Annotated in this window: 47 protein-coding genes and 4 tRNA genes (2 of these 51 only partly in view); 24 read left to right on the forward strand and 27 right to left on the reverse strand. The window is 61.9% G+C overall.

What is annotated here, in order from left to right; translation table 11 throughout:
• Positions 1-710, forward strand: the final stretch of a protein-coding gene (locus tag PVZ77_RS11380) for a peptide chain release factor 3 (RefSeq protein WP_133861275.1). Its footprint begins 874 nt before the window's first position; 710 of the gene's 1,584 nt are visible here — the last part of the coding sequence; its start codon lies beyond the left edge, outside the window; its stop codon occupies positions 708-710.
• A gap of 59 nt (positions 711-769) precedes the next feature.
• Here PVZ77_RS11380 and rmuC read toward each other — a convergent pair whose 3' ends face one another.
• The 4 genes from rmuC to recC form a co-directional block, all read right to left on the reverse strand.
• The gene (rmuC, locus tag PVZ77_RS11385; RefSeq protein ID WP_273806520.1) at positions 770-2,353 is read right to left on the reverse strand and encodes a DNA recombination protein RmuC; all 1,584 of its coding nucleotides are present in this window, start codon (positions 2,351-2,353) and stop codon (positions 770-772) included.
• A gap of 73 nt (positions 2,354-2,426) precedes the next feature.
• On the reverse strand, positions 2,427-4,508 hold the full coding sequence (gene recD / locus PVZ77_RS11390) for an exodeoxyribonuclease V subunit alpha (RefSeq protein WP_273806521.1): 2,082 nt from the start codon (positions 4,506-4,508) through the stop codon (positions 2,427-2,429).
• A complete protein-coding gene (gene recB, locus PVZ77_RS11395) occupies positions 4,501-8,163 on the reverse strand; it encodes an exodeoxyribonuclease V subunit beta (protein ID WP_273806522.1) in 3,663 nt (1,220 codons plus the stop codon). The genes recD and recB overlap by 8 nt, the downstream gene beginning before the upstream one ends.
• A complete protein-coding gene (gene recC, locus PVZ77_RS11400) occupies positions 8,160-11,591 on the reverse strand; it encodes an exodeoxyribonuclease V subunit gamma (RefSeq protein ID WP_273806523.1) in 3,432 nt (1,143 codons plus the stop codon). Before recC ends, recB begins: the two co-directional genes overlap by 4 nt.
• Positions 11,592-11,773: 182 nt before the next feature.
• Here recC and PVZ77_RS11405 point away from each other — a divergent pair, with 182 nt between their 5' ends.
• Positions 11,774-12,271, forward strand: coding sequence for a hypothetical protein (locus tag PVZ77_RS11405; RefSeq protein ID WP_273806524.1), 498 nt, complete (start codon positions 11,774-11,776; stop codon positions 12,269-12,271).
• A gap of 13 nt (positions 12,272-12,284) precedes the next feature.
• Here PVZ77_RS11405 and yacG read toward each other — a convergent pair whose 3' ends face one another.
• The 5 genes from yacG to pilB all read right to left on the reverse strand — a co-directional run bounded on the left by yacG (position 12,285) and on the right by pilB (position 17,080).
• The gene (gene yacG, locus PVZ77_RS11410; RefSeq protein ID WP_273806525.1) at positions 12,285-12,482 is read right to left on the reverse strand and encodes a DNA gyrase inhibitor YacG; all 198 of its coding nucleotides are present in this window, start codon (positions 12,480-12,482) and stop codon (positions 12,285-12,287) included.
• Entirely contained in the window at positions 12,479-13,090 is a 612-nt protein-coding gene (coaE, locus tag PVZ77_RS11415; protein ID WP_273806526.1) for a dephospho-CoA kinase, read from the reverse strand. The genes yacG and coaE overlap by 4 nt, the downstream gene beginning before the upstream one ends.
• The gene (locus tag PVZ77_RS11420; RefSeq protein ID WP_273806527.1) at positions 13,087-13,959 is read right to left on the reverse strand and encodes a prepilin peptidase; all 873 of its coding nucleotides are present in this window, start codon (positions 13,957-13,959) and stop codon (positions 13,087-13,089) included. Before PVZ77_RS11420 ends, coaE begins: the two co-directional genes overlap by 4 nt.
• A complete protein-coding gene (locus PVZ77_RS11425) occupies positions 13,959-15,176 on the reverse strand; it encodes a type II secretion system F family protein (RefSeq protein ID WP_263258818.1) in 1,218 nt (405 codons plus the stop codon). The genes PVZ77_RS11420 and PVZ77_RS11425 overlap by 1 nt, the downstream gene beginning before the upstream one ends.
• A gap of 209 nt (positions 15,177-15,385) precedes the next feature.
• Positions 15,386-17,080, reverse strand: coding sequence for a type IV-A pilus assembly ATPase PilB (gene pilB / locus PVZ77_RS11430; protein WP_273806528.1), 1,695 nt, complete (start codon positions 17,078-17,080; stop codon positions 15,386-15,388).
• 213 nt (positions 17,081-17,293) lie between these two features.
• Here pilB and PVZ77_RS11435 point away from each other — a divergent pair, with 213 nt between their 5' ends.
• From PVZ77_RS11435 to PVZ77_RS11450, 4 genes are all read left to right on the forward strand, one after another.
• Positions 17,294-17,728, forward strand: a complete 435-nt coding sequence (locus PVZ77_RS11435) for a pilin (protein WP_145006994.1) — start codon at positions 17,294-17,296, stop codon at positions 17,726-17,728.
• Between the two features lie 435 nt (positions 17,729-18,163).
• Positions 18,164-19,489, forward strand: coding sequence for a PglL family O-oligosaccharyltransferase (locus PVZ77_RS11440; protein ID WP_273806661.1), 1,326 nt, complete (start codon positions 18,164-18,166; stop codon positions 19,487-19,489).
• The gene (locus tag PVZ77_RS11445) at positions 19,477-20,388 is read left to right on the forward strand and encodes a glycosyltransferase family 2 protein (protein WP_273806529.1); all 912 of its coding nucleotides are present in this window, start codon (positions 19,477-19,479) and stop codon (positions 20,386-20,388) included. Before PVZ77_RS11440 ends, PVZ77_RS11445 begins: the two co-directional genes overlap by 13 nt.
• Complete coding sequence (locus tag PVZ77_RS11450) at positions 20,385-21,281, forward strand: glycosyltransferase (protein ID WP_273806530.1); 897 nt, start codon at positions 20,385-20,387, stop codon at positions 21,279-21,281. The genes PVZ77_RS11445 and PVZ77_RS11450 overlap by 4 nt, the downstream gene beginning before the upstream one ends.
• 109 nt (positions 21,282-21,390) lie before the next feature.
• Here the strand turns inward: PVZ77_RS11450 and PVZ77_RS11455 are convergent, their stop codons facing one another.
• A complete protein-coding gene (locus PVZ77_RS11455) occupies positions 21,391-22,389 on the reverse strand; it encodes an SDR family oxidoreductase (RefSeq protein ID WP_273806531.1) in 999 nt (332 codons plus the stop codon).
• 290 nt (positions 22,390-22,679) lie between these two features.
• Between PVZ77_RS11455 and PVZ77_RS11460 the strand changes: the two genes are divergently transcribed.
• From PVZ77_RS11460 to cyoE, 6 genes are all read left to right on the forward strand, one after another.
• Positions 22,680-22,755, forward strand: a tRNA-Thr gene (locus tag PVZ77_RS11460).
• Positions 22,756-23,161: 406 nt separating this feature from the next.
• Positions 23,162-24,085, forward strand: coding sequence for a ubiquinol oxidase subunit II (gene cyoA / locus PVZ77_RS11465; RefSeq protein WP_273806532.1), 924 nt, complete (start codon positions 23,162-23,164; stop codon positions 24,083-24,085).
• Positions 24,086-24,088: 3 nt separating this feature from the next.
• The gene (gene cyoB / locus PVZ77_RS11470) at positions 24,089-26,077 is read left to right on the forward strand and encodes a cytochrome o ubiquinol oxidase subunit I (RefSeq protein ID WP_133861287.1); all 1,989 of its coding nucleotides are present in this window, start codon (positions 24,089-24,091) and stop codon (positions 26,075-26,077) included.
• A gap of 4 nt (positions 26,078-26,081) precedes the next feature.
• A complete protein-coding gene (locus tag PVZ77_RS11475) occupies positions 26,082-26,696 on the forward strand; it encodes a cytochrome o ubiquinol oxidase subunit III (RefSeq protein WP_133861288.1) in 615 nt (204 codons plus the stop codon).
• The gene (cyoD, locus tag PVZ77_RS11480) at positions 26,696-27,034 is read left to right on the forward strand and encodes a cytochrome o ubiquinol oxidase subunit IV (protein ID WP_133861289.1); all 339 of its coding nucleotides are present in this window, start codon (positions 26,696-26,698) and stop codon (positions 27,032-27,034) included. The genes PVZ77_RS11475 and cyoD overlap by 1 nt, the downstream gene beginning before the upstream one ends.
• Positions 27,035-27,045: 11 nt before the next feature.
• A complete protein-coding gene (gene cyoE, locus PVZ77_RS11485) occupies positions 27,046-27,933 on the forward strand; it encodes a heme o synthase (protein ID WP_273806533.1) in 888 nt (295 codons plus the stop codon).
• A 69-nt stretch (positions 27,934-28,002) separates the two neighbouring features.
• On the opposite strand, the gene PVZ77_RS11490 is transcribed toward cyoE, so the two are convergent.
• The 11 genes from PVZ77_RS11490 to rluD form a co-directional block, all read right to left on the reverse strand.
• Positions 28,003-31,890: a pilus assembly protein gene (locus tag PVZ77_RS11490; RefSeq protein WP_273806534.1), complete on the reverse strand. Its 3,888-nt coding sequence runs from the start codon at positions 31,888-31,890 to the stop codon at positions 28,003-28,005.
• On the reverse strand, positions 31,887-32,492 hold the full coding sequence (locus PVZ77_RS11495; protein WP_273806535.1) for a pilus assembly PilX family protein: 606 nt from the start codon (positions 32,490-32,492) through the stop codon (positions 31,887-31,889). Before PVZ77_RS11495 ends, PVZ77_RS11490 begins: the two co-directional genes overlap by 4 nt.
• Positions 32,489-33,274 carry a PilW family protein gene (locus PVZ77_RS11500; protein ID WP_273806536.1) on the reverse strand — a complete coding sequence of 262 codons (786 nt, stop codon included), beginning with the start codon at positions 33,272-33,274 and terminating at the stop codon, positions 32,489-32,491. Before PVZ77_RS11500 ends, PVZ77_RS11495 begins: the two co-directional genes overlap by 4 nt.
• A 3-nt stretch (positions 33,275-33,277) precedes the next feature.
• Positions 33,278-33,874, reverse strand: coding sequence for a type IV pilus modification protein PilV (gene pilV, locus PVZ77_RS11505; RefSeq protein WP_273806537.1), 597 nt, complete (start codon positions 33,872-33,874; stop codon positions 33,278-33,280).
• A complete protein-coding gene (locus PVZ77_RS11510) occupies positions 33,875-34,408 on the reverse strand; it encodes a GspH/FimT family pseudopilin (protein ID WP_273806538.1) in 534 nt (177 codons plus the stop codon).
• Between the two features lie 270 nt (positions 34,409-34,678).
• A tRNA-Lys gene (locus PVZ77_RS11515) sits at positions 34,679-34,754 on the reverse strand.
• Positions 34,755-34,759: 5 nt separating this feature from the next.
• Positions 34,760-34,836, reverse strand: a tRNA-Pro gene (locus PVZ77_RS11520).
• 10 nt (positions 34,837-34,846) lie between these two features.
• Positions 34,847-34,922: transfer RNA gene (locus tag PVZ77_RS11525), tRNA-Asn, on the reverse strand.
• A gap of 162 nt (positions 34,923-35,084) precedes the next feature.
• A complete protein-coding gene (clpB, locus tag PVZ77_RS11530) occupies positions 35,085-37,649 on the reverse strand; it encodes an ATP-dependent chaperone ClpB (protein WP_273806539.1) in 2,565 nt (854 codons plus the stop codon).
• Positions 37,650-37,779: 130 nt separating this feature from the next.
• Positions 37,780-38,511 (reverse strand): peptidoglycan editing factor PgeF, encoded by a 732-nt coding sequence (pgeF, locus tag PVZ77_RS11535; RefSeq protein ID WP_273806540.1) that lies wholly within the window; start codon positions 38,509-38,511, stop codon positions 37,780-37,782.
• Positions 38,508-39,467, reverse strand: a complete 960-nt coding sequence (rluD, locus tag PVZ77_RS11540; protein ID WP_273806541.1) for a 23S rRNA pseudouridine(1911/1915/1917) synthase RluD — start codon at positions 39,465-39,467, stop codon at positions 38,508-38,510. Before rluD ends, pgeF begins: the two co-directional genes overlap by 4 nt.
• A gap of 188 nt (positions 39,468-39,655) precedes the next feature.
• On the opposite strand from rluD, the gene PVZ77_RS11545 reads away from it, so the two are divergent.
• Positions 39,656-40,681 (forward strand): outer membrane protein assembly factor BamD, encoded by a 1,026-nt coding sequence (locus tag PVZ77_RS11545; protein WP_273806542.1) that lies wholly within the window; start codon positions 39,656-39,658, stop codon positions 40,679-40,681.
• A gap of 67 nt (positions 40,682-40,748) precedes the next feature.
• On the opposite strand, the gene PVZ77_RS11550 is transcribed toward PVZ77_RS11545, so the two are convergent.
• Entirely contained in the window at positions 40,749-42,371 is a 1,623-nt protein-coding gene (locus PVZ77_RS11550; RefSeq protein ID WP_273806543.1) for an NAD+ synthase, read from the reverse strand.
• Between the two features lie 131 nt (positions 42,372-42,502).
• On the opposite strand from PVZ77_RS11550, the gene PVZ77_RS11555 reads away from it, so the two are divergent.
• From PVZ77_RS11555 to PVZ77_RS11565, 3 genes are read left to right on the forward strand one after another with little or no spacing between them, the layout of a single operon-like run.
• A complete protein-coding gene (locus PVZ77_RS11555; RefSeq protein ID WP_273806544.1) occupies positions 42,503-42,751 on the forward strand; it encodes a PP0621 family protein in 249 nt (82 codons plus the stop codon).
• Entirely contained in the window at positions 42,735-44,309 is a 1,575-nt protein-coding gene (locus PVZ77_RS11560; protein WP_273806545.1) for a sensor histidine kinase, read from the forward strand. Before PVZ77_RS11555 ends, PVZ77_RS11560 begins: the two co-directional genes overlap by 17 nt.
• Before the next feature lie 2 nt (positions 44,310-44,311).
• Positions 44,312-45,652 carry a sigma-54-dependent transcriptional regulator gene (locus PVZ77_RS11565; protein ID WP_273806546.1) on the forward strand — a complete coding sequence of 447 codons (1,341 nt, stop codon included), beginning with the start codon at positions 44,312-44,314 and terminating at the stop codon, positions 45,650-45,652.
• On the opposite strand, the gene thiO is transcribed toward PVZ77_RS11565, so the two are convergent.
• The gene (thiO, locus tag PVZ77_RS11570) at positions 45,653-46,756 is read right to left on the reverse strand and encodes a glycine oxidase ThiO (protein WP_273806547.1); all 1,104 of its coding nucleotides are present in this window, start codon (positions 46,754-46,756) and stop codon (positions 45,653-45,655) included.
• A gap of 95 nt (positions 46,757-46,851) precedes the next feature.
• Here thiO and PVZ77_RS11575 point away from each other — a divergent pair, with 95 nt between their 5' ends.
• The 8 genes from PVZ77_RS11575 to PVZ77_RS11610 all read left to right on the forward strand — a co-directional run bounded on the left by PVZ77_RS11575 (position 46,852) and on the right by PVZ77_RS11610 (position 54,287).
• Positions 46,852-47,253, forward strand: coding sequence for a GspH/FimT family pseudopilin (locus PVZ77_RS11575; RefSeq protein ID WP_273806548.1), 402 nt, complete (start codon positions 46,852-46,854; stop codon positions 47,251-47,253).
• Entirely contained in the window at positions 47,250-47,375 is a 126-nt protein-coding gene (locus tag PVZ77_RS11580) for a hypothetical protein (protein WP_273806549.1), read from the forward strand. The genes PVZ77_RS11575 and PVZ77_RS11580 overlap by 4 nt, the downstream gene beginning before the upstream one ends.
• A gap of 105 nt (positions 47,376-47,480) precedes the next feature.
• Positions 47,481-47,957, forward strand: a complete 477-nt coding sequence (locus PVZ77_RS11585) for a GspH/FimT family pseudopilin (RefSeq protein WP_273806550.1) — start codon at positions 47,481-47,483, stop codon at positions 47,955-47,957.
• The gene (pilV, locus tag PVZ77_RS11590) at positions 47,954-48,445 is read left to right on the forward strand and encodes a type IV pilus modification protein PilV (RefSeq protein ID WP_273806551.1); all 492 of its coding nucleotides are present in this window, start codon (positions 47,954-47,956) and stop codon (positions 48,443-48,445) included. The genes PVZ77_RS11585 and pilV (PVZ77_RS11590) overlap by 4 nt, the downstream gene beginning before the upstream one ends.
• Entirely contained in the window at positions 48,442-49,449 is a 1,008-nt protein-coding gene (locus tag PVZ77_RS11595; protein WP_273806552.1) for a PilW family protein, read from the forward strand. Before pilV (PVZ77_RS11590) ends, PVZ77_RS11595 begins: the two co-directional genes overlap by 4 nt.
• Positions 49,446-49,916 carry a pilus assembly PilX family protein gene (locus PVZ77_RS11600; RefSeq protein WP_133861305.1) on the forward strand — a complete coding sequence of 157 codons (471 nt, stop codon included), beginning with the start codon at positions 49,446-49,448 and terminating at the stop codon, positions 49,914-49,916. The genes PVZ77_RS11595 and PVZ77_RS11600 overlap by 4 nt, the downstream gene beginning before the upstream one ends.
• Positions 49,917-49,932: 16 nt before the next feature.
• Positions 49,933-53,832 carry a pilus assembly protein gene (locus PVZ77_RS11605; RefSeq protein ID WP_273806553.1) on the forward strand — a complete coding sequence of 1,300 codons (3,900 nt, stop codon included), beginning with the start codon at positions 49,933-49,935 and terminating at the stop codon, positions 53,830-53,832.
• A complete protein-coding gene (locus tag PVZ77_RS11610; protein WP_273806554.1) occupies positions 53,829-54,287 on the forward strand; it encodes a type IV pilin protein in 459 nt (152 codons plus the stop codon). Before PVZ77_RS11605 ends, PVZ77_RS11610 begins: the two co-directional genes overlap by 4 nt.
• Positions 54,288-54,302: 15 nt before the next feature.
• Here PVZ77_RS11610 and ispH read toward each other — a convergent pair whose 3' ends face one another.
• The 4 genes in view from ispH to ileS are tightly spaced (at most 34 nt apart) and all read right to left on the reverse strand, a layout consistent with a single transcriptional unit that may run on beyond the window.
• Positions 54,303-55,247, reverse strand: coding sequence for a 4-hydroxy-3-methylbut-2-enyl diphosphate reductase (gene ispH, locus PVZ77_RS11615; RefSeq protein ID WP_273806555.1), 945 nt, complete (start codon positions 55,245-55,247; stop codon positions 54,303-54,305).
• Positions 55,248-55,281: 34 nt separating this feature from the next.
• Positions 55,282-55,728 (reverse strand): FKBP-type peptidyl-prolyl cis-trans isomerase, encoded by a 447-nt coding sequence (gene fkpB, locus PVZ77_RS11620; RefSeq protein WP_273806556.1) that lies wholly within the window; start codon positions 55,726-55,728, stop codon positions 55,282-55,284.
• Complete coding sequence (gene lspA / locus PVZ77_RS11625) at positions 55,721-56,224, reverse strand: signal peptidase II (protein WP_273806557.1); 504 nt, start codon at positions 56,222-56,224, stop codon at positions 55,721-55,723. Before lspA ends, fkpB begins: the two co-directional genes overlap by 8 nt.
• Positions 56,217-57,671: the 3' portion of an isoleucine--tRNA ligase gene (gene ileS, locus PVZ77_RS11630; protein WP_273806558.1), read on the reverse strand. Its footprint extends 1,380 nt past the window's final position; 1,455 of the gene's 2,835 nt are visible here — the last part of the coding sequence; its start codon lies beyond the right edge, outside the window — the gene reads right to left on this strand; its stop codon occupies positions 56,217-56,219. The genes lspA and ileS overlap by 8 nt, the downstream gene beginning before the upstream one ends.

The raw sequence follows: 57,671 nt of genomic DNA on the forward strand, positions 1-57,671 counted from the left end.
AGTTCTCTGGCTTCGTGTTCAAGATCCAGGCGAACATGGATCCCAAGCACCGCGACCGCATCGCCTTCATGCGCATCTGCTCGGGCAGGTACGAGAAGGGCATGAAACTGCGCCACGTGCGGATCAAGAAGGACCTCAAGATCGCCGATGCCCTGACCTTCTTCTCCAGCGAGCGCGAGCACCTGGAAGAGGCGTTCGCCGGCGACATCATCGGCCTGCACAACCACGGCACCATCCAGATCGGCGACACCTTCACCGAAGGCGAGCTGCTGGGCTTCACCGGTATCCCGCACTTCGCCCCGGAACTGTTCCGCCGCGTGCGCCTGAAGGATCCGCTGAAATCCAAGCAGCTGCGCCAGGGCCTGCAGGAACTGGCCGAGGAAGGCGCCACCCAGGTGTTCTTCCCCGAGCGCAACAACGACATCGTGCTCGGCGCCGTGGGCGTGCTGCAGTTCGACGTGGTCGCCAGTCGCCTGAAGGAGGAATACAAGGTGGAGTGCGCCTACGAGGCCATCAACGTCTGGTCGGCGCGCTGGATCGAGTGCGACGACAAGAAGAAGCTCGAGGATTTCAAGAACAAGGCCTTCGAGAACCTGGCGGTGGATGGCGGTGGTCACCTCACCTACCTGGCGCCGACCCGGGTCAACCTGGCGCTGATGGAAGAGCGCTGGCCGGAGATCAAATTCCGCGCCACCCGCGAGCACCACTAAGCCCTACTGCCTGACCGGTGCACCTGGCGCCGGTCAGGGGTACCGGCCTCTTCCCCAAATCAGCTCTGGTCGGAAGATTCGGCCGCAGCCTCCAGCTCGACCATCGTCAGCTCCAGCTCCGCCCGCTCGGTCCACTGGCCGTCCAGCTCGGTGCGTACCGCCACGCCCAGTTCCTTGAAGTCCGCCACCTGCTTGACCAGGTTGCCCGGGCCGCCCACCAGCTGGCCGCAGGCCTTGCGATAGGCCTCGCCGGCCTTGTCCAGACTCTTGCCGATGCCGTCCATGCTGCCGAGAAAGGTGCGCAGCTTGTCGTAGACCTTGCCGGCGCGCTCGGCCAGTTCGGCGGTATGGCGATTCTGGTCCTCGAAGCGCCACAGCTGGCGGACGATGTTGAGGCTGGTCAGCAGAGTGGTGGGCGTCGCCACCAGCACGTTCTGCTCGATGGCGCGCTGGAACAGGCTTTCGTCGGCCTTGAGCGCCTCGACGAAGGCCGATTCGATGGGAATGAACAGAAAGACCATCTCCGGCGAATTGAGCCCCGGCAGGCTGAAGTATTCGCGATCGGCCAGCTCGCGGATGCGCTCGCCCACGGCGCGCACGTGCTCGCCCAGGGCCAGGCGCCGCTCGCCCTCGTCCTCGCTGTTGACGTAGCGGGTATAGGCGTTGAGCGACACCTTGGCGTCCACCACCAGATGCTTCTTCTGCGGCAGATGGACCAGCACGTCCGGCCGGCGGCGGCCGGTCTCGGTGGTGAAGCTGCGCTCGCGGACGAAGTCGCGGCCCTCGCGCAGACCGGAGCGCTCCAGCACGTTTTCCAGGATGAGTTCGCCCCAGTTGCCCTGCGCCTTCTTCTGGCCGCGCAGGGCGGTGGCCAGGTCGTGGGCCTCCTGGGTGATCTGGCGGTTGAGCTCCTTGAGGTCGAGCAGTTGCTGGCCGAGCGCCGCCTGCTGCTGGACATCCTTGTGGTGGATGTCCTCGACCTTGGCGCGAAAGCCTTCGATCTGCTCGCGGAACGGCCGCAACAGGGCATCCAGCGATTGCTGGCTGTGCTGGGCGAAAGCCTGGCCCTTGGCGTCGAAGATGCGCCCGGCCAGTTGCTCGAATTCCAGCTTGAGCTGCTCGCGACTCTCGCGCAGTAGTAGCTGCTGCGCCTGGAAGTGCTCCTCCTTCTGCTCCAGGGTGGTCCTGAGCGTCGCGTGTTCTTCGGCCAGGCGCGCATGGCGTTCCTGCACCTCGGCGTGCAGCTGCTGCTCGCGGTGCTGGCGCTCGCGCAATTCGGCGAGCTGTTCCTGGCTGCCCTGCAGCTGGGCGCGGGTGGCCTCGGCCAGGGCGTGCTGTTCGGCGGCCTGCAACTGGGCCTGGCGGGTCTGCTGGCGCAACTCGGCCTCCAGCTCGCGATTGACCTCCAGCTGGCGCTGCAGGGTGGCGGTGCGTTCGCGCTCGGCGCCCAGTTCCACCACCTGGCGACCATTGGCCAGCTCGGCCCGTTGCAGGTCGTCGCGCAGCATGTCGTAGCGCTCGGCGGCGCTGTCGAGTTGCTGTTGCAGATAGCGTTGGCGTCCGGTCAGCCAGACGGCCGAACCCGCCCAGCCGGCCAGCAGCAACAGGGGAAGCACAAGGGAAACGAAAGGCAGGGAAGTCATGGCGCTCTCATCGCGGACGGCTCCCCTCACCTTAGGCAGGCGCAAGGGGAGCGTCCAGCATTTATCTGTACATTTACACAGTGTTTCGCAAATCCAGGTCCAGCCCGCTGACGCGGCGGACCCGGCGGGCCACGGCCTCGGCGAAGATGCCGCCACGGGCCTCGATCAGGGTGAAATCATCGCGCGCCCGGGTGATGCCGGTATAGACCAGCTCCTTGGTCAGCACCGGACTGAGCTGCTCGGGCAGCAGGAGCGCCGTGTGGGCGAATTCCGAGCCCTGGGACTTGTGCACGGTCATGGCGAACACCGTCTCCACCGCCGCCAGCCGACTGGGCAGGACGAATCTCAGGCCACCGCTGCCATCGCCGCGGGGAAAGGCGACCCGCAGGACCTTGCGCCCCGGCTGGTTGGCGTCCGGCAGGCAGAGGGTGATGCCGATGTCGCCGTTCATCAGCCCCAGGCTGTAGTCGTTGCGCGTCACCAGCACCGGGCGGCCCTCGTACCAGCCATGCTCGCCCGCGAGCAGACCCGCCGCCAGCAGGGCGCTGGCGATGCGCAGGTTGAGGCCTTCCACGCCCCAGGGCCCCTTGCGCACGGCGCAGAGCAGCTGGAAGTCGTCGAAAGCGGCCAGCACCTGGCCGGCCCAGCGCGTCCAGGCCGGGTCCTCCAGCACGGTGTCGAGCTGGGGCCGGGTCTCCTGCAGGACCTGCAGATAATGACGATAGCCGCGGGCGCGCCCGCGCCCTTCCAGCACCAGGCGTTCCAGGGCACGATCCTCCGGGCCCTTGAGCAGCACGCGATGAAGATCGGCGTAGCCGCCGTCGACCAGCACCTGCTGCGCGCCCGGGCCGTCCTGGGCATTGACCCGACGGGCCAGCTGGCCGATGCCGCTGCCGGCACCGAAGCGCCGCGAGCGCCTGAGCATCACCACCTGCTGCGCCAGGGCGTCACCCTGGTCATCGCCGACCGTCAGCGGCGTCTGGGCCAGCGACTGGCCACTCACGGCTTCCAGCCAGGCGCGGGTGGCCGGGCTGTAGCGTCCGGCTTCTGCATCCCGGCAGAGATCGCCGAGCACCGCGCCCGCCTCCACCGAGGCCAGCTGATCCTTGTCACCGAGCAGGACCAGGCGTGCCCTGGGCGGCAAGGCCGCCAGCAGGCTGGCCATCATTTCCAGGTCGATCATCGAGGCTTCGTCCACCACCAGCACGTCCAGCGGCAAGGGCTGCCCGCGGTGGTGGCGGAAGTGCCGGGTGTTGGGGCGACTGCCCAGCAGCCGGTGCACCGTGGTCACCCCGGTGGGGATGTGCCGGCGCAGCTCATCATCCACCGGCAGGCGACTGACCTGGCCGCCGATGGATTCGGTGAGCCGCGCGGCTGCCTTGCCGGTGGGCGCGGCCAGGCGGATACGTAAGGGGCGACCGGCCGCCGCGGCGGGCGCCTGGAGCAGCGCCAGCAGCCGCACCACGGTGGTGGTCTTGCCGGTGCCAGGGCCGCCGGTGACGATGCTGAAGGCGCCGCGCACCGCCAGGGCGCAGGCCAGTTTCTGCCAGTCGGGTTCGCCCCCCGCGTCGGGGTCCGGCGGAAACAGCCGGTCGAGGCGCTCGGCAAGATCCGCCGGCAGCGGCTCGGGAGTGGCCAGGCGCTGCCGCAGGCTGGCGGCCACTGCGCGTTCATAATTCCAGTAGCGCCGCAGGTAGAGGCGCTCGCCGCCCAGCACCAGCGGTCGCTCCGGACAGCTGCCGTCGCCATCGACCAGGGCGCTGGCCAGCAATGCCCGCTGCCAGGCGTCAAGGGTCTGGCCATGCAGCAACTGCGACGGCAGGAGCGAAGCGCGCGCCTCGTCGCCCTCGGGTGGTAGCGACAGGGCGGCGTCGGGATTGCGCAGGGTGGCGGCGAGATCCAGGCAGACATGGCCATGGCCGAGTTGATGGCTGGCCAAGGCCGCGGCCAGCAGCACCGCCGAGTCGCCCTGGGGTTCGAGTTCGCCGAGAAAGCTGGTGAAGGCCCGGTCCACCTGACGGAGCCAGCCGCGCTGCACCCAGAGCTCCAGCAGGCGAAAGAGGTCGTCACGCTGTTCGAGCGGGGCGAGGGGGCGTTCCTGGGCCAGGGATGCCAGGCGCAGCAGCCGTTCGGTGGCGGGGCTGAAATCAGACATGGGCATTCTCCGCACCACTGAACAGCAGATCCAGGGTCTCGATCAGGGCCTGGGCGGGTCGCTCGACGAAGACGCCGTGGCCCGCCGGATCGCAGCCGCGCAGGAAGAGGTAGACGGCGCCGCCGAAATGGCGCTCGTAGCGGTAGTCGGGCAGCCGCGCCTTGAGCAGCCGGTGCACGGCCAGGCTGTAGAGCACGTACTGCAGGTCGTAGCGCTTGGCCAGGACGGCGGCTTCCATGGCCGCGCGGGTATAGGCCCCGGCCTCGGCGCCCAGCCAGTTGGACTTGTAGTCCACCACGAAATAGCGGCCCTCGTGCTCGAAGACCAGGTCGATGAAGCCCTTGAACAGGCCGTTGAGCTGGCCCGGCTCCAGCATCGGCCGTGCCTGGCCGCCAAGGGTGCCACGACGCACCAGGTCATCCAGCCGCTCCAGATCGACGCCATGGGTGGCGAACCAGAATTCCATTTCCACCTGGTAGCGCGCCAGTTCGCCCAGGGGCTGGCTGCCTCCCGGCAAGGGCAGCGGCAGTGCCAGCAACTGGCGCAGCCAGCCCTGCAGGATGGGAATCCAGTGATTCCAGCCACGCCGCTGGCAACGCCGGGCGATCACGTCGTCCAGCCGCTCGGGCGCGGCCTGGATGGCGGTGAAGCCTTCCTCGCCGACCCACTCCAGCAGGCTGTGCAGGAAGGTGCCCGGACCGGGCCCGCGGGGAAAGCGGTGCAGGTCTTCGCCGGCTGCCGGCTGACGCGCCTCGTCCGGAGCGAGGCGATCGTCGTCGAACAGTTTCTGGGCCGCCGGGGTATCCAGGTCCAGCTCCAGGTTGAACGGGCCCTCCTCCCGCGCCTCACCCAGCCGCGTGCCGATGCGCAGGGCGCTGTAGGAGGCGATCCACCAGTCCTCGCGGGCCGCCCGCCGCGCCGTCAGCGCCTTGAGGGTTACCGGGGCTTCACGGGACTCGGGCAGTCGGGCCGGATCGGCTTCAGGCAGCGGCAGGACGAGGGTATCGGGTTGCGCGTCGATCAGAGTACCGAGGGCGGTGCCCAGGGCCGCCGAACTCGCCAGGGGCTCGCCGCCGGTGGCCAGGTAGCCCAGGGCGCTGCGGGCGAAGCCGGATTCCTTGCTGCGCCCACGCTTGAGATCGGCCACCCCCACCCAGCAGGCATGACGGGCCCGGGTCAGGGCGACATAGAGCAGGCGCAGGTCCTCGGCCAGACGTTCGTCATCGGCGCGGGCCAGTTCCTCGGCGGAGGGCTTGTAGGTCCGGCGTACCCGGCCCTGGTCATCGTGATAGCGCAGCGGCAGGGTGGTGCCTTCCTCGGCACGATAGGCGCAGGCGAAGGGCAGGAACACCAGCGGGTATTCTAGGCCCTTGGACTTGTGCACCGTCACCACCTTGACCAGCTCGGCGTCGCTTTCCAGGCGCAGGATCTGCTCCTCGGCGGCGCCCTGGGCGGCCAGCTGCTCGGCCAGGTGGCGAATCAGCGCCTGTTCGCCGTCCAGCTCGCCAGCGGCGCGCTGCAAGAGTTCGGCGAGGTGCAGCAGATTGGTCAGCACCCGCTCGCCATCGGCGCGGGCCATCAGCCGCTGTGGCAGCCGGAAGTCCTGCAGCAGGCGGCGCAGCATGGGCAGTACGCCCTGGCCACGCCAGAGCTGGCGATAGCCACGGAATTGCAGCACCCGCGACTCCCAGGCCTGCTCGTCGTGGTTGAGGGCATCCAGTTCGGCCAGCGGCAGGTCGAGGGTCAGACTGCCCAGCGCCGCGCGCAGCCGGCGATCCACATCGGGCTCGGCACAGGCCTTGAGCCAGTCCAGCAGGCAGCGGGCCTCCTGGGCGGAGAATACCGAGTCCTTGTCCGACAGATAGACGCTGCGCACCCCGCGCCGCACCAGCGCCTGGCGCACCGCCTGGGCCTCGCTGCCGGCGCGCACCAGGATGGCGATATCGGCGGGCCGCAGGGGCACCAGTTCGCCGTCTTCACGGCGAAAGCCGGCCCTGCCCTCGGCGGCCAGGCTCAGCAGCCGCACGATCTCGCTGGCGGTGCTCTCGGCCAAGCTGGCGCGATAGGCGGTGCCGGCCAGGGGCTCGTCGCCGGCCAGCTGCCAGAAGGTCAGGGCCGCACCCGGTAGGCCGTCGATTTCCAGGGCTTCGCGCCGGCCCTGGGCGCGGACCGGCTCGAAGAGCACCGGATTGTCCTCACCCTGGCGGAACAGGAAGGCTGCGCGCGGTGTCGTCATCTCGCCATGCCGGAATACCTGGTTGACCGCCGCGACCATGGCGGCGGTGGAACGGAAGTTGGTGTCCAGCGAATGCAGGTGGCCGGCATTGGCACGACGCGCCTGCAGATAGGTGTGGATGTCCGCGCCACGGAAGGCATAGATGGCCTGCTTGGGATCACCGATCAGGAACAGCCCGGTGCCCTCCCCCGCACCATAGACGCTGTTGAAGATGCGGTACTGCACCGGGTCGGTGTCCTGGAATTCGTCGATCAGCGCCACCGGGAACTGCTCGCGGATCAGCGCCGCCAACCGCGCCCCGGCGCCATCGGCCTGCAGCGCCCGATCCAGACGGGTAAGGATGTCGTCGAAACCCAGCTCGGCGCGGCGCAGCTTCTCGCACTCGAATTTCTGCTGCACCCAGGCCGCCGCGTGCTCCAGCAGCGGCACCTCGGGGCTGGGCAGCTCGGCCAGTTGCCCGGGCAGGCGCGCCATGGCCGCCAGGGCCGGATGATCCGGCGGACTGGCCTTGGTCCAGGCCTCGGCGAAGCCCTCCTCGGTCAATCGGGTAAAGCCGGTGCCGATATCGAGGTCCTCGCTGGCGGGGTTGTCCGCCCAGGCGACCAGCTTGTCGCACCAGGGCCCGAAGAACCTCTTCTGCAACTTGCGGCCGTCGACCACCTTGGCGTCGCAGCCGGCCTGGCAGAGTTCACGCAACTCTTCGGCCCATTTGGCCCAGGGCGCCTTGAGTCGTGCCAACCGCTCTCGGCGTTCGGCCAGGGCGGTGGCCAGCAAGGCGGCGGGTTCGCCCTGGGGCGCGCCCAGGGCCTCGCTCAACAGGGGGCGCAGGCGTGCAGCCAAGGCGCGGGGTTCGCCCCAATTCTCGATCACCCAGTCCAGCGCCTCGCCTTCCAGCGGATAGCAGAAGCGTCGCCAGTAGTCGCGCACCACCTGGGCGAGCAACTCGCTCTGGTCCTGCTCCAGGTTCTGCACGAAGAGGCTGCCACTGTCGAAGGCGTGCTCTCGGAGCATGCGCTGGCACCAGCTGTGAATGGTGGAGACGGCCGCCTCGTCCATCCACTGGGCGGCGATGTCCAGGCGCCGGGCGCAATCGGCCCAGGCCTCGGCGGGAAAGTCCTCGCGCAATTCGGCGAGCAGCGCATCGGGCGCCGCGATCTCGTCGCGAAAGAAGCGCGCCGCCTCGGCCAGGCGATGGCGAATGCGATCGCGCAGTTCCTGGGTGGCGGCCTCGGTAAAGGTCACCACCAGGATCTGCGGCGGCAGCAGTTCGCGGCCAAAGGCGGTCTCGGGCGAGCCATGGCCGAGCACCAGACGCACATAGAGCGCGGAGATGGTGAAGGTCTTGCCGGTGCCGGCACTGGCCTCGATGAGCTGATTGCCCTGCAGCGGAAAGCGCAGGGCGAGCGGACGCTGACTCATGCCTGTCCCTCCCCGCCAACCACCTGCCAGCCGGCGGCGTGCACCGGCGCATAGAGGGTCTGGCACCAGCCATCGAATTCCTCGTCGGCCAGCAAGGCGGCGAAGTCCGGATACTGCCGGCGCAGCGCCGGATGGGTCGCCGCCTCGCCCTGATAGGCCTGCTCGGCGGCGGCCAGGGCCTTGTCCGGATCATTGGCCAGCCAGGCAAAGGCGGTGCGTGGCGCGACGGGTAGAGGACGGCGCTGCCCCAGGGCCCAGGCATCGAGCAGTTCGTTCAGCTGACGTCGAGCCAGCTCGGCGTCCAGCGGCGCCAGCAGTAGGGTCAGATCGGTCGCCACCACCGCCGTGGTCAATTGCAGACCACCGGCCGCGGCGACCAGGTGCTGCACCCAGGGCCGCAGCAGCCGATGCCACTTGCGAGTGCGGGTATTGCCCAGGCCATTGGCCTGGGCGGTCAGGGCCAGCAGGCCCGCAGGGCCACGGCGCAGGCGTTCGAGGTTGGCCACCAGTTGCAGCTCTTTGTGTTCGAGATCCAGGGTCACGGCCTCTTCCAGGGGTTCGGGCCAGCGCAGCGCCAGCGCCTCGACCTGGGCGACCACGGCGGGCAGAGGCTCGCGCAAGGCCCGCCCGGCCCGTTCACCAAAGCCCGCCAGCGGCAAACGACCGCTGCCGCGCAGGCGCTCGGCGGCGGCCATCAGCGCCGGCTCCGCCTCGGCCGGCACGGCCAGAGCCGCCGTCAGCAGGTCTTCGCCCAACTGGTAGCGGGTCAGGGCGTCCAGGCCGAAGGGCTCTTCGTCTTCCGCCGGCGCATCGGGCGCCGCGAAGTGCACCTTGAGGCGATTGGCGAAGAACAGGTCCACCGGTCCGCGCAGAAAGCGCGCCAGGTCATCGAGACCCAGGGGTTCTTCGGGCACCAGTGGCGGCAACAGGGCATCCTCGGCGCGGGTGGTGCGGTCATGCACGCCCAGCCATTCGGCGGCAAAGCTGAAATAGCCGCGCTCGCCGCGGAAGTAACGGGCGCTGAAGGGCTGCAGCGGATGCTTCTGGGTCAGGGCGGCCAGCAGGCGCTCCGGCTCTGCTTCATGCCCCGCCAGCCGCCAACCGGCCTGGAGATGGTCACGCAACTGGGCGACCAGCACCGATGGCGGGCGCTCGCTATTGTCGCGGATGCTGCGCCCCACCCAACTGACATAGAACTGATCGCGCGCCGAGAGCAGCGCCTCCAGCAGCAGATAGCGATCATCCTCGCGCCGCGAGCGGTCACCGGGACGATAGTCCTGGGCCATGAGATCGAAATCCAGCGGCGACTGGATGCGCGGATAGGCGCCATCGTGCATGCCCAGCAGACAGACCACGCGGAAGGGAATGGCGCGCATGGGCATCAGGGTGCAGAAATTGACCGCCCCGGCGAGAAAGCGCTGCGCCAGTCCCCCGGAATCCAGTCCGGCCAGCCAGGCCTCGCGGACCACGGTGAGCGGCAGCTCTTCATCCAGGGCGACGTCCTCGCACAACTCCAGCCAGCGCTCACGGAGGTTTTCCAGCTGCTCCAGCAGGTATTCGTCGTGCTCGTCCTGGGCGCTGAAGAACAGCGCTAGCAGCGCCTGCAGGCGGGCACCCCACTCCGCCGGCCGGGCTGGCTGGGCCAGCGCCGCCTGGGCCGCGTCCAGCGCATCGAGCAGATCCACCAGCGGCCCGACCAGGGCCGCATCCAGGCCACCCACCTCATCGAAGGGCTCGATATCGCCCAGGGCGGCGCCGCTGCCCACGGCATAGCCCAGCAGCATGCGCCTCAGGCCGAAGCGCCAGGTGTTTTGCGTCAGCCCCTCGGGCAGATCGAGGCGACTGCGCTGCTCGGCATCCAGCCCCCAGCGCACGCCCGCGCCTTCCAGCCAGAGGTGCAGGGTCGGCAGATCGCCCTCGCGCAGTCCGAAGCGGGTGCGCAGCGCCGGCACATCCAGCAGGTCGAGGATCTCGCTCAGGGCGAAGCGACTGTCGGGCAGCTGCAGCAGATGCTCCAGGGCGATCAGCAGCGGCTGGAAACCGCGCTGGTGCTGATCGGCCAGGCTGAAGGGGATGAAGCGCGGATCCTGGCGCTCCAGCTGACCGAATACCGCGCGGATGTGCGGCGCATAGGCATCGATGTCCGGCACCATGACGATGACGTCGCGCGGCCTGAGGCTGCTGTCGCTGCTGAAGCGCGCCAGCAACTGGTCATGGAGGATCTCCACTTCGCGCTGCGGACTGTGGGCCACATGGAAGCGCATGGACCTGTCCCGCGCCGGATCCACTGTTGGCCAATGTTCACGGGTCTCGCTCAGCGGGCGCAATTCGAGAATGTCATCCTGCAACTGGCCGAGCAGGTGCTGGGGTTCGGTGTCGGCGAAGAGGTCGATGCGCCCGCCATTGAGGTCCTCGAACAGGCGCCGATAGCCATCGGGCTCGTCGAATTCGTCCAGCAGGTGGATGTAGTCGCGGCCCTGCTTGCCCCAGCTCGCCAGCAGCGGCTGGCCGTGCTGGTGCAGCGCCTCGGCATCCAGGGTCTGCGGCATGCCCGGCTTGCGCTGCTGGCGCCGGTAGTTCTGCCGCAGTAGATCCTGGTCGGCGACGATGTCGGACCAGTGATGGCGACAGGGATTGTGCACGCAGAGCAGCACCTGGCTGAAGCGCGCCAGCGCGGCCAGGGCTTCCAGCGTCTGCGCCGGAATCGCCGACAGCCCAAAGATCACTACCCGCCGCGGCAGACCGGCTGGCGGCTCGGTCGCCGCCTGCATGACCTCCAGAAAGCGCCGGTGCACCCCGGCGCGACTGCGGGCCAGGCCACCGTCGCCCACGTCGTCCAGCAGCGCCCGCCACAGCTGCGCCTGCCAGCGGCAACTCTCCGGCAGGGCGCGCCGGCCATCACGCAGGCTGGCCAGCAGATCGCGTCCCGCCGCCCAGTCGTTGAGCCAGTCGGCGCGATAGACCTGGTAGCCGTCATAGAGATCGGCCAGCCGCTCGGCCAGCTGATAGCGCTTGCGCAGATCGCTGTCATCGTCGAGAAAGCGCCGCAGCGCAGCGAAGTCCGGTTGCAGGAGCAGCGTCGGCAAGAGCCGCATCAGTCGCCAGGTCAGGGGCGCGCGATCCAGCGGCGAGGATGGCGGTACCTGGTCACGGCCCAGCACCTGCCGATAGGTCCGCCAGAGAAAGGCCGCCGGCAGTTGCACTTCCAGCGCCGCGGCCACCCCGCAGCCGCCCTCGTCGTCCCCGCGCGGATCCTCCGCCAGCGCCAGCTTGAGCCACTGGGCGATGCCATTGCTCTGCACCAGCACCTGTTCGTTTTCCAGTGGCGCCAGGGGATAGCGCCGCATCCAGCCGACCGCCAGGCCGCGCAGCTCTTCGAGCCGATTGCCGTGTACCACCATGAATCCGGGAGTGAGCGCCTCGGACATCCTACGCCTCGCTGTTCGCTGTCTGCGGCCAGGGTAAGGATCACCCGCGCCGGACACCAGCCCGCAATGTGTTGACCGACGCATGACGCAGCGCACAGCCGCCCTCGTCTCCCCGCCTGCGACGGGGTTCCAGCCGGTAGACTCAGGGTCTATCGGCCGTCGGCCATCGACAGGATGTTTTCATGCGTTTCCTCGTTGCCCTTTCCCTGCTGCTGGGCGCTGCCCTCGCCCATGCCGACAACGGCGAGCCCGTCGATTGCGCCAGCCTGCAGGCCCAGTTGCCACTGCCCCTGCTGCAGCAGACCTCCGGCCTGCCGCTGGCCTATGCCCGGCAAATTGCCGGCGGCTGCGCCTTCACCGATCGCGACACCGGGCAACCGGCCAACTACCTGCTGGGCCTGTCGGCGGGCTACGAGAATGGCGGTCGGGCGCTGCCCAAACTGCGGCGGCAGGTGCAATCGCTCAGCGAGCAACTGGAATGCAAGACCATCGATGGCCTGGGCGAAGGCGCCAGCGCCTGCAGCAAGCCGCTGCTGGGCACCCAGGTGTTCTTCATCAAGCGCGACCGTATCCATACGGTCACGGCGTCCAGTCCGCTGGAATACGAGAAACCCGAGCTGGCGGCCAAGCTGCGCCAGGCCGCGCAGGCGACCGCCCAGGCCTGGGCGCAGCGCCTATAGGGGAAAGGCGGCCCTAGTGGCCGCGCCGATTGAGGTCTTCCGAATAGAGATCGTCTTCCAGGTCATTACCCGGGATGGCGTGCTCTTCCGCTGCCCAGGCACCCAGGTCGATCAGTTTGCAGCGGTCGGAACAGAAGGGCCGGTTGGCGCTCTTCTCGCTCCACTCCACGGGTGCGCCACAGGTGGGGCAGTCCACGGTAAGAGTGCTCATGCTTGGCCTCCGTCAAGGGTCAGATAAAAGGAATGCAAGCGCTCCACCTCGGCGTGGAGCATGGCGAGATCGCGGTCGTTGCAGATGACGTCATCGGCCTTGGCCAGCCGCTCGGCACGCGGCAGCTGCGCCCCCAGTATGGCCCGCACCTGAGCCTCGTCCACCCCGTCACGGCGCATGGCCCGCTCAAGCTGCAGTGCTTCCGGCGCGTCTATCACCAATCCGCGGCGGACCAGTGCCCGCTGCCCGGATTCGAACAGCAGCGGCGACACCAGGATGGCATAGGGCGATTCGGCCCGAGCCAAGGCCGCCAGGATTTCCTGGCGAATGAGGGGATGCAGCAGGGCTTCGAGCCAGCGCCGCTCGGCCGGATCGGCAAAGATCGCCGCCCGCAGCGCCGCCCGGTCCAGACTGCCATCCGGCTGCAAGACCGCCGGCGAAAAATGCCCGGCGATTTCGGCCAGCGCCGGCCGACCCGGCTCCACCACCCAACGGGCGGCCTGATCGGCGTCGACACAGGTGATGCCCAGGCGGGCGAAATGCTCGGCAGCGGCGCTCTTGCCACTGCCGATGCCCCCGGTCAGGCCGAGGGTCCAGGCAGAAGTCATCGGAATCCGGCGAAGTTCAGGTACAGGCCGGTTATTTGATCACCCCAGAGCAAGGCAATCCACCCCGCCACGGCCAGATAGGGACCGAAGGGCAAGGGCGTACTGCTTTCCGCCCGCCGCAGACGCAGGGTGATGACACCCAGGATGGCGCCTACCAGCGACGACAGCAGGATGGTCAATGGCAGGATCTGCCAACCACCCCAGGCACCGAGCAGCGCCAGCAACTTGAAGTCGCCATAGCCCATGCCTTCCTTGCCGGTCACCAGGCGGAACAGCTGGAACACCAGCCACAGACTCAGATAACCCGCCACCGCGCCCCAGACGGCATCACCGAGATTAGTGAACAGCCCGAACTGATTGGCAATCAGCCCCAGCCACAGCAACGGCAGGACGATCACGTCAGGCAACAGTTGGTGATCGGCATCGATCAGACTGGCCGCCAACAGCCCCCAGGTCAGTAGTAGAAAGGCCCCACCCTGCCAGGTCACGCCCAGGTGCCAGATGACCCAGGCCGACAGCAGTCCACAAGCCAGCTCCACCAGCGGATAACGCAGGCTGATAGTGGCCTGGCACCCCTTGCAACGCCCGCGCAGGAGCAGATAGCTCAGCACCGGAACGTTTTCCCAGGGCCGCACGGCGCGTTGGCAATGGGGACAGCGCGAAGCGGGTCGCGCCAGATTGAAAGGCACTCCGACCGGCTCAGCCGGCAACTCCAACACCTCGCGTGCCTCCGCCTGCCAGTCGCGCTTCAGCATCACCGGCAAGCGATAGACCACCACATTGAGAAAGCTGCCTACCAGTAACCCCAGGACCAGCGCGCACAGCGCCGCAGCCAGCGGCGCGCCAGCCAGGAATTCCAGCGCCGCCATCAGACCACCGAGCCGAGCTGGAAGATGGGCAGGTACATGGCGATGATCAGGCCACCCACCAAGACCCCCAGAACCGCCATGATCATCGGCTCCATCAGGGTGGTGAGGTTGTCGACCATGTTGTCGACCTCGTCTTCATAGAAGGTCGCGACCTTGGACAACATCTCGTCCAGCGAGCCCGACTCCTCACCGATAGCCGTCATCTGGATGGCCATGGAGGAAAACACACCCGTGGTACGCATGGAAAAGTTGAGCTGCATACCGGTGGAGACATCGCCCTTGATCTTTTCCACCGCATTGCGGAACACCACGTTGCCGGTCGCACCGGCGACCGAGTCCAGAGCGTCTACCAACGGCACACCGGCCGCAAACGTGGTGGCGAGAGTACGGGCATAACGGGCAATGGCCGACTTGTAGAGAATGGAACCAATCAATGGGATCTTCAGCAGTCCACGGTCGGTAGCGTCACGGAATTTTTCCGATTTCTTGTAGAAGTGCCGCAAGACGAAAGCCAGTACGAAGATCCCGCCCAGCACCAGCAACCACCACTCCTGCAGGACCTCGGAAATGGCGATAACCATCAGGGTGAATGCTGGCAATTGAGCACCGAAGCCTTCGAACACTGACTGGAACTGAGGCACTACCTTGATCAACAGAATGGCCGACACGATAACCGCGACTACCACTACTGCCGCCGGGTAGGTCATGGCCTTCTTGATCTTCTTTTTCAGCGCCTCGGTCTTTTCCTTGTAGGTGGCCACTCGATCCAGCAGGGTCTCCAGGGCACCGGATTGCTCACCCGCGTCCACCAGGTTGCAATAGAGATCGTCGAAATACTGCGGCTGTTTACGGAGAGAATTGGCCAGGCTATTACCCGCGGCGACATCCTGCTTGATGTCGTCGACCATCTTGCGCATGTTGGGATTGTCGAAGCCCTCGCCGATGATGTCGAAGGCCTGCAACAGAGGCACGCCTGCGCTCATCATGGTCGCCAGCTGTCGGGTAAACAGGGCGATATCCATGGGCTTGATCTTCTTGCCCTTGCCGAACAGCGACATCGACTTCTTGCGCACCCGGGTCGGGTTGATACCCTGCTTGCGCAACTGCGCCTTGATCAGCGCAGGATTCAGGCCGGTCATCTCGCCCTTCACCTTGGTCCCTTTGCGATCGGTCCCCTCCCAGGTGAAGCTACCCAACTTTATAGCTTTATCGGCCATGGCCTCGACTCGTCAAAGGCTCGGCCCGCCATGGCGGACCCGTCAAAAGAATGCTCTGTGCAGAGCGGGTTGCGGCTTTAGAGGCAAGCATCGCGCCACACACCAATGCACTAGTTGCTTTGAGATGCAAAACCTTATGGACGGCCATAACCCGACGCTCCGTTCCAGTCCCCTCTCCCTCCGGGAGAGGGCTAGGGTGAGGGCGTCCGCTAGTCCTTGGTCACCCGATTGATCTCTTCCAGACTGGTAATCCCCTGCATCGCCTTCACCAGCCCCGACCGCCGCAGATCATTGAAGCCCTCTTTGCGCATCCGCGCCGCGATCTCGATGGAGTTGCCCTCCTCCATGATCATCTGCTGCAGCGCTGGCGTAACCTTCACCACCTCGTAAATCCCCACTCGCCCGCGATAGCCCGCATTGCAGTCCTCGCAGCCAGTAGGCTGGTAAAGGGTGAAACTGCCGATCTCTTCCTCGCGGAAGCCTTCGGCCAGCAACGCCTCACGCGGCACCTCGTGGATTCTCTTGCACTTGCTGCACAGCTTGCGCGCCAGGCGCTGGGCGATAATGAGGTTAACCGAGGTCGCCAGGTTGAAGGCGGGCACGCCCATGTTCCGGAGGCGCGTCAAGGTTTCCGCCGCGCTGTTGGTGTGCAGGGTCGACATCACCATGTGACCGGTCTGGGCTGCCTTGATGGCGATCTCCGCCGTTTCCAGATCTCGAATCTCGCCGACCATGATCACGTCGGGATCCTGACGCAGGAAGGCCCGTAGCGCCTGAGAGAAGTCGAGTCCCTGACGCGGATTGACGTTGACCTGGTTGATGCCTTCCAGGTTGATTTCGACCGGGTCTTCCGCAGTGGAAATATTGATGTCTTCGGTATTGAGGATATTGAGGCCGGTGTAGAGGGATACCGTCTTGCCGGAACCAGTAGGCCCGGTCACCAGGATCATTCCCTGCGGCTGCTTGAGTGCCTGCAGGTAGAGTTCCTTCTGCACATCCTCATAGCCCAGGGCATCAATCCCCATCTGGGCGCTGGAGGAATCCAGGATCCGCATCACGATCTTCTCGCCCCAGAGGGTGGGCAAGGTATTGACCCGGAAGTCGATGGACTTGGTCTTGGAGACCTTGAGCTTGACCCGGCCATCCTGGGGCTTACGGCGTTCAGAGATGTCCATATTGGACATCACCTTGAGCCGCGCCGAGATCCGCGACACCAGCTGCACCGGCGGCCGCGCCGCCTCGTGCAGGACACCGTCAGTGCGGAAGCGCACCCGGTACATCTTTTCATAGGGCTCGAAATGCAGGTCAGACGAGCCCTTCTTAATGGCATCGAGCAGCATCTTGTTGACGAACTTCACCACGGGCGCATCGTCAGCGTCGGTACCCGCAACGGCTTCTTGTGCCCGCTCTCCTCCTTCAGCTTCCAAATCAAGATCAAGATCGGACAACTCAAGTCCACCGGTTCCCGTATCGAGGTACCGTTCGATGGCCTGATGGAGCTTGTCATCTTCGACCAGTACTACCTCTACCGCCAGCTTGCTGCCAAAGGACACATCGTTGATGGCCTGCTGATTGGTCGGGTCAGAGAGCGCGATGAAAAGCTTGTTACCCCTTTTGCTCAACGGTAGGAAGTGATGCTGTTGCATCAGCTTCTCGTTGACGATGTCTTTGGGCAACTGCTCTTTGTCGATAGCCGCCAGATCGAGAAAGGGGACGCCAAACTCCTGCGCTGCCAACTCGGCTAGGGGACGACTCTGCACAAGCCGCTGCTGTACGAGATAGGTCACCAGCGGCACCTTGGCCTGCTTGGCCTTGACCACCGCCTGCTGGGCGGCCGCCTCCGCCAGCAACTGTGCATCCACCAATTGCCGCGCCAGTCCCGACAGCATCACCGTCTCGTTCATCGTTGATTACTCAAGCCTGCGTTAGCTGGCCTTATAGCACCCCCCTGCCCCGCCCGTAAAATGGCGCCAGACCACTGACATTTTTTGTCATGACCTGCCCCTTTGTTGACGCCATCGACAGAGAAAGCGTGCTGGAGTAGGCATTTTTCTTTGGCACGGCCTATGCTTTGGTACTGATAGGCATGTTGGCCTGAACCAACCCGGAGATTTTGAATGAACGCTCAGAAAGGCTTTACTTTGATCGAGCTGATGATCGTGGTAGCGATCATTGGTATTTTGGCGGCGGTGGCAATTCCTGCCTACCAAGACTACACAGTTCGCGCTAGGGTTTCTGAAGGCCTTAGCCTGGCTTCGCCCGCTAGGCTTGCAGTAGCTGAGAATGCTGCAAATGGCGCTTCTAGTTTGGCACAGGGCTGGTCGGCTCCGCCCGCAACTACTAACGTCAGCTCTGTTTCTGTTGCAAGTGATACAGGCATTATTAGTATTGTTACTACCTCTCGAGCAGGAAACGTCACCTTGACCTTGACGCCTAAATCTAGTGGCGCAGCTTTGAGCTCTGGAACTGTTCCGCCGGGTGCAATTACGTGGGTTTGCGCAGTGAGCGATGCTACAAAGGCGAAATACGTCCCCTCCGAATGCCGCGGCTAATCAATAGAGATTAAAAAAGGCCGAAAGGCCTTTTTTAATATTTCGATGAAAAAATACAGCCTATCAGCTCTTTTATCTTTCGGGATCGCTTCGATACCCTTCATAAACCCCATACATTTGTACCCCGATGGCGACTTTACAAGTCAAATATTAGCATTTACGCTCTCCGTCGGACTAGTATCGTATTCGACATACAAGCATGGCAAGATTTACATCTCCACAACACCTTTATTATTATTTTATCTATTACTTGCCATATTATTAAACCCAAAGATAAATGAATACTCTTATTCGTCCGTATTAGTTATCTTTGCGGCGACCCTCCTTTCGGCGACTATCCAAAGTGAATCTAAAGAACCGATAATATGGGGATTAATAGCTGGGACAATCCTCAGCTGCGTGGCGGGCTACACCCAGCTTTTCAACCTCACCGAAATGGTAAAGCCCTACGTTTTCTGGGAGCCTAACAACCCTAACGCAACCATTTACGGAAACATTGCACAAAGAAATCTATTTACTTCCTACATCTTTATAGGACTACTTTCTGCTATACATATCTACTCAAACGAGAGCACTACAAGAAACCGGCATATTCTAGTCACATTATTATTTCTAATATCCCCCCTATTGGCGTTTTCCGCATCAAGGTCAATCTTCTTATATCTAGCAGCTTCGATAATTTTGATATTTATATTTTCTAGAACGGGACGGCCAACAGACTACTCTCGGCGCTTTCTAAAAGTACTGTTTTATTCGCTGGCAACCTTATTAGCCTGCCAAGTACTAGCAACTGTATTTGCCAACCAAGAAACAGGCATGAAGCGACTTGCCAGCGGAGACGCCATTCGTGTGGCCGAGTGGCAAAAATCCCTAAGCATAATATTGAATAATCTCCCGTGGGGAACAGGCTGGGGAAATTATGCGCACTATAGTTTTCTGGAGCAACTAAAGGAATCCAACTCAGCACAAAACATCACCTGGACCCACTCACACAATATAGTGATAAACTTATTAAGCGAATTAGGCATAGCAGCAGCTCCAGCACTAGTCGGCCTAGCAATAATTAGCATTCAACTGACAAGATCAATAAAAAACACCAAGAAAGACTATTTCTCAGTGCTTTCAGTTATCACACTGGCGCTACATAGCCTATTGGAATACCCTCTTTGGTATACGCACTTCCTCATACTAGTAGTCGCGATAATTGGCTCTTCCAATCTAAAAAGAACCGAAATCCCATTGACGAAAATTACACAAACAGTGATATGCGGAGCTTGTTTATCGCTACTAACGCTCTCCATTATCACATCATTCAAATACTCTTATTTAGTAGAAAACACATACAAATCATCAGATCAACTTTCAAATATAGAAAAAACGGCAAACTTTACTCGCATAGCTGCCAACCCGGCTTTGAGCTTCGCCGCTGATCTTTCGAATCTAAATTTCTTACCAATAGCTAGCGGCAATTTACGCCTTTGTCTTATTTATCGAATGGCAAAATCGCTCCCCACCTACACGCTACTTGACAAGCTGGCAATTGAGCTTTACACGGCAGAAGAAAACAAACTCGCACAAAGTGTCGTTAATAGCCGCTACAAAGCATACCCAACCGAAAGCGAAGAAGTATTTCTCGAAGACATAAAAGGTTTTTCGGAAAAAGATCAAAAAGCAATCAAAAAAGACATAGCCTCCGCAAAGGAAAACAAACCTGAGGAAACCCTTTATAAACTTGAGGAAATACGCTCGTGCTCGAACTAGAAGAAAAAGAGCTCTCTGGGATACTGGCAATAATAGTTACATACAATCCAGAAACGCTCAAGCTAGATGCATTGTTACTTGAACTAGAGCGCTCAAAAATAAGCACCCTTGTAATTGATAATGGCAGCGCGATAAAACCAATTATAGATAGCCAAACGCTTGCATTCATAGAAAACGAAAAAAACGCAGGTTTAGCAGCAGCTCAAAACCAAGGATTGGAATATGCAAAATCTAGAAAATTTGAGAACGTCTTACTCTTAGATCAAGACAGTTTTATCTCCAAAAGCACAATCGAAAATTTACTTAATGACTTAAAGCTCATTTCTCCTCACTATAATGTTGCTGCAATTGCCCCACTTTATAGAGGTAGACAGCACGATAATAAATATGCCAATCATATAAAAGTATCTAAATATGGTTTTTTAGTAAAAACAAGAGCAAAAAAAGCATCGAAACCTAGAGAGGTAGATCTTTTAATATCATCTGGAAAAGTAATTCCTACAAAAGTTTTTGCTACAGTGGGAATGATGAACGAAGCGCTTTTTATAGATTACGTCGACACCGAATGGTGCTTTAGAGCAAAAAACAAAGGCTTTCATCTATTTAGCTCAACACGCTGTGAAATGACTCACACCATAGGCGAGAGCTCCACTAGCTTTCTGGGATTCACCATCCCAATACATTCGCCTGAACGAAGATACTATAGGGCACGAAACTCAATAATTTTACTTGGCTTACCGCACATACCCACCGCAATTGCGCTAAGGGAAATTGCCGCATGTATATTTCATCACGCATTCTTTTTTTTATACAAGAACGACAAAAAGAAATACATAAGATCATTATTTGCGGGATTCATGGATGGCATTAAAACGCTGCAAGGGCCTACGAAAAAATGAACGCAAAATTCGCTATATTGCTAGCAGCGAAAAATGGAGAAGCATGGATATCAGAACAAATAGCTAGCATCCTTGCACAAAAAGACATTGACCTACATATATATATAAATATTGATAAATCAGAAGACAATACCGAAAAGATTATTGCCGAAGCAACGAGATTTCAAAAAAATATAACTGTACTTAATGAAAGAAAAAGCTTTGGTAGTGCAGCTAAAAGCTTTTACCATTTGTTAGAAAAAATACCGATTCACCAATACGACTACCTGTGCTTTTCAGATCAAGATGACATCTGGTCAGAAAACAAGCTTATTACTGCCTATAAAAAAATAAGAGACGGTAACTACCTCGGATACTCGAGCAATGTAACTGCGTTCTGGGAAAACGGCAGGAAAGTTTCGATAAAAAAATCACAACCTCAACAGAAATGGGATTATCTATTTGAGTCAGCCGGCCCTGGTTGCACGTACGTGATATCCAAATTCCTAGCAGAAAGTTTTCTAGAGTTCTTTAAAAATTATCGCAGCGAAATATTGAGCATAGACGTTCATGACTGGACAATATATGCTTTCTCAAGATCAAGAAACTTCAGATGGCTGATTGATGAGAATGACTCCTTTGTATTATATCGCCAACATGAATACAATGCACTTGGCGCTAATCTAGGAATAAAAGCGGCTAGAAAGCGGATCAAACAAATCAAGGAAGGGATATATAGCAAAAAGGTTCTAAAACTAGTCGCTCTTTTTCAGCCAAACCTTATCCCAATTATAAAACACCATGACGGCGGCAGAATAAAAAAATCTTTTATCTTAAAAAACTTCTTAAAATTGAGAAGACGCAGAAAAGACCAAGTACTTATGGTGGTCTTTTCGATCGCAAACATCTTATAAAAACCTCGCAGCACCAAATAAAACACCGAAAATCAATATATTTAGGTATAACGCAATCATATAAAAACGCCTATACGAAAATATAAATACGGCTACCGATTGCTAGTAATTATGGCATCCCCTTCCCCCCAAACGCCCCCACCACGGTCCCCGTACTAAAACTCATATCCTCCTCCGCCAACGCCACATACAACCCCGCCAACTCCGCTGGCTGTCCTGCCCGTCCTAGCGGCGTGTCCTGCCCGAACTCCTTCATCTGCCCTTCCAGCTGACCACCTGCCACCTGCAATGGCGTCCACACCGGACCCGGTGCCACGGCGTTGACGCGGATGCCCTTCTTGGCCAATTGCTTGGCCATGCCCTTGGTGAGATTGAGGATGGCAGCCTTGGTCGAGGCGTAGTCGATCAGTTCCTCACCAGGATCGTAGGAATTTACCGATACGGTATTGATGATGCTGGCGCCCGGCGGCAGGTGCGGGATGGCCGCTTTGCTGAAACGGAAGACGTGATAGACGTTGGTCTTGAAGGTCCGGTCGAATTGCTCGTCGGTGATCTCGAGGATGTCGGCCTTGCTCTGCTGGTAGGCCGCGTTGTTCACCAGCAGGTCCAGACCGCCAAGTTGCTGGATAGCCTTGTTCACCACCTCTTCGCAGGCCTCCTGGGTACGGATGTCGGCCGGCAGGGTGATGGCCTTGCGGCCGGCTTCGGTGATCAGCCTGACCACTTCCTGGGCGTCGGATTCTTCGGAAGGGTGATAGTTGATGGCCACATCTGCTCCCTCGCGGGCGAAGGCGATGGCCACTGCGCGACCGATACCGCTGTCGCCGCCGGTGATGAGGGCCTTGCGCCCGGCCAGGCGGCCCGAGCCGTGATAGCTGGTCTCGCCATGATCAGGACGCGGCTCCATCTTGCTCGTCAGCGCCGGCCATTCCTGGCGTTGTTCCTTGAAGGGCTCGCGGCTGTACTTGGTACGCGGATCCTGCAGGGGTTTGGTTGGCCTGATAGTGCTGCTACCTTCCTGAGCGACTGCCGCGCCCGAGGCTGCGGCGGCAAGCCCCACGGCTGAGCCGACGAGGACGTTACGACGGGTAAGGGAGTAATCGGTCATCGGGGCTCTCCGCATTGGCCGCTATCGGCCGGCAGGATGGTTGGGACAAAGCTGCGGCAAGGCTGGATCCGCGAAGAATTAGGTATGACGACTCGGGCAAAGGTTTCCCGGATGGACTCTGCCCTGACCGCTGACCTCTCCTCTCAAAAATCGCGTCAGGCCGCGGGGCATTGGCGAATCGCGAAATCCGGGGCGGGCAGCAGTGCGACACATCGCCACAGGCCTTCATGCGCGCTCAAAGGCCAGGCTTGCATAGCAGATAACTGAAGACTTATCATTGAAAGCTTCGTGCCGGTGTAGCTCAGTTGGTAGAGCGGCGCATTCGTAATGCGAAGGTCGTAGGTTCGACTCCTATCTCCGGCACCATCCTTCCGCTTCGTCCTCTCCTGGTCTTTTCAAAGCCTTCAAGGCCTTAGCCGCCTTGGGCCGCGCCTTTCTGCGCCCTTCCCCGACCTGCACCTTGCCTGGGTACCAATCGCACCAGCCCGATCGAACTGGCGACTCCCCGTCGCTCGACTACTCTTACCCAGCGCATGACAGTGCCTTACCCCGCCTGATTTCGGCTTTCTTGACAGCCGGCAAGACCTGAACGGTGGCTGACCAAAGGGTCGAATATCCAGCCCCTCTGTGGCACCATACCGCGCTGCGAAATCCCGCAATTTCTGCAATCCATCAGTCTGCCGCACGGATGCCTGTCCGTTGCGGAGCATGAGGCTGGCGACAGGCACGTTGAGAGAATAACCACGATGAGCCGCTCTACTGAGGTCGTGAGATGAAACTAACGAAGTATCTAAAACCAACCGGTTGGCTTCTGGCCGGTGCCGCCGCGCTGCTGCTCAGCGGGTGCGACGCCGTGCTGCTGGATCCGAAAGGCTCCATCGGTGTGCAAGAACGCAACCTCATCTACACAGCGTTCGGCCTCATGCTGATCGTGGTGATCCCGGTCATCGTGATGACCTTCCTGTTCGCCTGGAAGTACCGCGCTACCAACAAGGAAGCCAAGTACACCCCGAACTGGGCTCACTCCTACAAGATCGAAGCCGTGGTCTGGCTGGTCCCCCTGGCCATCGTGGTGTTCCTGAGCATCCTGTCCTGGAAGACCTCCCACGAACTGGATCCCTTCAAGCCGCTCGACCATCCCGAGCAGCCGCTGGTGATCGAGGCGATCTCGATGGACTGGAAATGGCTGTTCATCTACCCCGAGCAGGGCATCGCCTCGGTGAACGAGATCGCCCTTCCGGTCAATCGCCCGGTGCAGTTCAAGATCACCTCCGAGTCGGTCATGAACACCCTGTCCATCCCGGCACTGGGCGGCATGATCTATGCCATGTCCGGCATGCAGAGCCAGTTGCACCTGATCGCCGATCATCCCGGCGAGTTCGAGGGTCGCTCGGCCAACTACAGCGGCGCCGGCTTCTCCGACATGATCTTTACCGTGCACGCGGTACCCACCGCCGGCGATTTCGACGCCTGGGTGAACAAGGTCAAGCAGTCGGGTGGCAAGACCCTGGACCAGGCGAGCTACACCGAGCTGGCCAAGCCCAGCGAGAAGCAGCCGATCGCCTACTACTCGACGGTCGAGCCGGATCTGTTCAGAACGGTCATCAAGAAGTTCATGAAGTCCGACTTCAGCAAGCAGACCGATCACGTGATGGACATGAGCCAGCACGGTGGTCAACACGGTACCGAGGAATAAGTTATGTTCGGTAAATTAACTCTGGCGGATATTCCGTATCACGAGCCGATCATTCTCGTGACGTTCGTTGTGGTCGCCCTGGGCGGCCTGGGACTCATCGGGGCGCTCAGCTACTTCGGCAAGTGGGGCTATCTCTGGAAAGAGTGGCTGACCACCGTCGACCACAAGAAGATCGGCGTGATGTACTTCATCGTCGCGCTGATCATGCTGCTCCGTGGCTTCTCCGACGCCATCCTGATGCGTAGCCAGCAGGCCATCGCCTCCGGCGGCGCCGAGGGCTACCTGCCACCGCACCACTACGACCAGATCTTCACCGCCCACGGCGTGATCATGATCTTCTTCGTGGCGATGCCGTTCGTGGCCGGCCTGATGAACGTGGTGACACCGCTGCAGATCGGTGCCCGCGACGTGGCCTTCCCCTTCCTGAACTCGCTGAGCTTCTGGCTGTTCGTGGCCGGCGCCGTGCTGATCATGATGTCGCTGTTCGTGGGCGAATTCGCCGCGACCGGCTGGGTGGCCTATCCGCCGCTGTCAGGCATCAAGTACAGTCCAGGCGTAGGGATGGACTACTACATCTGGGCCCTTCAGCTTTCCGGTATCGGGACGACCCTGACCGGCGTCAACTTCTTCGTGACCGTGCTGAAGATGCGTACCAAGGGCATGACCCTGATGCGTATGCCGATCTTCACCTGGACCTCGTGGTGTACTGCCATTCTGATCATGGCGGCCTTCCCGATCCTGACCGTGACCCTGGCACTGCTGACCCTGGACCGTTACCTGGGCTTCCACTTCTTCACCGCGGAAGCCGGTGGCAACCAGATGATGTACACCAACCTGATCTGGGCCTGGGGCCACCCCGAGGTATACATCCTGATCCTGCCGGCCTTCGGCGTGTTCTCGGAAGTGACCTCCACCTTCAGCAAGAAGCGTCTGTTCGGCTATGTATCGATGGTCTGGGCAACGGTAGCCATTACCGTGCTGTCCTTCATCGTCTGGCTGCACCACTTCTTCACCATGGGTTCGGGCGGTAACGTCAACGCCTTCTTCGGCATCGCGACCATGATCATTGCGATCCCGACAGGGGTGAAGATCTTTACCTGGCTGTTCACCATGTACCAGGGTCGTATCCAGTTCACCTCGCCGATGCTCTGGACCCTGGGCTTCATCGTGACCTTCAGCATCGGCGGCATGACCGGCGTACTGCTGGCGGTACCGGGTGCGGACTTCGTGCTGCACAACAGCCTGTTCCTGATCGCCCACTTCCACAACGTGATCATCGGCGGCGCCGTGTTCGGCTACTTCGCCGGCATGATCTACTGGTTCCCGAAGGTGTTCGGCTTCAAGCTGAACGAGAAGCTGAACAAGCAGGCCTTCTGGTGCTGGCTGATCGGTTTCTATGTCGCCTTCATGCCGCTCTACATGCTGGGCTTCATGGGCATGACCCGTCGTCTGAACCACTACGACAACCCTGACTGGCACCCCTTCCTGGTGACCGCCGCCATTGGCGCCGGCATCATCGCCCTCGGCATCCTGAGCCAGCTGTGGATGTTCTACGTCAGTATCCGCGACCGCAATCTGCCGGAAAACGTGGACGTGACGGGCGATCCGTGGGATGGCCGTACCCTGGAATGGTCGACCTCGTCGCCGCCGCCCTTCTACAACTTCGCTGAAGTGCCGGAAGTGCACGACATCGACGCCTACTGGGGCATGAAGGAAAAAGGCATCACCGAGAAGAAGGATGCGGACTACAAGAAGATCCACATGCCGCGCAACACCGCTGCCGGCATCGTGATCAGCTTCTTCGCCCTGATCCTCGGCTTCGCCCTGATCTGGCACATCTGGTGGCTGGCCATCGCCAGCTTCGTGGGTTGCATCGTCAGTGCGGTCGTCCGCAGCTACGACGACGATGTCGACTACTACGTACCGGCGGAAGAAGTGGCGCGAATCGAAACCGCGCGCATTCAGTCCCTGGCGAAATTCAAGCAGGCCTAATCCAATGGCGAATCAAGTTATGCATAACGAAGTCGCCCATGCCGAGGAGCATGGGCACCACGACGCCGGATCGATGAAGACGTTCGGCTTCTGGTCCTACCTGATGACCGACTGCATTCTGTTCGGGACGCTGTTTGCGACCTATGCAGTCCTGAGCGGGGCCCATGCCGATGGCCCCTCCCAGAAGGACATCTTCGAACTGTCGTTCGTCCTGGTCGAAACCTTCCTGCTGCTGTTCTCCAGTATCACCTACGGCTTCGCCATGATTGCTCAGCACCATGGCAGCAAGGGTGGCGTTCTGGGCTGGCTGGCGGTCACCTGGCTGTTCGGTGCCGGCTTCATCGGCATGGAAGTCTATGAGTTCCATCACCTGATCGAAGAGGGCTACGGTCCGGATCGCAGTGCCTTCCTGTCGTCGTTCTTCGCGCTGGTCGGTACCCACGGTCTGCACGTGAGCTCGGGTCTGATCTGGATGATCGTGTTGATGCTGCAGGTTGCCTCCAAGGGCCTGACCACCACCAACGTGACCCGCCTGTCGTGCCTGAGCCTGTTCTGGCACTTCCTGGACATCATCTGGATCTTCGTCTTCACCATCGTCTATCTGATGGGGGTTCTGTAATGGCGCACGATCATAACGCCCACGGGCACACCGCCGAGAGCCATGGCACTTTCAAGAGCTACATGGTCGGCTTCATCCTGTCGGTCATCCTGACGGTCATTCCCTTCGGTCTGGTGATGTTCCCCACCTTCTCCAAGGGCGCGACCCTGGCGATCGTGGTGATCATGGCGGTGGTACAGCTGCTGGTGCACCTGTACTTCTTCCTGCACCTGAACACCTCCGAAGAGCAGCGTTGGAACGTGATCTCCTTTGGTTTCACCGTGGTCATCGTCGGTATCGTGGTCGTGGGATCCCTGTGGATCATGTACCACATGCACAACAACATGATGATCCACTGAACCGGGCCGACGTGATGATCAAGAAGTACCTTCTCGTGACGAAGCCGGGCATCATCTTCGGCAACCTGATCTCGGTTGCCGGCGGGTTCTTCCTGGCTTCCAAAGGGAGCATCGACCCGCTGTTGCTGCTGGCGACGGCGATCGGGGTGTCGTTGGTCATTGCTTCCGGCTGTGTGTTCAACAACGTGATCGATAGGGACATCGATCAGAAGATGGAAAGAACCTGCAATCGCGCCCTGGTCCAGGGCACGATCTCCTCGAAGATGGCGCTGGCCTATGCCACCCTCCTCGGCCTGGCCGGGGTGGGGCTGCTGTACGGGGCGACCAATCTGGTCGCCACCGCCTTCGCGGTGATGGGTTTCGTGGTGTATGTAGGGCTCTACAGCCTCTGGCTGAAGCGCACCTCGGTATACGGCACCCTGGTCGGCAGCCTGTCCGGTGCCGCACCGCCGGTGATCGGCTACTGCGCCGCCAGCGGCCAGTTCGACAGTGGCGCTGCGGTACTGCTGCTGATCTTCTGCCTCTGGCAGATGCCGCATTCCTATGCCATCGCCATCTTCCGTCTCAAGGACTACACCGCGGCCTCGATTCCGGTACTGCCGGTGGCCAAGGGTATCGCGGTGACCAAGCGTCACATCGTCTGGTACACCGTGGCCTTCATGGTCGCCACCCTGCTGCTGACCGTGCTCGGCTATGCCGGCTACGTCTATCTGGCAGTAGCCGCCGTGATCGGCGCCTGGTGGCTGCGCCTGGCCTTCATGGGCTATCAGGCCGAGAACGACGTGCAATGGGCACGCAAGCTGTTCGGGTTCTCCATCATCGCCATCACCGCCCTGAGCGTCATGATGTCGGTGGACTTCCAGATCCCGGGCGACGTGCTGCTAACCTACGCACGCTGAGACGCACCGTTCCATGAAAAAGCCCGGCCTAGTGCCGGGCTTTTTCATGCCTGCGTGAAAGCCTTTTCACTAATCCTGGTTGGTAATGACGCGCCAGGTCTGACGGCGGCTGGCGGGCAGGTCACCCCGCAAGCCATTCGGCGCCTTGCCGTCGCTACCATATATCGCGGCATCGGCCAGCGTACCTTCCATGCTGAAACTGCCGTCACCGTAGACGAAGGGGACGATCCCGCCGAGCAGGCCATCGAGCTGGATACGCCCATAGACCGTATCCGTCCCCAGATTGAATAGGCCACTGTTGTTGCCGCCGGTGTAGGGATCCAGGGCATAGAGGTAGGTGGTGACCCCGGCGGTGCAGGCGTCAGTGCTGGGTATCAGAGAGCTCATCAACAGGGTGCCGCTGAACAGCTGGGGCTTGTTGATCACCAGCTCGCCATTCAAGGGCAGATTCAGATACCAGCCCTGTTTGCCATTGGTCGCCGTATTGGCGTCATAGCTGACCGACGTCGTGGAGATAGTGTTCGCCGTACTGCTGACGCTGGAACCGGCAGAGCTGGTGTAATTGATGCGCTGATCATTCCCCAGGTTCTGTTGCTGCAGACTGGCGATCGTCAGTAATGGAGTGCTGCTGGCCGGCGATCCATCAGTCTGGCGATCCCAGATGCCGTAGAGAGTCATGGCTTTGCTGGTATTGGCGAGGGCATCGTTGGCCTCGAGATACTTGCCGGTACCAAAGAGCACCAGATGTCCCGTTCCACTCGGATGAGCCACGACCGCAGGACTGGCGGTGATCGGCTGGACCAGATTGGTGGTACCGGGCGCCAGGCTACTGGCCTGGGCGGTATAGAGGGGTCGACCCCCGAAGGCGACACGGAGGTTGTCCACTGCGGCCGTTGCGGTCAGGGAGGTACCGATCAGATCGAAGCGCCAAAGATTGCCGTGCATGTCACCGGCATAGGCATAGTCGGCGATCAGGTCGCCGTCAACATCGGCCACGAAGGGCGAACTCAGCCCATTGGGTGCCGCCACATTATCGGTGGCGGGCAGCGCCTTGATCAGACTGCCATCAACCACGTTCATTACATAGAGCACGGCGTTGTCCTGGGCACTGTTGTAGCCATTGCTGACCACCACGCCCCAGCCGCCGGTATGCAGCCGGGTAATGACGGGTTGGGCGTAGGTGAAGCCCAGGTCCTTGTAGCTGGCGTCGGCGTCAGACTTTTCCCAGAGCAGCACCGGGGCATTGGGATTGGTGATGTCCAGCGCAAAGATGCCCCGCCCTCCCCCGCGCAGCGTGCCGATCAGTACCGTGCGCCAGGCTCCGTTGAAATAGACGTCCCCCACTACCGGTGTATTGTCGACATAGGACTGATGCCCGCCGCCGTTGTAGCTGCGCTCGGTCAGCCGGTTGAGAGTGGCGATGACGGCGCTGGGAACGAAGGCATAGACCTCCTGCCCCTGGTCGTTGAAGGCATGCAGCATGCCGTCATTGGCACCCACATAGATACGCCGCTCACGGACTGCATTGGTAGTGCGGAACGTCGCATAGGAATTATCGCCAACGGTCGCGTTCATCAGGGCGATGGGACTATTGGGGCCGTCCACGACCACCGGTGAGGAATTCACGATGTCCCCGAGAATATGGCCGCGCGGGCGGAACGCCGGCGCGGCCCCGGGCGCCTCCAGACTGCGATCGCCGCGCACATAATCCACTCGGCGACTGCCATAGGTGTCGGCGGTACCCCCGGAGTTTTTGTTGAGACTGAGTTGTTGATCGGCATTCAGATTCGCCCAGGCAAAATCGGTCAAGGCCCCGCCCTTGGCCATGTAGATCTTGCGAGTGCCGAAGCCGGTATTGCCCGCAGCGAACTTGCCATCGAGTTGTTGAGCGGCGCTCCAGATCCTCGTCTGGGTGGTACCCGTGCGTTGGTACTTGATTACGTCCCCACTCCAGTCGGCACTGGAGAAGGACGGGGAATAGGTAAAGAGCGCGTTGGCATCCCCTACGCGGGTGGGCGATACCGTCTGGCTTGCCCCCACGCTGGTGGATTGGGTGATCCGCGTAACGACCTTGCCAAGGGAGGTGATGAGATCACTGGCGTTTTCCGCACTGAAGAACTCGCCCCGCGAATTGATCGCCGCGTGCCAGAGGTCGTAGACGTTGTTCTGGTTGACCGAGTCGGCCGCCCCCGCCACCGGCCAGGGCGTAGTGCCTGCGGCCAAGCCAGCGTAGCCACCGGCGAAGGTATCGCCATCCCAATCCGGATTGATCAGCGCACTGCTCAAGCCGATACCCACGTAGAACCCCGTGAGATGCTGCCAGGTGGCGGGGTCATTGCGCGGATTCCAGTAGGGCGAAAGCGTATTGGGGCCCCGAACCTCGCTGTTGGTCACGGTATTGTAGGGCGGTACCTTGTTGTCGAGCCCGGGTTGGGCATCGGTGCTCCAGTAGAGGAAGGCCAGGTCTGCGAGAGTGCTGGAGGTAGCGTCCTGAAAGGGAGCCTGAGGTGAATATTTCTGGCCATCAGGCAAGTCGACGGCCGTGCCATCAGCGTTGCTGGAGGCAAGGGGAGCGTTCCAGATACCGTCGGTGACAACTAGGCTGTAGCTGGCTCGACAACCGTAGACTGGCTTCTCACTATTCCCAGGATCATAAGCATAGGGACTATTGCTGCCAGTAGCCTTGAGTAGATCGCCGACTCGAGCAACTGCCTCCAGCAAAGGAGTACTCTGGTTGTAGTAAACATCGCCGAGCCAACTAAAGAAGGCGACGCGGTGTGCGCCAGTGAACGGTCGTAAGCGATTATCGTAGGATGTTGTCGGACTGATACCACGGCAGTTTGGGTCTACCGCAGCTAGAACGCAGCTTTGATTGGTACCTAGCGCCTGCCAACCCACCCGAATGTTTTCCGATGCTTCTGCCAGGGCCAGGTTGGTGGCGGTTTGGGCGGCCAGGGCGCGGCTGCGGTAGAAGGAGTACCAGTTGGCGAAGTTCTGCCGCTCGTCCGTGCCGTTGGGCCCGGAGGTGGCGGTCACGAATACGCGGCGATAGCAGTCATCGTTCTGCAGCGAAGCAGACCGGCAGCTGGTTAAGGTGGCGTCGTAAAGGTAGTAATAAGCCGAGACGCTCGACACGACCGTTGCGGTGATGGTGTAGGTCACCGACGAGAAAACACCGCCCACGGCGTAGCTCACGTTCCGCGTGCAGGTCACGCCGCTGTAGGTGATCGACGCGGTGTTGGCGATGCTCGCCGTGCACCCCCCCAGCGCTTCCGCCCGCAGCAACCAGCCGAGCAGGGACGAATCACTGATGGAGACCTGAACGCCGTTGATGGTTTCGGTAAAGCTGCCACCCAATAGGATATCCAGCAGCGTCACTCGTCCATAACTACGACTCGTGCCTTGGTAGCTGCCCGCGCTTTGGAAATCCTGCGCTGGATTTTCCGCCAGCATGCTCGGGCTGGTGTTCTGCAGCCCCGGATTTCCGTAGGAGTTGCCTCGCGCCACATTGGGATCTGTAGTGACCAGATTGGGGTTATAACTCCAGCTGACGCGGTAGTCGGTGGCCAGATTGACGCTACCCAGGCTCGATCGATAGCCGTTTACATAGGCACTAGTAAAGCTGGTGGACAGTCGCGTACGGGTCAGCCCGCCCGTACTGCTGTAGCTCACCGCATAAGGCGCCGGATAAGTGATCGCCGGGTTGTAGTAGAGGCTGTTGAAGGCCGCCGATTTGGCGCGCCGGGTTGGTCGGATAGCATCGGTATTCGACGCATCCGGCACCACCGCCATCTGCATGCTAGTGGAGTTATCCAGCGTGACGAACAGATTGGGACCGACACTGTTGGTCAGGAACAGCGGCTGCTGACTGAGATTCAAGGCCGCGGCCTGTGCCGTCGAGGTGGCCAGGGTCAGCAGCAGGGCCAGAGACCCGATGCCCGATGCAGCTCGACTCATGGCACCTCCAGGGCGACGACACTTTGCAGGATCACTGGAAAGCGCCGGCCTCTGTCTTGAGCGACGGCGGTAATCCGAAATAGGTTGGTGGCTGGCGCCGAGACATCGACCGAGCTGCTGCCGATGGCCGTCACTACCCAGCGGGGTGTCTGGGCAAAGGAAGCGCTGCCATCGGAGCCGCGATAGGCGACGGTACGCGCCGTAGGATTGGTCCCGCTTGCCTGAAGCGCCGCTGCTGCCCAGGTCTGGGTCAGGGCACCGGTATTGAGATCGCTCGCCTTGGTCAGGATGCACAGGTCACCCGTAGGCGGCTTGCCGAAAGCACTGCTTATCGCCGGCACACTTTCAGGACAGCTGGCGAAGCCGGCACTGAAGGCGGTAAAGGACGGTTGCTGACTGAGGGCCATCAATCGCCGCTCACCTTCGCGTAGCGCCGCTTCCGCGGCATTGAAGGCCTGGGTGTTTTCCAGAGCGGCACCGCCACTGCGGGCCTGCAGCAAGGTCTGACGCATGCTGGAGGCGGCCAGCAGCGACAGCAGCAGCAACATCACCAGGGCGATCAGCAAGGTCGCGCCGCGCTGCCTGTCGATGACCGGACTCATAGCGCAAGATTCCTCAGGGTGACGGTGCTCTGCAGTATCTGCATGGGTCGACTGGCGTCGGCGATCTGTAGCCCGGTCAGGGTCTGCCAATTTGCAGCCGTGTTACTGGCCACATCGTTGGTTAACGCCTCAGTGGTACTGAGCAGCGCCGCATAGCGCACGGCCGGTGCATCCGCCTTGGGTGGAATGGACCAGCGGAAGTCTTGCAGCCCCTGCACCAGCACCGCACTGCCCTTGCGCGTTAGCGCGCCTCCACGCTCGCTCCAGACGGTGCAGCTCAGGGTGCCACCGCCAGGGGTATTGCCCGCGGTGTAACGCAGCTTGAGCAGCACGTTGCCGCCGGCATTGAGATTCACCCGGGGGATGGGGTTGCCCAGGCAGTCCTGATCCTTGCTGTCCAGTGCACCCTGATAGCGAATGCAGATGCCGGTGGGCGCATTGGCATTGTCCGTGGTCGCTGCGAAGGTGGCGCCGGCAGCAAAGGCTGGACAGCTGATGTCGTCGGCATCCTTGACCTCACCCACCGCCGGAAAGGCTGCCTGCAAGGTGCCCTGATAGCGGATCTCGGCGCGGAAACCGGTACGGGCCAGTTGCCGATCGAGCACCTGCAAGGTCAGCTGGGCATTGTTGCGATTGCCGGTCTGGCCCTGCTGGAAGAGAAAGCTGCGCTTGTTGTTGATATAGATCTGCGAGACGCCCAATACCAGGAAGGTGCCTACGGTCAGAGCGATCATCATCTCGATGAGGGAAAAGCCCCTCTGTCTACGCGGTTTGAGGTCCATGGCCTACAGCTCCGAGCGCAGGGCGTAGTAGCAGACGCCCTTTGGACAGTTCAGCGAATCGTTACTGACGTCCTGCCAGGCGACGACGACCATCACCGTCGCCACCGTATTAGCCTCGCAAGCCTTGAGCGGCGTGGTATTGCCCGAGGTGTCGCTGGCTGGCAAGGGTGGCACGCCGGAGGCCGGACAGACCGCGAAACTGCTGGCGATCAGCGCGTCCGTTACCGGCAGCAAGGCCTTCACCTGGTTCAACCAGCAACCCAGATCCTGCCCCGCTACCGTCTCCCCGCCCGCAGAGCGATCCCGGGTCAAGCAGGTCTTGCCGGCATCGAGGGCCTTGGTGCGAAAGTTGGTACCGGGCTGTTTGATGTAGGCCCCATCGATCTTGACCTTGTCGCTCGCCACCACCTGGTCGCGGTTGCTACGCATGAGTTCGAGCAGGTCGTTGGCCAGAACCATCGCATTGCTGCGTTGCACCGAGTCCTGGGACAGCGCCACGCTGCGCGTCTGCAGGGCGACCATACCCAGCACGCCGATGCAGATGATCACCAGACTGACCAGCACCTCGATCATGCTGAACCCACCTTTGCGGCGCTTCATCTAGCTGCACCCCACGGCGCTGGCACGGTTAGGCGTGTAGTCGATTACGGTCAGCACCCCACCCTGGTTGAGGGTGAATTGCTTGCCCTGGGTGAGCGCATTGGTGGCGCAGACGCGAATGGTGACTTCGCCGCTGAGTTTCAGACTGCCATTGGGCTGGAAAGTCAGACTGGTAAGGGGAGCACCGCCAATGAAACCCGTCCCGTTGACGCCATTTCCCAGCCCGCCACTGTATTGCCGCAGGACTTCGGCATTGGGCAGTACCACGGTCTTGGCTGTGGTGATTTTCAGCGCGCCCATCCAGCCGTTGGCATCCTCTGGATCAGTAGTGACGACGACATTCACGCCACGACTCATGGCTTCGCTGCGCGCGTAATAGAGCGCGCGCTGCAATTCCCCGGCTGCCGCCTGGACGCGGTTGCTTTGCACCAGGCTCGCGAAGCCAGGCGCCGCCAGCGCCGTGACGATGCCTAGCAGCGCTATGACGACCAGGACCTCGATGAGCGTGAAACCCGAGAGGCGTTTCGACTGCATTCCCACCGCCTGAAAACCCGTTACTTCACCTGATAGTAGTAAGGGCTCAGGCAGGTGCTATGACCGGCTATCGCTTCTATTTGCGGGGGAAGCTACCTGGATCAAGGTGTTCGTGGGAGATGAGCGAAATAGAGCGTGGCGTGATGAGCCGAGGATGGCCAGCCGGAATACTGGAAGCAGAAAGATTTCGGGATGACGCTCAGCCTGGCGCTGGGAAAATAATGTCCCGGAAACGCAAAAACCCTCCTGGCGGAGGGTTTCTGGTAAAAATGGTGGGTCGTGCAGGATTCGAACCTGCGACCAATTGGTTAAAAGCCAACTGCTCTACCAACTGAGCTAACGACCCAAATATGGTCGGGGTAGGGGGATTCGAACTCCCGACATCCTGCTCCCAAAGCAGGCGCGCTACCGGGCTGCGCTATACCCCGAGAATGGAAGTGGCTCCGCGACCTGGACTCGAACCAGGGACCCAATGATTAACAGTCATTTGCTCTACCGACTGAGCTATCGCGGAATTTCTCTCTTCCAACCCCTCTTACGCCAGTGCCTTTCGAGCTTTGCCGTAAGTGAGGTGCGCCATTTTACGGAAGTGGAAACAGACGTCAACACCTAGCCTGCTGTTTTTTCACAAATTTATAGGAAACGCCGGGCGACCCTGGGATCGCCCGGCCATTTGCTAGGCGAAGACGATCTCGTCGCCCTCCAGGCGGCCCTGAATCCGGCTGTTCGGCGCGAAGGCGCCGGAGAGGATCCGCTGGGCCAGCGGGTTCTCGATCCAGCGCTGGATCGCCCGCTTGAGTGGGCGCGCCCCATAGACCGGGTCGTAACCCACCGCGACCAGCTTGTCCAAGGCCTCCGGCGTCAGCTCCAGTTGCAGATCACGCTCGGCCAGTCGCTGACGCAGGTGATGCAGCTGGATCTCGGCGATGCCGGCGATCTGCTCGCGACCCAGAGGTTCGAATACCACCACCTCGTCGATGCGGTTGATGAACTCGGGACGGAAATGGCCCGCCACCGCGTCCATCACCGCCGCCCGCTGGGCGTCGGGATCGCCCACCAGCTCCTGGATCTGCGCCGAGCCCAGGTTCGAGGTCATGACGATCACCGCATTGCGGAAGTCCACGGTACGCCCCTGGCTGTCGGTCAGGCGACCGTCGTCCAGCACCTGCAGGAGGATGTTGAAGACATCCGGATGCGCCTTTTCCACCTCGTCGAGCAGGACCACCGAATAGGGTTTGCGCCGTACGGCCTCAGTCAGGTAGCCGCCCTCCTCGTAGCCGACATAGCCGGGCGGTGCGCCGATCAAGCGAGCCACGGAGTGCTTCTCCATGAACTCGGACATGTCGATGCGCACCATGGCGTCTTCGGTATCGAAGAGGAATTCCGCCAACGACTTGCACAGCTCGGTCTTGCCCACCCCGGTCGGGCCGAGGAAGAGGAAGGAACCGCTGGGCTTGTTGGGATCCGACAACCCGGCTCGCGAGCGACGCACGGCGTTGGCCACGGCGGTGACCGCCTCGTCCTGGCCGATCACCCGGTTGTGCAGGGCTTCTTCCATGCGCAGCAGCTTGTCGCGCTCGCCTTCGAGCATCTTGCTGACCGGAATGCCGGTCCACTTGGAGACCACCTCGGCGATCTCGTCTTCGGTGACCTTGTTGCGCAAGAGCTGGTTGGCCGGCTTCTCGTGCTGGTCGACCATCTGCAGACTGCGCTCCAGATCGGGGATGGTGCCGTACTGCAACTCGGCCATGCGGTTGAGATCGCCCTTGCGGCGGGCGGCCTCCAGCTCGGTGCGCGCCTGCTCGATGCGCTGCTGCAACTGGGCGGAATCCTGGACCTCGGCCTTTTCGGCTTTCCAGATTTCCTCCAGGTCGGCGTATTCCTGTTCGAGGCGGGCGATGTCTTCGTCGAGCTTTTCCAGACGCTTGCGCGCGGCCTCGTCCTCTTCCTTCTTCAATGCCTGACGTTCCACCTTGAGCTGGATCAGACGGCGATCCAGGCGATCCAGGGCCTCGGGCTTGGAGTCGATCTCCATGCGGATACGGCTGGCAGCCTCGTCGATCAGGTCGATGGCCTTGTCCGGCAGCTGGCGGTCGGTGATGTAGCGATGGGACAACTTGGCCGCGGCAATGATGGCGCCGTCGGTGATGGCCACCTTGTGGTGTACCTCGTAGCGCTCCTTGAGGCCACGCAGGATGGCGATGGTGTCTTCTTCGCTCGGCTCGTCCACCAGCACCTTCTGGAAGCGCCGCTCCAGGGCCGCGTCCTTCTCGATGAACTGGCGGTACTCGTCGAGGGTGGTGGCACCCACGCAATGCAGCTCGCCACGGGCCAGCGCCGGCTTGAGCATGTTGCCGGCATCCATGGCGCCCTCGGCCTTGCCGGCGCCGACCATGGTGTGCAGTTCGTCGATGAACAGGATGATGCGCCCTTCCTGCTTGCTCAGTTCATTGAGCACGCCCTTGAGGCGCTCCTCGAATTCACCGCGGAACTTGGCGCCGGCGATCAGGGCACCCATGTCCAGCGCCAGCAGGCGCTTGTCCTTGAGGCCGTCGGGTACCTCACCATTGATGATGCGCTGGGCCAGGCCCTCGGCGATGGCGGTCTTGCCGACGCCGGGTTCGCCGATCAGCACCGGATTGTTCTTGGTCCGGCGCTGCAGGACCTGGATGGTGCGGCGGATCTCGTCGTCCCGGCCGATCACCGGGTCGAGCTTGCCGTCCTCGGCGCGCTTGGTGAGATCGACGGTGAACTTGTCCAGCGCCTTGCGGCTGTCCTCGGCGTTGGGGTCGTTGACCGCCTCGCCGCCACGCAGGTTGTTGATGGCGTTCTCCAGCGCCTTGCGCGAGACGCCCTGCCCCAGCAGCAACTTGCCGAGGCGGGTGTTCTCGTCCATGGCGGCGAGCAGCACCAGCTCGCTGGAGATGAACTGGTCACCCTTCTGCTGGGCCAGGCGATCGGCCTGATTGAGCAGGCGCGCCAGGTCCTGGGAGAGATTCACATCGCCGTTGGGATTCTGGATCTTGGGCAGCTTGTCCAGCTCTTCGGCGAGGGTCTTGCGCAGGCTGGCGAGGTCGAAGCCGACCTGGCGCAGCAGCGGGAAAATGGAACCGCCCTGCTGTTCGAGCAGGGCAGAGAAGAGGTGCAGCGGCTCGATGGCCGGATGGTCGTGGCCAACGGCCAGGGACTGGGCATCCGACAGGGCGAGCTGCAGTTTGCTGGTGAAACGGTCTATACGCATGGGCAAGGTCCTATCTGAAACGCGGGACAGCGCGACAGTGGGCGCTTTCGATTACCCGCGGGAATGACCTTTAGATAGGGGCGATGCGTAACGATTCAAGCCGGGGAGGCTTGACATCCCAAAAAAAGACCTAGGGCTTGATCCAGATCAGGCTGGCGAAGCGTCCGGTACGGGCGGCGCGCCGATAGGAGAAGAAGCGCTGGTCATCGGCGAAGGTGTCGAAGCCGCCACCATGGACCGCCGTGATGCCCTTGGCGGCGAGACGCAGACGGGCCAGGGCATAGAGATCGCCCAGGTACTTGTCCCCACCCCTGGCCACGAAGCAGTGCGCGGCGTCGGCCTGCTGGGCGACAAAGGCCTCACGCACCTCGGCACCGACCTCGAAGCTGGCCGGACCAATGGCCGGGCCCAGCCAGACCAGCACCTCGGCGGGGGCCACCTCCAGACTGGCCGCGGCAGCTTCCAGCACCCCACCCGCCAGACCGCGCCAGCCGGCATGGGCCGCCGCGACGCGGGAGCCGTCACGCCGGCAGAACAGCGCCGGCAGACAGTCGGCGGTCATCATGGTCACCGCGACACCGGGCGTGGCCGTCCAGGCCGCATCGGCACACAGCACCTGCATAGGATCGGCTTCGACCACCTCGGTACCATGGACCTGTTCGAGCCAGGCCGGCTGACACCCCAGGGTTTCGCCCAGACGACGGCGATTCTCGGCGACCGCCACCGGATCGTCACCGACGTGGTTACCTAGGTTGAAGCTGGCGAAAGGCAGCCGGCTGACCCCACCCAAACGGGTGGTGACGCAGGCCTGGACGCCGACCGGCGCCGGCCAGTCCGGCCGCAGCCAGTCGGCGCCGATCATTCGAAGGATTCCCGGTCCTGGCGCAGCAGATCCAGCAGCCAGACCAGGTCTTCCGGCAGCGGCGATTCCCAGCGCAGGCGCTCGCCGGTCACCGGATGATCCAATTCGAGGAAGCGCGCGTGCAGCGCCTGGCGCGGAAACTCGCGCAGGGTCTTGATCAGGGTCGGATTGGTCGCCGGCGGGATCTTGAAGCGCCCACCATAGACCGGATCGCCCACCAGCGGAAAACCGACGTGGGTCATGTGCACGCGGATCTGGTGGGTGCGCCCGGTTTCCAGCTTGACCCGGGTATGGGTATAGGCCCGGAAGCGCTCCAGCACCCGGTAGTGACTGACGGCGGGCTTGCCGCCGGCGATCACCGCCATCTGCTGGCGACGCTGGGAATGACGGCCGATGGGCGCGTTGACCGTGCCGCCGGCGACGATCACCCCGGCGACGACGGCTTCATAGATGCGGCTCACCGAGCGCGCCTGCAACTGGGCGACCAGATGGGTATGGGCTTCCAGGGTCTTGGCCACCACCATGAGTCCGGTGGTGTCCTTGTCCAGGCGATGGACGATGCCGGCACGCGGCACGCTTTCCAGTCCCGGCACATGGTGCAAGAGGGCGTTGAGCAGGGTGCCATCGGCATGGCCGGCAGCCGGATGCACCACCAGTCCGGACGGCTTGTCGAGCACCAGCAGGTGATCGTCTTCGTAGACGATGTCCAGCTCGATGTCCTGGGCCACCCATTCGCCTTGGGCCTCGCGTTCGGCACGCAGCGCCAGCTGGGCGCCGCCATGGACGGTGTCACGCGGGCGCAACACGGCGCCGTCGACGGTCAGGCTGCCGTCCTTGATCCAGGCGGCGAGACGCGAGCGGGAGTGTTCGGCGAACAGCTGGGCAGCGACCTGATCGAGGCGCTGGCCACCGAGTTCGTAGGGGACTTCGGCATTGAGAACGATGGATTCGGACATGGATCTGCGCGGGCAATGGCGGGGCTTTTGGAATCGGCCCGACCCTGTGGTTAAATACGGCGACTTTTTTGCCCCGGCATTCCGGGTCGATCATCATAACAGGACGGTTCCGGCCCCGTCACAGGCTAGGTGAGTGCTCTCCGCGCTCATCCCTGCACCGCCGACCGTTTCGGGGAATCCAAGCCGCCATGCAATTGAAGCACCTGCTGCTGGTCACCAGCCTAGTCCTCACCGCCGCCTGCTCCTCGAAAGCGCCCGAGGTTCCGGAAAATCTGCCGGAGGGCGAGCTCTATACCCAGGCTCAGCGCGATATCTCCAACAGCAGCTACACGGATGCCATCAGCAAGCTGAAGGCCCTGGAGTCGCGGTATCCCTTCGGTCGCTATGCCGAGCAGGCCCAGCTCGAGCTGATCTACGCCAACTACAAGAACGGCGAGCCGGAAGCGGCGCGCACGGCGGCGGATCGCTTCATCCGGCTGCATCCGCAGCACCCGAACGTCGACTACGCCTACTACATGAAGGGCGTGTCCTCCTTCGAACAGGATCGCGGCCTGCTGGCGCGCTTCCTGCCGCTGGACATGACCAAGCGTGATCCGGGCGCGGCGCGCGACTCCTTCAATGACTTCGCCCAGTTCACCAGCCGCTTCCCCAACAGCCGTTACGCCCCGGACGCCAAGGCGCGCATGGTCTATCTGCGCAACCTGCTGGCGGCCTACGACGTGCACGTCGGCCACTACTACCTGACCCGCAAGGCCTATGTGGCCGCCGCCAACCGCGGTCGCTACGTGGTCGAGAACTTCCAGGGCACCCCGTCCGTGGGTGATGGCCTGGCGATCATGACCGAAGCCTACAGGCACCTGGGTCTCAACGACCTGGCGGCCACCAGTCTGGAAACCCTCAAGCTCAACTACCCGGACAACGTCAGCCTCAAGGATGGCGAATTCCAGCTGCGCGAGCCGGACGACAAGGATCAGCAGCGCTCCTGGCTGACCCGTGCGACCCTGGGCCTGATCGATCGCCCGAGCGATCCGCTGCCGCCCGGCGAGACCCGCGCCAGCCAGGACATCCAGCGCAAGTACCAGGAAGAGCGTGACAACCTGGCGCCCGAGCTGCGCATCGTCGATCCGGCCGAAGCCGAGAAGGCCGGTGGCGCGACGCCGGCGCCGGCCAAGCGGTCCTGGTTCAGCCGCCTGACTTTTGGTCTGTTCGACTGATCCGGCGCCGGACGTAAAAAGGGGAAGCCATCGGCTTCCCCTTTTTTATGGCGCCGGAACCGGCGACCTAGTCGCCGATCCGCCAGCCCGAGGTGATCGGATAGCGCCGGTCACGTCCGAAACCGCGCTGCGTGACCCGGGCCCCCACCGCCGCCTGGCGCCGCTTGTATTCGTTGAGATCCACCAGGCGCAGCACCCTGCGCACCGTTTCCTCGTCGAAGCCGGCGGCGACGATATCCACCGCCGAGAGATCCTGCTCGACATACAGGCGCAGGATCTCGTCGAGCACCGGATAGGGCGGCAGCGAGTCCTCGTCCTTCTGGTCGGGCGACAGCTCGGCCGACGGCGGGCGGTCGATGACGCGCTGTGGAATCACCTCGCCAGCTCGATTGCGGTACCTGCAAAGACGGAACACCAGGGTCTTGGGCACATCCTTGAGCACGTCGAAGCCGCCGGCCATGTCGCCATAGAGGGTGGCGTAACCGACGGCCATCTCGCTCTTGTTGCCGGTGGTGAGCACCAGATAGCCCTTCTTGTTGGAGATGGCCATCAGCAGGGTCCCGCGGCAGCGCGCCTGCAGATTCTCCTCGGTGGTGTCCCGCCCGAGCCCGGCGAATTCGCCGGCCAGGGTCTCCTGGAAGGCTTCGACCATGGGCGCGATAGGCAGCACGCTGTAGCGCACGCCCAGCGTCCGCGCCTCGGCTTCGGCGTCTTCCAGGCTGATCTGGGCGGTGTAGTGGTAGGGCATCATCACCGCCTCCACCTGCTCCGCGCCCAGCGCATCCACGGCGACCGCCAGCACCAGGGCCGAATCGATACCACCGGACAGCCCCAGCACCACCCCCTTGAAGCCGTTCTTGCGCACGTAGTCGCGTACCCCAAGCACCAGGGCGTCATAGACGCTGGCCTCCAGCGAGGCGATGGGGGCCAGCGCGGCCGGCTGCGGTTGCAGAGCCTCATCGAAGATGACCGGATAGAGTCCCTCGACGAAGGCCGGCGCGCGCTGGCTGACCTGCCCCCGGGCATCGACCACGAAGGAGTGGCCGTCGAACACCAGTTCGTCCTGGCCACCCACCTGGTTGACGTAGACCACCGGCATGCCACCCTCGCGGGCACGTTCGCCTACCACGGCCTCGCGTTCCGGCTGCTTGCCGCCATGGAAGGGCGAGGCATTGAGGTTGAGCATCAGCCGTGCCCCGGCCGCGCGAGCTTTGGCCATGGGTTCGGCGAACCAGATGTCCTCGCAGATGGTGACGCCAATGGGTACGCCCTGGTAATCGAACACCGCGGCACCGTCACCCGGCTCGAAATAACGCTTCTCGTCGAACACCCGATAGTTGGGCAGCTGCTGCTTGCGATAGAAAGCCAGCTCGGCGCCGTCGCGATAGACCGCGCAGGCGTTGTAGCGGCGCCCCTCCTCCAGCCAGGGAAAACCCACCAGCACATGGATACCGGCGATCTCCTGGCGGATCCGCTGCAGGCCCTGCTCGATCCGGCGCTGCATGCTCGAGCGCAGCAGCAGGTCCTCCGGGGGATAGCCGCACAGCGACAATTCCGGGAAGACGATGAGATCGCCGTGCAAGTCATCCCGGGCCTCCTGGGCCGCGGCGATGATCCGATCCACATTGCCGTGGATGTCGCCGACCTTGAGGTTCACTTGCGCCATCACGACGTTCAGCAGCTGACTCATGCACTCTTCCTTGCCCGATTGATCGGCGCATTTTCCCGCATGCAGCGAAGCGGGACAATCGATGCCATGCGGGGCTCACCGGCTGCGGTAGCCCTGCTAAACTCCAGCCTCCTTCACGCTGCGAGATCGCCATGGGTCTGCTTCGCCTGCTGTTGTGGCTCGTCCTCCTGGGCGCGCTGTTCTGGATGATCAGACGCTGGTGGCGCGGCAAGACGCAGACGCCCGCCGCCAAGGCGCCCACGCTGCCGCCCGACGCCATGGTGCGCTGCGCCCATTGCGGCGTGCATGTGCCTCAGGCAAGAGCCCTGGCCGATGGCGAAGGCCAGCGCTGGTATTGCAGCGCCGAACACCGCCGGTTGCAGCATGAGCGCCGCGACTGATCCAGGCACCCTGAGAGCCGACGCGGTCCTGCGGCTCTATCACCTCTATCGCATCGTCATCGGCCTGGCGCTGGTGGTGCTGATCTCCAGCGACCTGGACCAGCACTGGCTGCGTACCGTCGACGGCCAGCTGTTCCGCCAGGCCAGCTGGGCCTATCTCGCCGTCAACGCCGTGCTGGCGGTCGGCCAGCGGCTGTTGCGCGGTCGCGCCTTCACCCTGGCGCTGATCGATATCCTCGCCCTCGGCGGCCTGTTCTTCCTGGCCGGCGGCATCGCCAGCGGCATGGGCAGTCTGCTGGTGGTGACCGTCGGGGTGTCCAACGTCCTGATCCGTGGCCGCCGCGGCCTGCTGATCGCCGCCCTGGCGGCCATCGCCCTGCTGCTGGCGACCGGCTATCTCGACCTGCGCCGCGGCGACAGTGGCAGTGGCTATGTGCAGGCGGCCGGCCTGGGCACCCTCTGCTTCGCCACGGCGCTGCTGGTGCAGGGCCTGGTCCGGCGCCTGCTGGACAGCCAGGCCCTGGCCGAAACCCGCGCCACCGCCGTGGCCGAACTGGAAGCCCTCAATGCCCTGATCCTCGAACGCATGCGGACCGGCATCCTGGTGTTCGATGCCGAATACCAGGTGCTGCTGGTGAATCCGGCAGCCCGCCGCCTGCTGGGCGTGGATGACGAGGACACCATCGCGCCCCTGGCTCTGGGGCTCGCCCAGCGCCTGGAGGAATGGGAGCGCAATCCCAGTATCCGGCCCGCGCCCTGGCGCGCCTATGCCAACGGCCCCCTGTTGCAACCCAGCTTCGCCCGTTTGCAGCAGGGCGAGGGCGAGCGGGTGCTGACCTTTCTCGAAGACGTCTCGCGCATCGCCCAGCAGGCCCAGCAACTCAAACTCGCCTCCCTCGGCCGCCTCACCGCCGGCATCGCCCACGAGATCCGCAATCCGCTGGGGGCCATCAGTCATGCCGCGCAACTGCTGCAGGAATCCGAAGAACTGACCACGCCGGACCGGCGCCTGGCACAGATCATCCAGGACCAGTCGCGGCGGATGAACCGGGTGGTGGAAAACGTCCTGCAACTGTCTCGCCGCCAGCAGGCCGCCCCCCAGCTGATCGATCTGCGCTACTGGGCGCACCGTTTCGCCGGGGAGCTGCGCCCTACCCTGCCCGCCGGCCAGACGCTGCACGTCAAGACCGAGCCGGGCACCTTGCAGACGCACATGGATCCTCACCAGCTGGGCCAGATCCTGACCAACCTGGTGCAGAACGGCCTGCGCTACAGCTGCCAGAAGCACGGCATCGGCCAGGTCTGGCTCAGCACCTACCGCGATCCGGAAAGCGACCTGCCCATCCTCGAGGTGGTCGACGACGGAGCGGGCGTCGCCGCCGAGCAACTCGACCACCTGTTCGAGCCCTTCTTCACCACCGAAAACAAGGGGACCGGACTGGGCCTGTACATCTCCCGTGAGCTTTGCGAGAGCAACCAGGCCAGACTTGGCTATCATCCCTTGGCGAATGGCAGCTGTTTTCGCATCACCTTCGCCCATCCCCGCACAATGAGCTGAGCATGGCCCGACAGAAAGTCCTGATCGTCGATGATGAACCCGATATCCGCGAACTCCTGGAGATCACCCTGGGGCGGATGAAACTCGACACCGCCAGCGCCAAGAACATCGCCGACGCCCGGGCCATACTCGAACGGGAAAGCTTCGACCTCTGCCTGACCGACATGCGTCTGCCCGATGGCTCGGGACTGGACCTGATCCAGTTCATCCAGCAGCGCTTTCCACAACTGCCGGTGGCCATGATCACCGCCTTCGGCAGCCTGGAAACCGCGGTCCAGGCCCTCAAGGCCGGTGCTTTCGACTACCTCACCAAGCCGGTGGACCTGCCGCGCCTGCGCGAGCTGGTGGGCACCGCCCTGCGGCTGTCCGGACCTGCCCCGGCAGCGGCCGGTGCCAGTGAAACCCAGCTGCTCGGCGAATCGCCGCCCATGCGCGCCCTGCGTGGCCACATCGCCAAGCTGGCGCGCAGCCAGGCGCCGGTATACATCAGCGGGGAATCGGGCAGCGGCAAGGAGCGGGTGGCACGACTGATCCATGAGCAGGGTCCGCGCGCAGGTCGACCCTTCGTCCCGGTCAACTGCGGCGCCATCCCCTCGGAACTGGTGGAAAGCGAATTCTTCGGCCACCGCAAGGGCAGCTTCACCGGTGCCATCGAAGACAAGCAGGGCCTGTTCCAGGCGGCCCAGGGCGGCACCCTCTTTCTCGACGAGGTGGCCGACCTGCCGCTGCCGATGCAGGTCAAGCTCCTGCGCGCCATCCAGGAAAAGGCCGTGCGCCCGGTAGGCAGCCAGCAGGAGATCAGCCTGGACGTGCGCATCCTCAGCGCCACCCACCGAGATCTCGCCGCCGAGGTCGCCGCCGGGACCTTTCGCCAGGATCTCTACTACCGCCTCAACGTCATCGAATTGCAGGTGCCGGCCCTGCGCGAGCGCCGCGAAGACATCGGTGCCCTGGCCAGCCACATGCTCGAACGCCTGGCGCGGGACTCGGGCCTTGCCCCGGCCACGCTGAGCGACGATGCCCTGGCCAGGCTCAAGAGCTACCGTTTTCCCGGCAACGTGCGGGAACTGGAAAACATGCTGGAGCGGGCCTATACCCTCTGCGAAGGCGACCTCATCCGCCCGGCCGATCTGCGCCTGGCCGATGCGCCGGCGGCCACCACCACCGGCGAAGCCAGCCTGGCCAACATCGCCAATCTCGAAGACCACCTGGAATCCATCGAGCGCCAGCTGATCATGCAGGCGCTCGAAGAGACCCGCTGGAATCGCACCGCCGCCGCGGAACGCCTGGGTCTCTCCTTCCGTTCGATGCGCTACCGTCTGAAGAAGCTCGGCATCGACTGATCAGCCCGCCGCCAGCCGCGTGCCTGGCGCATAGGGCGCCGGATCGATGATCGGCGTGCGTTCGGTAAGCAGATCGGTCAGCAACTGGCAGGAGGCTGGTGCCAACACCAGGCCGTTGCGATAGTGCCCGCAGTTGAGCCACAGGCCGGGCAGCTCCGGCACCGGCCCGATGAAGGGCACGCCATCCGGCGACCCTGGCCGCAGGCCTGCCCAGTGCCCCACCGGTGCCTGGCCGGCCAGCGCCGGCAGCAACTCGGCGGCCGAGGCCTGCAGACTGGCCAGTGCCTCGGCGGTTGGGGTCTTGTCGAATTCGGCATGCTCCAGGGTGCTGCCGATCAGGATATGACCATCGCGCCGCGGTATGGCGTAGCGTCCCTTGGCCAGCACCATGCTGGGCAGAAAGCCTACCGGCTGGCGATACAGCAGCATCTGCCCCTTCACCGGCCGCACCGGCACCGCCAGCCCCAGACGTTGCAGCAACTCACCGCTCCAGGCGCCCGCACACACCACCACGGATTCGGCATGGATGGCCTCGCGCGCGGTCTGCACCCCCACTACGCGCTCGTCCTGGCGCAGGAAGCCGGTCACCGGCGACTCGCTCAATAGCGTCACATTCGGCATGCGCAGCAGGGCTTCGCGCAGGGAGCGCACCAGCCGGGGATTGCGCACATTGGCCACTCCCGCCATGAAGACCGCTCGTTCATAGCCTGGACCCAGCACCGGCACCCGCTGCTGCACCGCCTCGACCGACACCGCCGCCAGCGGCCGCACGCTGCGCCGCGCCCAGTCCAGCGCCTCGGCCTCGTCCTCCAGATCGAGCCAGTACAGCCCGGTCACCTCGACCTCGGGGTCCACCCCCGTCTCCTGCCGCAACCGTTCCCCCAGCACCGGATAGAAATCCTGCGACCAGTGCGCCAACGCCGTCACCGCCGGCTGATAGCGCCAGGGATACAGCGGCGAAACGATCCCGCCGCCAGCCCAGGACGCCTCCCGCCCCGGCTCACCGCGCTCGACCACCACCACCCGCCGACCGCTCAAGGACAGGCAATAGGCCGACATCAGCCCTAGCGCACCCGCGCCGACCACCGCTACGTCAAAGATCACGTCACACCTCTACATCCTGCAATTGACTGTTCCGCCGTCTTGGCGCAAAACGGCTATCGCGGCCAGGAAGGCCGCCTACCCACAAGGACGTCAACATGACCTATCGCATCTCGCGAGGCTTCAGCCTCTTCGAAGCCCTGATCTGCCTCAGCGTGCTGAGTATCGTCGTTTCCCTGGCCATTCCCGCCTTCGGTGGCATGCTGCAGCGCAATCGTCAGCAGCTCGCCGTTCAACAACTCAGGGAAACGGTCAACTTCGCACGGGCGGCTGCCATCAACGGCTCTGGCAGTGTGTCCATCTGTCATGCACCGGCAGGCGAATGCGACAGCTCGAACCTTTGGTCGGCCACCACGCGCGTCTTCCGCGACTGGGATCGCGATGGCCTTCAGTCAGCCGAAGAGCCCACTCTACTGATCAGTCAGCTCCCCGAGGGCCTGCACTGGCGCTGGAACAATTTCCGTACGCTACCTCATCTGACGTTTTTGAACAGTGGGTGACCAACGCCCTGAACGGCAGCTTCATCCTCTGCCAGGGCACCGAGCCGCGCGCACGACTGGTCCTGAACAAGGCCGGACGGATAGAGACCGCGGATCTTCGCGACAGCGACCGCTGCGCCTGAAACCCCTGACCAGACACCTTCCCGTTTCGACCGGATATCTGCCGTACGCTGTTCCAGCCGCCCGTCATACCCCATGCTTGGCCTTCCAGCCCGGCGAAACCGACGATGCGTACCGAGTACGGCTTTACCCTGATCGAAACCCTGGTAGCGATCGCCATTCTGGCGATCGTGGTCAGCATTGCTGCGCCGTCGTTTACCCGAACGCTACAGAGCAACAGGGCTGCGGTCATGAGCAATGAATTGCTTGGCGCCATGCAGGTAGCACGCTCCGAGGCCCTTAGACGTCGCGCTGACGTCACGTTATGTCGGCGCAACATCGCGGGTGATGCCTGCGAAAACGGTACCGACTGGACAGCAGGCTGGCTGATGATTCAGGGCGCCAACGTCATTCGGATCTGGGAGCCCACCACCGGCATTACCTTGACTGGTCTTGTCAATGGCGTCACCTATCGCAGCAGCGGTCTCACCACTCTGGCTGCCGCCCAATCATTCAGCATCGAAACACCGAGCTGCCGCCGCACGGTTTCGGTAAGCCTCACCGGGAACGCTTTCGTCAACCAGAACGGCTGCCAGTCGCCATGAATGCAAAGCAGCAAAGGGGCGCAACCCTGATCGAGGTATTGGTTGCCATGGTCATTCTCGCCATAGGTTTACTAGGGCTCGCAGGGCTGCAATCGGTAAGCGTACAAAGCAACCAAGGTGCCTACTACCGCTCACAGGCGACCATCTTGGCCAACGACATGGCCGATCGTATGCGTGCGAATCGTACCGCTGCCTTGGCCGGCAGCTACGCCCTGACCACTTTTCCCGCTCCGTCGACTAGTAACGCTATTACTGGCACTCCGGCCCAGCGCGATACAGGCCAATGGCTCAACAATCTCGCAGCCACGCTTCCACAGGGTACAGGCACCATAGTGACCAGCGGAAAGATAGTGACTCTGACCATCTGCTGGAACGACAGCCGAGCCCGGATCAAGTCCAGTCAATACGTGGCGCCACAGAACGACAGCTGTACATCTACCGCCGAGAATTCGGGCTTCGAAGTCTTCTCCTACAGGACTCGCCTATGAAACACCGGGCGACTCGCCGCCAATCCGGCCTCTCCATAATCGAACTCATGATCGCCTTGCTTCTGGGCCTATTGCTCATGGGCGGCGTCATGCAGGTCTTCCTGTCTTCCCGGCAGACCTATCAGACCAATTCCGCGCTATCCCAGGTACAGGAATCAGGGCGCTTCGCCTTGGACTTTCTGGCCTATGATCTGAAAAATGCCGGCTATCGCGGAGACTGTCTGTTTCCACTCTATGATCCAACCCCCTCAACCTTGACTAAAGACGAGCGCTATGTCCTCGGCACCGGCATCGAAGGCTGGAATGACACGGGAGAAAACTCGATCCCTGGCTGGCTGAACGACGTCTACACCACAAGCCGGCGAGCCGGAACGGACGTTGTTCTGCTCAAGCATGCCGCTGGCGCGACCGGGATAACACTGTCCAATTCGATAGGTGCAAACACCGACAGGCTTGCAACCACAGCAGCAACCGGCCAGACACCTGGTAGCCTGCTGATCATTTCCGACACAGCCGGTTGCCAGCTTTTCATTAATCAGAGCGCAGCCAGCGCAGCCACCCTTACAACGCAGCAGGTAATCAACCGCGCTTATGCGCAAACGGCGTTAATCTCGAATTTCCAAAGTTCGCTCTATTACATAGGTCAGAGTTCCGTTTCAGCCGGTCTTCCTGCTCTACGCCGAGTCCGCTATCTGGCTACAACCGACGCTCAGCCTTTGATTGTCGATGAGGAGTTGGTCAGCGGCATTCAGGACCTGCAGATCCAATATGCCGTAGGTGACAGCAACGGTCAGATAACGGGTGAATACAAAGATGCCCAGCTGATTACCGATTGGCAGGCAGTGATTTCCGCTCAGATCAACTTGATCGCCGTGAGTAGAGATACCCAGGCCGTATCGCCCGATCAGCAACTTACCTTCCGTGGCAATACCGTCACCCTTGCCAATGGCCGCCTGGGGCAGGTGTTCAACCAAACTGTCAGCATTCGGAACCACCTGCCATGAGAAAGTCGGTCGAACGCCAACAGGGCGCGGTATTGATCGTGACGTTGGTAATGCTGCTACTCATGACCTTGATCGCTCTCGCTAGCATGAGGGGCACTACGCTGCAGGAACGCATGGCAGGTAACGCCCGTGACCAAAGCCAGGCGTTTCAGGCATCGGAGATGGCGCAGCGACAGGCCGAAGCCTTCGCCCTCACACGCAGCGTCACCGATTGGCAAAACACTGCCCAAACTGCCAACTGGACAAATGCGGATGCTTTGACAGACCTGCCCAATCAATCCCGCTTCAGGATCAATCCAACACCAGGGGTCAATCCGCTGAGATCCGGCGACGGCCTTCAGGTGATTCCGCTGGATGTCAGTGTGCTGCGCATCGAAACCCAAGGTGCTGGAGCAGCTACCACTGCCGGAGCCGGGTCGGCGTCCACGGCGAATGTCACCATCAACACCATCTTTGTCAGGCGATAGATACTTGGAGAGCGTCATGCCTTATCAGTTGCGATTTCTGACGTGGACTCTGCCTTCGGCGATGGTGCTGCTTCTGCTGAGTACGTCCGGTAACGCCACGGTATCCCAGACTCCGCTGGCCGTAGGAGGAGATATTCCGGGCAGCCTGGCGTTGGTGCCCTCGGTAGAATGGCCGACGGTCCTATCTGTAGCCAACCTTGGCAGCTACAGTTCCGGCAATGTCTATAGCGGATACTTCGATTCGGACAAGTGCTACACCTACGCCTTTGGCGGCTCACTGGACAATAGTTGGTTCAACCCTGTCAGCGCCGCCAATAGCCGCCGCTGCAGCGGTGCCAGGCAATGGAGCGGCAATTTTCTCAACTGGGCCGCTACTCCAACCATCGACCCTTTCCGCAGTGCCCTGACTGGCGGTGCCAGGGTGCGGGACGATGTCGGCCTTACCGTCTTGCAAAAAGCGCGTCACAGCGGACAAAACTCTGCTGGCAACCGTTTGAATAGCGGTCAGGGACTGCTTCCAGCGTCAGAGATTGCTGGCGCTACCCCGTTTGCAACCAACTGGGCTGGCTTCTATGTTCGTCTGGAAGGCCAGGGGTTCGACATGCTGTTCTCTAACTGGAACGATCGAATCGGTGGCGGCGGTTCTGCCGACTATGGCGCAGGCAACAATATGTCGAGCGTCTGGGTGAATCTGGATCCAAACGATAACAACCAATGGAGCGGAAATTTACTCAAGGCTGACTATACGGCGGGCTCGATACTCAACTCAACTCGCTACAGTGTCTATCGAGTAAGAGTTCAGGTTAAAGTATGCGACCCTACCATTGGCCTGGAAGCCAATTGCAAAAGATACTCGGCGAGCAACTACAAGCCAGAAGGCCTTCTGCAACAGTATTCTGACAAGCTGCGCTACTCGGTATTCAGCTATCTGAATGATTCCAGCGCGACACGCGATGGCGGTGTCCTGCGGGCCAACCAAAGCTTCATTGGCCCGCTCAAACCAGATCTCAGCAGTAACTCTGCACGAGCCGAATGGGACCCGCAAACTGGCATCCTGGTGCGCAATCCTTCTGCCAGTGAAGCCTCGTCGACAGGCTATGGAGTAGCGGATAGCGGTGTCATCAACTATCTGAACAAGTTTGGCTCAATGCCTTATGCGCCGAACACCTACCTGAACCTAAAAAGCAATGACCCGGTTAGCGAGCTGTATTATACAGCGCTACGTTACTTCAAGAACCAGGGGAACGTATCTGCCTACAGTACCTTGTCCGGCTCTACGGATACCGACAAATACGCCCAGGCCGACGGCTTTCCCGTAGTGACCAACTGGCAAGACCCCATCACCTATTCCTGTCAGAAGAACGTTATTCTCGGCATCGGCGACACGAACACCTGGAATGACAAGAATCTACCGGGAGGTATCACTTCCTCGGGCGGAGAACCGGCCAAGCCTGCGGAAGTGACCAGCGACACCTCTATAGATGTAGAGGCCTTGACACAGAAAGTCGCCAGTCTCGAAAACATCACCATAAGCACACCTTTCACAGGTCGCGGTAACTCTGCTTACATCGCCGGCCTTGCCTATGATGCTCATACGCGGGATCAGCGAAGCGACAAAGCAGGCAGCCAGACCATCTCCACCTACTGGATGGATGTCCGCGAGAACCAAAGTCTGGCCGGCAGATCGTCGAACCAATACTGGCTCGCTGCTAAATATGGCGGCTTCACAGTCCCTCAAGGCTTTGCCAGTAGCGCAGCCACCGCTGCTAGCATTACCGACGACCTGTGGTGGACTAGCGGTGAGTATCTCTCTTCCAATTACAAGCGCCCTGACAATTTCTACGTTGCTAGCGACGCCCCTAACATGATCAAGGGTCTTCGTGCGGCCTTTGCCAAGATCGTTCAAGAGGTAACTACTTCGACCACCTCGATCAGCACCAACGGCCAGCAACTCGATACCGGCAGCGGCACCTTTCAAACTCAATTCGAAGCCAAGTTCTGGAGTGGCGATCTTCTGGCCAGAACGCTAAGTGCTTCGGGTGTAGCCAGCTCCTCCAGTTGGAGCGCGGGAAACAAGCTTGACACTGTAGAGCCAAGCAGCCGAAAGATTTTTACGAGCAATACCCTAACCGCCCAGAGCAACAACGCCTATTCCTTGGCTGCAGGCCAGGGCGTCAACTTTCTCTGGAGCAGCTTGGATGCAGAGAGCAAGATTGCTCTGCAAGGAACAGCGACGACAGGTACTAACGTAAGCACTACAGAAGGGTCGCGACGTCTCGACTATCTGCGCGGTGATCGGAGCCAGGAGACCGTCAGTAGTAACCCCATGCGCAAACGCAAGAGCCGCCTGGGAGACATTGTAAACTCAGACCCTTTATATATAGGAAAACCAGACTACGGCTATAACCGTCTAGCCGGATCTGTATGGGGAAGTGCGGGTGAAAGCTATCTGACCTACCGTCAAAGCACAGCCTATCAGGCACGCAAGCCGCTGATCGTTGTAGGCGCCAATGACGGCATGCTTCATGGTTTCGACGCCAATCTGGCTGATGGCGGCAATGAACTGTTCGCCTATGTGCCTCGCGCCCTGATGGGTGAACTCTACCGCTTGACCGACCCCAGCTATAGCCATCGCTACTATGTAGACGGCACGCCAACGGGAGGAGACGCCTGGATCAACAATAGCTGGAAGTCCCTCATCGTGGGGACGGCGGGTGCCGGAGGAAACACCGTGTTTGCGCTGGACGCGAGCGACCCGAGTAACATGGCTCCCAGCAACGTACTCTGGGAGTTCTCTTCGCCCGACATGAGGTATCCCATTCAGAAGCCGGCTCTGGTCGCGCTGGAGAATGGCAAGTTCGGTGTGATCGTGACCAGTGGCTTCAGCGACAGCAGTGTCAGCCAGGGCAAGATCTGGATCCTGGATGCCGGCACCGGCAGTGCCCTCAAGACCTTTACTGTCGCTACGACCGGCGGCTTGGGAGAGCCGCTTGCCATCGATACCAATAACGACCGCATCGTAGACCGCCTTTATGCTGGCGATACTGCCGGCAATATCTGGCGCTTCGACCTGAAAGGCGCCAACCCGGCGAACTGGGACGCTCCTGCAGCCCTAAAGAGCGGGGCAAACATTCTGCCCTTGTTCATTGCAAGGACAGCCAATGGCGCCGGCAATCCCACTCAACCTATCACCGCGCCTCTCGAAGCCGCCCTCAACAGCGACGGCAATCCGATCATTCTTTTTGGTACCGGAAGCTACTACCAGATTGGAGACAATGAAGTACCTGCCAACCCGCGCCTGGAAACCTTCTATGGCCTGATCGACAGGGGACAGCAAATCAGCCGGAGCAATCTCGTCGAACAGGCCATTATTGCCCAACAAACCATCGGTAACCGCCGTGCCCGCGCGGTCACCAGTGCCGAGATCGGCGCGGATAAATCAGGCTGGTTCATGGATCTGGCGTGGAAGAGTAGCAACGGCGGGTCTGGAGCGCTAACAAGCGAAAGGGTCATTGCCCGGCCGACGCTGAGAAACGGCGTCTTGGTCTTCACTACCATGACACCCAACAGTGATCCCTGTGGCGGCGGAGGTACAAGCTGGATCATGACGTTGAATGTGCTGAACGGAGGCACTCTCAACTTCAGTTTCTTCGACTACAACGGTGACGGAACCTTTGATCAGCGTGACTATTACAGCTTGGCAAATGGCACCAAAGTCCCTTTCTCTGGAATCTCAGACGATCAAAGCGGCATCATCAAGACGCCCAGCTTCGTTCGCGGTAACGGCAACACGACCGACGGCTCTACAGCAACGGGAAAATTGTGCCATTCGGACGCGAGTGGCAACACGATCTGCCAAGATATCAATGACCCGAATAGCAGTTCGAAACGCATGACCTGGCGCGAAATCAGATGAAGTCAATTACGCAAAATCAGCACTCAAACCACCAAAGAGGCTTCACGCTCATCGAAATGATGATCGTTGTGGCTATAGTTGGCATCCTGGCGGCCATTGCCTATCCGTCTTACACGGAGCACGTACGCAAGGGGAACAGGGCTGACGCTGAGGCTTCGCTCATGGAGTTGGCGCAGCTCATGGAGCGAAACTACACCCGCCTCGGACGCTATACGACGGATGTGGCTGGTACAACGGCACCCACTCTGCCGTTCACTACCACTCCCAAGGATGGCGGGCGGGCCATCTACGATTTGAGCCTGGGTGCAGTTACGGCTACTAGCTATACGCTTCAGGCGACCCCACGTGCAGGCGGCCCCATGGCAGGTGATCGATGCGGAAGTCTGACACTCACCAATACCGGGCTAAAGGGACAAGCAACCGACGCCACCACCGCCGACTGCTGGCGCCGCTAGGGCGCCAGCGACGTCCTAGACCGCCTTTACCCTGAGCTCTCGCGGCAGGGTGAAGGTGATGTGTTCCGGCTCGCCTTCCAGCTCGACTTCGCCGGTGGCGCCCCAGCTCTGCAACTGGTCGATGACGCCGCGCACCAGGACCTCGGGAGCCGAGGCGCCGGCGGTGACGCCGATGCGCTGCACGCCCTCGAACCAGCTCTGCTGCATATCCTCGGCGCCGTCGATGAGGTAGGCCGGGGTGCCCAGGCGTTCGGCGAGTTCGCGCAAACGGTTGGAGTTGGAGCTGCTGGGACTGCCCACTACCAAGACCACGTCGCTTTCCAGCGCCAGGGTCTTTACCGCGTCCTGGCGATTGGTGGTGGCGTAGCAGATGTCGTTCTTGCGCGGGCCGTTGATGTGGGGAAACCTGGCACGCAGGGCGTCGATTACAATGCGGGTGTCGTCCATCGACAGGGTGGTCTGGGAGACGTAGAACAGGGCTTCGGGATTGCGCACCTCGAGCTTTGCCACATCTTCCTCGTCTTCCACCAGGTAGATGGCACCGCCGGCACGGTCGTCGTACTGGCCCATGGTGCCCTCCACTTCCGGATGCCCGGCGTGGCCGATGAGGATGCATTCCTGGCCGTCCCGGCTGTAGCGCGCGACTTCCATGTGCACCTTGGTCACCAGCGGACAGGTGGCGTCGAATACCTTGAGGCCACGCTCGGCGGCCTCGCGGCGCACGGCCTGGGAGACGCCATGGGCGCTGAAGATGAGGATGACGTCGTCCGGCACGTCGGCGACGTCTTCGACGAAGAGGGCGCCCCGGGCGCGCAGGTTGTCGACCACGAACTTGTTGTGCACCACTTCGTGACGCACATAGATGGGCGGACCGAAAACGTCCAGCGCCCGGTCGACGATGTCGATGGCGCGGTCCACGCCGGCGCAGAAGCCGCGGGGATTGGCGAGCTTGATCTGCATAGGCTCCTCTGCCCGCTTCACGGGCGGCGGTAGATCAATGGGAGACGGCAGGCTCGATGGCCAGGATGTCCACGTCGAAGGTCAGCACACGGCCGGCCAGCGGGTGGTTGAAGTCGATGATCACCTGCTCGTCGTCGTAGCTCTTGACCACGCCGGGCATCTCGCCGCCGGCGGCGTCGCTGAAGATGATCAGCAGCCCGTGCGAAAGCTCCATGTCACTGAAGTCGTCCCGGGCCATGGTCTGCAGGTTGCCGTCGTTGGGCTGGCCGAAGCCGCGCTCCGGCGGAATGGTCAGGGTCGTCTTGGTACCGGCTTCCAAGCCGAACAGCGCCTGCTCGAAACCGGGCAGCAGATTGCCGTCGCCGACGGTGAAGGTGGCCGGCGCCTTGTCGAAGGTGCTGTCCACCACGTCGCCGTTCTGCAGCTTGATGGCGAAATGCAGGGTGACCCGGGTATCCGGGCCGATGGTGATCTCAGCCATGGGCTTCCTCGGGCTTCTTCTTGCGGAACATGTCCAGGGCCAGCATCACGGCACCGACGGTGATGGCGCTGTCGGCCAGGTTGAAGGCCGGGTAGTACCACTCCTGGCGCCAGTGCACCAGGATGAAGTCGATGACGTGGCCCAGCACCAGGCGGTCATAGAGATTGCCCAGGGCACCACCAAGGATCAGGGCGAGGGCGATGGCGGTCCAGGTGTCGTTGCGCAGGCGCTTGAGCCAGACTACCAGGACCACGCTCACCACCGCCGCGATGCCGGCAAAGAACCAGCGCTGCCAGCCGGAGTGATCGGCCAGGAAGCTGAAGGCAGCGCCCGGGTTGTAGGCCAGGGTCCAGCTGAGGATGTCCGGAATCACCGGCACCCGCTGGTAGAGCGACAGGTTGGCCTGGAAATAGAGCTTGGTCAGCTGATCCAGCAGGATCACCAGCACACTCAGGGCCAACCAGGGCAAGGCACCGAAACGCGGGGCGTCACGCATGCTCGCGCACCTCGCCTGCGCCGTAGACGTTGGTCACGCAGCGCTCGCAGATCTCCGGGTGCGCGGCATCCTGGCCGACGCTGTGGCTGTGGTGCCAGCAGCGGGCGCACTTGGGTGCCTCGGACTTGCGCACCACCAGCTTGAGCCCGCTCAGTTCGCTGGCCACGGCGCCTTCCGGGGCCTTTTCCAGCGGCTGGACAGCGGCCTGGGACGAGATCAGCACGAATCTGAGTTCGTTGCCCAGGGCCTCCAGTACGGTCTGCAGGGCGCTGTCGGCGTAGAGGGTGATCTCCGCCTGCAGGCTGCCACCCAGGGTCTTGGCGGCGCGCTGGTTCTCCAGCTCCTTGTTGACCGCGGCCTTGACCGCCATCACCTGATCCCAGTAGGCGCGATCCAGGGTCGCACCCTCGGGCAGGGCGAAGAGGCCGTCGTACCAGGTGGTCAGCATCACCGACTCTTCACGCTCGCCCGGCAGGTACTGCCAGATCTCGTCGGCGGTAAAGGACAGGATGGGCGCGATCCAGCGCACCAGGGCCTCGGCGATGAGATACAGCGCAGTCTGGCAGGAACGCCGCGGCAGGCTGTCGGCACCGGTGGTGTACTGGCGGTCCTTGATGATGTCCAGGTAGAAGCCGCCCAGCTCCTGCACGCAGAAGTTGTGCACCTTCTGGTAGACGTTGAGGAAGCGGTACTCGGCGTAGGCCTGCTCGATTTCCTGCTGCAGCAGCAGGGCGCGATCCACGGCCCAGCGATCCAGGTCGATCATGTCCTCGGGGGCGACCCGATTGACTGCCGGATCGAAGCCGGACAGGTTGGAGAGCAGGAAGCGCGCGGTGTTGCGGATGCGGCGATAGGAGTCGGCGCTGCGCTGCAGGATCTGGTCGGAGACCGCCATCTCGCCGGTGTAGTCGGTCGAAGCGACCCAGAGACGCAGGATGTCGGCACCCAGGCTGTCGATGACCTTTTGCGGGGCGACCACGTTGCCCAGCGACTTGGACTGCTTGCGGCCCTGCTCGTCCACGGTGAAACCGTGGGTCAGCAGTTCCTTGTAGGGGGCATGGCCGTCTATGGCGCAACCAGTCAGCAGCGAGGAGTGGAACCAGCCGCGATGCTGGTCGGAACCCTCGAGGTAGAGATCGGCCACCGGACCCTGGTCATGGGCCAGCTCGGCATGGGAGCCACGCAGCACGTGCCAGTGGGTGGTGCCGGAATCGAACCAGACGTCGAGGGTGTCGCGACTCTTGTCGTACTGGCCGGCTTCTTCGCCGAGCAGTTCAGCGGGATCGAGCTTGAACCAGGCTTCGATGCCCTCGCGCTCGACGCGCTGGGCGACGGCTTCCATTAGCTCGACGGTGCGCGGATGCAGCTCGCCGCTTTCCCTGTGGGTGAAGAAGGGAATCGGCACGCCCCAGTTGCGCTGGCGCGAGATGCACCAGTCGGGCCGGCC

The organism is Pseudomonas sp. SHLD1, assembly GCF_028640935.1.
In the GTDB taxonomy this organism is placed as follows: Bacteria; Pseudomonadota; Gammaproteobacteria; order Pseudomonadales; family Pseudomonadaceae; genus Chryseomonas; species Chryseomonas aestiva.

Excerpts from the sequence above, each read along its gene's own strand:
- rmuC (WP_273806520.1), bottom strand. The coding sequence starts at position 2,353 with ATGACTTCCCTGCCTTTCGTTTCCCTTGTGCTTCCCCTGTTGCTGCTG.
- recD (WP_273806521.1), bottom strand. The coding sequence starts at position 4,508 with ATGTCTGATTTCAGCCCCGCCACCGAACGGCTGCTGCGCCTGGCATCC.
- recB (WP_273806522.1), bottom strand. The coding sequence starts at position 8,163 with ATGAGTCAGCGTCCGCTCGCCCTGCGCTTTCCGCTGCAGGGCAATCAG.
- recC (WP_273806523.1), bottom strand. The coding sequence starts at position 11,591 with ATGTCCGAGGCGCTCACTCCCGGATTCATGGTGGTACACGGCAATCGG.
- PVZ77_RS11405 (WP_273806524.1), top strand. The coding sequence starts at position 11,774 with ATGCGTTTCCTCGTTGCCCTTTCCCTGCTGCTGGGCGCTGCCCTCGCC.
- yacG (WP_273806525.1), bottom strand. The coding sequence starts at position 12,482 with ATGAGCACTCTTACCGTGGACTGCCCCACCTGTGGCGCACCCGTGGAG.
- coaE (WP_273806526.1), bottom strand. The coding sequence starts at position 13,090 with ATGACTTCTGCCTGGACCCTCGGCCTGACCGGGGGCATCGGCAGTGGC.
- PVZ77_RS11420 (WP_273806527.1), bottom strand. The coding sequence starts at position 13,959 with ATGGCGGCGCTGGAATTCCTGGCTGGCGCGCCGCTGGCTGCGGCGCTG.
- PVZ77_RS11425 (WP_263258818.1), bottom strand. The coding sequence starts at position 15,176 with ATGGCCGATAAAGCTATAAAGTTGGGTAGCTTCACCTGGGAGGGGACC.
- pilB (WP_273806528.1), bottom strand. The coding sequence starts at position 17,080 with ATGAACGAGACGGTGATGCTGTCGGGACTGGCGCGGCAATTGGTGGAT.
- PVZ77_RS11435 (WP_145006994.1), top strand. The coding sequence starts at position 17,294 with ATGAACGCTCAGAAAGGCTTTACTTTGATCGAGCTGATGATCGTGGTA.
- PVZ77_RS11440 (WP_273806661.1), top strand. The coding sequence starts at position 18,164 with ATGGTAAAGCCCTACGTTTTCTGGGAGCCTAACAACCCTAACGCAACC.
- PVZ77_RS11450 (WP_273806530.1), top strand. The coding sequence starts at position 20,385 with ATGAACGCAAAATTCGCTATATTGCTAGCAGCGAAAAATGGAGAAGCA.
- PVZ77_RS11455 (WP_273806531.1), bottom strand. The coding sequence starts at position 22,389 with ATGACCGATTACTCCCTTACCCGTCGTAACGTCCTCGTCGGCTCAGCC.
- cyoA (WP_273806532.1), top strand. The coding sequence starts at position 23,162 with ATGAAACTAACGAAGTATCTAAAACCAACCGGTTGGCTTCTGGCCGGT.
- cyoB (WP_133861287.1), top strand. The coding sequence starts at position 24,089 with ATGTTCGGTAAATTAACTCTGGCGGATATTCCGTATCACGAGCCGATC.
- PVZ77_RS11475 (WP_133861288.1), top strand. The coding sequence starts at position 26,082 with ATGGCGAATCAAGTTATGCATAACGAAGTCGCCCATGCCGAGGAGCAT.
- cyoD (WP_133861289.1), top strand. The coding sequence starts at position 26,696 with ATGGCGCACGATCATAACGCCCACGGGCACACCGCCGAGAGCCATGGC.
- PVZ77_RS11490 (WP_273806534.1), bottom strand. The coding sequence starts at position 31,890 with ATGAGTCGAGCTGCATCGGGCATCGGGTCTCTGGCCCTGCTGCTGACC.
- PVZ77_RS11495 (WP_273806535.1), bottom strand. The coding sequence starts at position 32,492 with ATGAGTCCGGTCATCGACAGGCAGCGCGGCGCGACCTTGCTGATCGCC.
- PVZ77_RS11500 (WP_273806536.1), bottom strand. The coding sequence starts at position 33,274 with ATGGACCTCAAACCGCGTAGACAGAGGGGCTTTTCCCTCATCGAGATG.
- pilV (WP_273806537.1), bottom strand. The coding sequence starts at position 33,874 with ATGAAGCGCCGCAAAGGTGGGTTCAGCATGATCGAGGTGCTGGTCAGT.
- PVZ77_RS11510 (WP_273806538.1), bottom strand. The coding sequence starts at position 34,408 with ATGCAGTCGAAACGCCTCTCGGGTTTCACGCTCATCGAGGTCCTGGTC.
- clpB (WP_273806539.1), bottom strand. The coding sequence starts at position 37,649 with ATGCGTATAGACCGTTTCACCAGCAAACTGCAGCTCGCCCTGTCGGAT.
- pgeF (WP_273806540.1), bottom strand. The coding sequence starts at position 38,511 with ATGATCGGCGCCGACTGGCTGCGGCCGGACTGGCCGGCGCCGGTCGGC.
- rluD (WP_273806541.1), bottom strand. The coding sequence starts at position 39,467 with ATGTCCGAATCCATCGTTCTCAATGCCGAAGTCCCCTACGAACTCGGT.
- PVZ77_RS11545 (WP_273806542.1), top strand. The coding sequence starts at position 39,656 with ATGCAATTGAAGCACCTGCTGCTGGTCACCAGCCTAGTCCTCACCGCC.
- PVZ77_RS11550 (WP_273806543.1), bottom strand. The coding sequence starts at position 42,371 with ATGAGTCAGCTGCTGAACGTCGTGATGGCGCAAGTGAACCTCAAGGTC.
- PVZ77_RS11555 (WP_273806544.1), top strand. The coding sequence starts at position 42,503 with ATGGGTCTGCTTCGCCTGCTGTTGTGGCTCGTCCTCCTGGGCGCGCTG.
- PVZ77_RS11560 (WP_273806545.1), top strand. The coding sequence starts at position 42,735 with ATGAGCGCCGCGACTGATCCAGGCACCCTGAGAGCCGACGCGGTCCTG.
- PVZ77_RS11565 (WP_273806546.1), top strand. The coding sequence starts at position 44,312 with ATGGCCCGACAGAAAGTCCTGATCGTCGATGATGAACCCGATATCCGC.
- PVZ77_RS11575 (WP_273806548.1), top strand. The coding sequence starts at position 46,852 with ATGACCTATCGCATCTCGCGAGGCTTCAGCCTCTTCGAAGCCCTGATC.
- PVZ77_RS11585 (WP_273806550.1), top strand. The coding sequence starts at position 47,481 with ATGCGTACCGAGTACGGCTTTACCCTGATCGAAACCCTGGTAGCGATC.
- pilV (WP_273806551.1), top strand. The coding sequence starts at position 47,954 with ATGAATGCAAAGCAGCAAAGGGGCGCAACCCTGATCGAGGTATTGGTT.
- PVZ77_RS11595 (WP_273806552.1), top strand. The coding sequence starts at position 48,442 with ATGAAACACCGGGCGACTCGCCGCCAATCCGGCCTCTCCATAATCGAA.
- PVZ77_RS11600 (WP_133861305.1), top strand. The coding sequence starts at position 49,446 with ATGAGAAAGTCGGTCGAACGCCAACAGGGCGCGGTATTGATCGTGACG.
- PVZ77_RS11605 (WP_273806553.1), top strand. The coding sequence starts at position 49,933 with ATGCCTTATCAGTTGCGATTTCTGACGTGGACTCTGCCTTCGGCGATG.
- PVZ77_RS11610 (WP_273806554.1), top strand. The coding sequence starts at position 53,829 with ATGAAGTCAATTACGCAAAATCAGCACTCAAACCACCAAAGAGGCTTC.
- ispH (WP_273806555.1), bottom strand. The coding sequence starts at position 55,247 with ATGCAGATCAAGCTCGCCAATCCCCGCGGCTTCTGCGCCGGCGTGGAC.
- fkpB (WP_273806556.1), bottom strand. The coding sequence starts at position 55,728 with ATGGCTGAGATCACCATCGGCCCGGATACCCGGGTCACCCTGCATTTC.
- lspA (WP_273806557.1), bottom strand. The coding sequence starts at position 56,224 with ATGCGTGACGCCCCGCGTTTCGGTGCCTTGCCCTGGTTGGCCCTGAGT.